General features: G+C 34.0%; 47 protein-coding genes (2 of these 47 only partly in view). 24 read left to right on the forward strand and 23 right to left on the reverse strand.

Annotated elements, in window-relative coordinates; translation table 11 throughout:
- Positions 1-1,034, forward strand: the 3' portion of a protein-coding gene (locus QL232_RS13515) for an ABC transporter permease (protein ID WP_168881713.1). Its footprint begins 199 nt before the window's first position; the window shows 1,034 of its 1,233 coding nt (coding positions 200-1,233); its start codon lies off the left edge, out of view; the stop codon is at positions 1,032-1,034.
- 792 nt (positions 1,035-1,826) lie between these two features.
- On the opposite strand, the gene ndk is transcribed toward QL232_RS13515, so the two are convergent.
- From ndk to QL232_RS13545, 6 genes are all read right to left on the reverse strand, one after another.
- Complete coding sequence (gene ndk / locus QL232_RS13520) at positions 1,827-2,300, reverse strand: nucleoside-diphosphate kinase (protein WP_168881712.1); 474 nt, start codon at positions 2,298-2,300, stop codon at positions 1,827-1,829.
- 274 nt (positions 2,301-2,574) lie between these two features.
- Entirely contained in the window at positions 2,575-4,356 is a 1,782-nt protein-coding gene (locus QL232_RS13525) for an ABC transporter transmembrane domain-containing protein (RefSeq protein WP_281614730.1), read from the reverse strand.
- A gap of 197 nt (positions 4,357-4,553) precedes the next feature.
- Positions 4,554-5,969: a SpoVR family protein gene (locus QL232_RS13530; RefSeq protein ID WP_281614500.1), complete on the reverse strand. Its 1,416-nt coding sequence runs from the start codon at positions 5,967-5,969 to the stop codon at positions 4,554-4,556.
- A gap of 40 nt (positions 5,970-6,009) precedes the next feature.
- On the reverse strand, positions 6,010-7,194 hold the full coding sequence (locus QL232_RS13535) for a DUF444 family protein (protein WP_168881710.1): 1,185 nt from the start codon (positions 7,192-7,194) through the stop codon (positions 6,010-6,012).
- Between the two features lie 72 nt (positions 7,195-7,266).
- On the reverse strand, positions 7,267-9,207 hold the full coding sequence (locus QL232_RS13540) for a serine protein kinase (protein WP_168881709.1): 1,941 nt from the start codon (positions 9,205-9,207) through the stop codon (positions 7,267-7,269).
- Between the two features lie 185 nt (positions 9,208-9,392).
- Entirely contained in the window at positions 9,393-11,282 is a 1,890-nt protein-coding gene (locus tag QL232_RS13545; RefSeq protein ID WP_281614501.1) for a WG repeat-containing protein, read from the reverse strand.
- A gap of 476 nt (positions 11,283-11,758) precedes the next feature.
- Between QL232_RS13545 and QL232_RS13550 the strand changes: the two genes are divergently transcribed.
- The 5 genes from QL232_RS13550 (at position 11,759) to QL232_RS13570 (ending at position 16,316) form a co-directional block, all read left to right on the forward strand.
- Positions 11,759-12,460, forward strand: coding sequence for a LuxR family transcriptional regulator (locus tag QL232_RS13550; protein ID WP_281614502.1), 702 nt, complete (start codon positions 11,759-11,761; stop codon positions 12,458-12,460).
- A gap of 9 nt (positions 12,461-12,469) precedes the next feature.
- Positions 12,470-13,276 carry a LuxR C-terminal-related transcriptional regulator gene (locus tag QL232_RS13555; RefSeq protein ID WP_281614503.1) on the forward strand — a complete coding sequence of 269 codons (807 nt, stop codon included), beginning with the start codon at positions 12,470-12,472 and terminating at the stop codon, positions 13,274-13,276.
- A 189-nt stretch (positions 13,277-13,465) separates the two neighbouring features.
- The gene (locus QL232_RS13560) at positions 13,466-14,335 is read left to right on the forward strand and encodes a hypothetical protein (RefSeq protein ID WP_168881705.1); all 870 of its coding nucleotides are present in this window, start codon (positions 13,466-13,468) and stop codon (positions 14,333-14,335) included.
- 227 nt (positions 14,336-14,562) lie between these two features.
- Positions 14,563-15,030, forward strand: coding sequence for a hypothetical protein (locus QL232_RS13565; RefSeq protein ID WP_281614504.1), 468 nt, complete (start codon positions 14,563-14,565; stop codon positions 15,028-15,030).
- A 173-nt stretch (positions 15,031-15,203) separates the two neighbouring features.
- Positions 15,204-16,316 carry a DEAD/DEAH box helicase gene (locus QL232_RS13570; RefSeq protein ID WP_168881703.1) on the forward strand — a complete coding sequence of 371 codons (1,113 nt, stop codon included), beginning with the start codon at positions 15,204-15,206 and terminating at the stop codon, positions 16,314-16,316.
- 74 nt (positions 16,317-16,390) lie between these two features.
- Here QL232_RS13570 and QL232_RS13575 read toward each other — a convergent pair whose 3' ends face one another.
- A complete protein-coding gene (locus QL232_RS13575) occupies positions 16,391-17,044 on the reverse strand; it encodes a hypothetical protein (protein WP_281614505.1) in 654 nt (217 codons plus the stop codon).
- A 61-nt stretch (positions 17,045-17,105) separates the two neighbouring features.
- Positions 17,106-17,510, reverse strand: a complete 405-nt coding sequence (locus tag QL232_RS13580; RefSeq protein ID WP_168881701.1) for a hypothetical protein — start codon at positions 17,508-17,510, stop codon at positions 17,106-17,108.
- 358 nt (positions 17,511-17,868) lie between these two features.
- On the opposite strand from QL232_RS13580, the gene QL232_RS13585 reads away from it, so the two are divergent.
- The 13 genes from QL232_RS13585 (at position 17,869) to QL232_RS13645 (ending at position 33,787) form a co-directional block, all read left to right on the forward strand.
- Complete coding sequence (locus QL232_RS13585) at positions 17,869-18,858, forward strand: AraC family transcriptional regulator (RefSeq protein WP_168881700.1); 990 nt, start codon at positions 17,869-17,871, stop codon at positions 18,856-18,858.
- Between the two features lie 146 nt (positions 18,859-19,004).
- A complete protein-coding gene (locus QL232_RS13590; protein WP_281614506.1) occupies positions 19,005-20,399 on the forward strand; it encodes a DUF1254 domain-containing protein in 1,395 nt (464 codons plus the stop codon).
- A gap of 46 nt (positions 20,400-20,445) precedes the next feature.
- A complete protein-coding gene (locus tag QL232_RS13595) occupies positions 20,446-20,634 on the forward strand; it encodes a hypothetical protein (RefSeq protein ID WP_281614507.1) in 189 nt (62 codons plus the stop codon).
- Between the two features lie 574 nt (positions 20,635-21,208).
- Complete coding sequence (locus QL232_RS13600; protein ID WP_281614508.1) at positions 21,209-21,391, forward strand: hypothetical protein; 183 nt, start codon at positions 21,209-21,211, stop codon at positions 21,389-21,391.
- Between the two features lie 80 nt (positions 21,392-21,471).
- On the forward strand, positions 21,472-22,644 hold the full coding sequence (locus QL232_RS13605; protein ID WP_281614509.1) for a BamA/TamA family outer membrane protein: 1,173 nt from the start codon (positions 21,472-21,474) through the stop codon (positions 22,642-22,644).
- Between the two features lie 140 nt (positions 22,645-22,784).
- The gene (locus tag QL232_RS13610; protein WP_281614510.1) at positions 22,785-22,982 is read left to right on the forward strand and encodes a hypothetical protein; all 198 of its coding nucleotides are present in this window, start codon (positions 22,785-22,787) and stop codon (positions 22,980-22,982) included.
- A gap of 126 nt (positions 22,983-23,108) precedes the next feature.
- Entirely contained in the window at positions 23,109-24,536 is a 1,428-nt protein-coding gene (locus QL232_RS13615) for a basic amino acid/polyamine antiporter (protein ID WP_281614511.1), read from the forward strand.
- A 248-nt stretch (positions 24,537-24,784) separates the two neighbouring features.
- Positions 24,785-25,327: a hypothetical protein gene (locus QL232_RS13620; protein WP_168881693.1), complete on the forward strand. Its 543-nt coding sequence runs from the start codon at positions 24,785-24,787 to the stop codon at positions 25,325-25,327.
- Positions 25,328-25,523: 196 nt separating this feature from the next.
- Positions 25,524-27,863 carry an Orn/Lys/Arg decarboxylase N-terminal domain-containing protein gene (locus tag QL232_RS13625; RefSeq protein WP_281614512.1) on the forward strand — a complete coding sequence of 780 codons (2,340 nt, stop codon included), beginning with the start codon at positions 25,524-25,526 and terminating at the stop codon, positions 27,861-27,863.
- A 218-nt stretch (positions 27,864-28,081) separates the two neighbouring features.
- Complete coding sequence (gene clcA, locus QL232_RS13630) at positions 28,082-29,401, forward strand: H(+)/Cl(-) exchange transporter ClcA (RefSeq protein WP_281614513.1); 1,320 nt, start codon at positions 28,082-28,084, stop codon at positions 29,399-29,401.
- A 217-nt stretch (positions 29,402-29,618) separates the two neighbouring features.
- Complete coding sequence (locus QL232_RS13635) at positions 29,619-31,892, forward strand: Orn/Lys/Arg decarboxylase N-terminal domain-containing protein (protein ID WP_281614514.1); 2,274 nt, start codon at positions 29,619-29,621, stop codon at positions 31,890-31,892.
- A 116-nt stretch (positions 31,893-32,008) separates the two neighbouring features.
- Positions 32,009-33,157, forward strand: coding sequence for a hypothetical protein (locus tag QL232_RS13640; protein WP_281614515.1), 1,149 nt, complete (start codon positions 32,009-32,011; stop codon positions 33,155-33,157).
- A 69-nt stretch (positions 33,158-33,226) separates the two neighbouring features.
- On the forward strand, positions 33,227-33,787 hold the full coding sequence (locus tag QL232_RS13645; RefSeq protein WP_168881688.1) for a DUF308 domain-containing protein: 561 nt from the start codon (positions 33,227-33,229) through the stop codon (positions 33,785-33,787).
- Positions 33,788-33,830: 43 nt separating this feature from the next.
- Here the strand turns inward: QL232_RS13645 and QL232_RS13650 are convergent, their stop codons facing one another.
- Positions 33,831-34,694 (reverse strand): glucosaminidase domain-containing protein, encoded by an 864-nt coding sequence (locus QL232_RS13650; RefSeq protein WP_281614516.1) that lies wholly within the window; start codon positions 34,692-34,694, stop codon positions 33,831-33,833.
- 284 nt (positions 34,695-34,978) lie between these two features.
- Here QL232_RS13650 and QL232_RS13655 point away from each other — a divergent pair, with 284 nt between their 5' ends.
- The 3 genes from QL232_RS13655 to QL232_RS13665 all read left to right on the forward strand — a co-directional run bounded on the left by QL232_RS13655 (position 34,979) and on the right by QL232_RS13665 (position 37,931).
- Complete coding sequence (locus QL232_RS13655; protein WP_281614517.1) at positions 34,979-35,890, forward strand: cation diffusion facilitator family transporter; 912 nt, start codon at positions 34,979-34,981, stop codon at positions 35,888-35,890.
- 129 nt (positions 35,891-36,019) lie between these two features.
- Positions 36,020-36,967, forward strand: coding sequence for an AraC family transcriptional regulator (locus QL232_RS13660; protein WP_281614518.1), 948 nt, complete (start codon positions 36,020-36,022; stop codon positions 36,965-36,967).
- Position 36,968: 1 nt separating this feature from the next.
- Positions 36,969-37,931, forward strand: a complete 963-nt coding sequence (locus QL232_RS13665; protein WP_281614519.1) for a helix-turn-helix domain-containing protein — start codon at positions 36,969-36,971, stop codon at positions 37,929-37,931.
- A gap of 39 nt (positions 37,932-37,970) precedes the next feature.
- Here QL232_RS13665 and QL232_RS13670 read toward each other — a convergent pair whose 3' ends face one another.
- The 8 genes from QL232_RS13670 to QL232_RS13705 form a co-directional block, all read right to left on the reverse strand.
- Complete coding sequence (locus QL232_RS13670; RefSeq protein WP_281614520.1) at positions 37,971-40,061, reverse strand: FUSC family protein; 2,091 nt, start codon at positions 40,059-40,061, stop codon at positions 37,971-37,973.
- Between the two features lie 178 nt (positions 40,062-40,239).
- Positions 40,240-41,619, reverse strand: coding sequence for a TolC family protein (locus tag QL232_RS13675; protein WP_281614521.1), 1,380 nt, complete (start codon positions 41,617-41,619; stop codon positions 40,240-40,242).
- A gap of 12 nt (positions 41,620-41,631) precedes the next feature.
- Complete coding sequence (locus tag QL232_RS13680) at positions 41,632-42,768, reverse strand: HlyD family secretion protein (RefSeq protein ID WP_281614522.1); 1,137 nt, start codon at positions 42,766-42,768, stop codon at positions 41,632-41,634.
- A gap of 37 nt (positions 42,769-42,805) precedes the next feature.
- The gene (locus QL232_RS13685) at positions 42,806-43,012 is read right to left on the reverse strand and encodes a DUF1656 domain-containing protein (RefSeq protein ID WP_168881680.1); all 207 of its coding nucleotides are present in this window, start codon (positions 43,010-43,012) and stop codon (positions 42,806-42,808) included.
- A 459-nt stretch (positions 43,013-43,471) separates the two neighbouring features.
- Positions 43,472-44,518 carry an autotransporter domain-containing protein gene (locus QL232_RS13690; RefSeq protein WP_281614523.1) on the reverse strand — a complete coding sequence of 349 codons (1,047 nt, stop codon included), beginning with the start codon at positions 44,516-44,518 and terminating at the stop codon, positions 43,472-43,474.
- A gap of 234 nt (positions 44,519-44,752) precedes the next feature.
- Positions 44,753-47,713, reverse strand: coding sequence for a protein translocase subunit SecDF (gene secDF, locus QL232_RS13695; protein WP_168881678.1), 2,961 nt, complete (start codon positions 47,711-47,713; stop codon positions 44,753-44,755).
- Between the two features lie 131 nt (positions 47,714-47,844).
- Entirely contained in the window at positions 47,845-48,228 is a 384-nt protein-coding gene (locus QL232_RS13700) for a hypothetical protein (protein ID WP_168881677.1), read from the reverse strand.
- Positions 48,229-48,352: 124 nt separating this feature from the next.
- Entirely contained in the window at positions 48,353-49,798 is a 1,446-nt protein-coding gene (locus QL232_RS13705; protein ID WP_281614524.1) for a caspase family protein, read from the reverse strand.
- A gap of 118 nt (positions 49,799-49,916) precedes the next feature.
- On the opposite strand from QL232_RS13705, the gene QL232_RS13710 reads away from it, so the two are divergent.
- Positions 49,917-50,648, forward strand: coding sequence for a GDSL-type esterase/lipase family protein (locus QL232_RS13710; protein ID WP_281614525.1), 732 nt, complete (start codon positions 49,917-49,919; stop codon positions 50,646-50,648).
- Here QL232_RS13710 and QL232_RS13715 read toward each other — a convergent pair.
- Genes QL232_RS13715 through QL232_RS13725 form a run of 3 tightly spaced genes read right to left on the reverse strand, consistent with a single transcriptional unit; the run spans position 50,645 to position 53,286 of the window.
- Complete coding sequence (locus tag QL232_RS13715) at positions 50,645-51,766, reverse strand: glycosyltransferase (RefSeq protein ID WP_281614526.1); 1,122 nt, start codon at positions 51,764-51,766, stop codon at positions 50,645-50,647. The two genes, QL232_RS13710 and QL232_RS13715, sit on opposite strands and share 4 nt — an antisense overlap.
- Positions 51,767-51,775: 9 nt before the next feature.
- Complete coding sequence (locus tag QL232_RS13720) at positions 51,776-52,588, reverse strand: LysM peptidoglycan-binding domain-containing protein (protein ID WP_281614527.1); 813 nt, start codon at positions 52,586-52,588, stop codon at positions 51,776-51,778.
- 17 nt (positions 52,589-52,605) lie between these two features.
- Positions 52,606-53,286, reverse strand: a complete 681-nt coding sequence (locus QL232_RS13725; RefSeq protein ID WP_281614528.1) for a DUF4905 domain-containing protein — start codon at positions 53,284-53,286, stop codon at positions 52,606-52,608.
- Positions 53,287-53,455: 169 nt separating this feature from the next.
- Between QL232_RS13725 and QL232_RS13730 the strand changes: the two genes are divergently transcribed.
- A complete protein-coding gene (locus tag QL232_RS13730) occupies positions 53,456-54,802 on the forward strand; it encodes an NfeD family protein (protein ID WP_281614529.1) in 1,347 nt (448 codons plus the stop codon).
- 168 nt (positions 54,803-54,970) lie between these two features.
- On the opposite strand, the gene QL232_RS13735 is transcribed toward QL232_RS13730, so the two are convergent.
- The 3 genes from QL232_RS13735 to aguB all read right to left on the reverse strand — a co-directional run.
- Complete coding sequence (locus QL232_RS13735) at positions 54,971-56,281, reverse strand: ammonium transporter (protein WP_168881670.1); 1,311 nt, start codon at positions 56,279-56,281, stop codon at positions 54,971-54,973.
- Between the two features lie 186 nt (positions 56,282-56,467).
- Positions 56,468-57,568, reverse strand: a complete 1,101-nt coding sequence (gene aguA, locus QL232_RS13740; protein WP_281614530.1) for an agmatine deiminase — start codon at positions 57,566-57,568, stop codon at positions 56,468-56,470.
- A 4-nt stretch (positions 57,569-57,572) separates the two neighbouring features.
- Positions 57,573-57,671: the end of an N-carbamoylputrescine amidase gene (aguB, locus tag QL232_RS13745; RefSeq protein WP_168881668.1), read on the reverse strand. It continues 807 nt past the right edge of the window; the window shows 99 of its 906 coding nt (coding positions 808-906); the start codon falls outside the window, past its right edge — the gene reads right to left on this strand; its stop codon occupies positions 57,573-57,575.

Consider the following 57,671-nt stretch of genomic DNA (forward strand, 5'->3'; position numbering starts at 1 on the left):
CTAGAAGAAGAGGTGCTTTTGGAAAAAAATTAGCAAAAAAGAATATCATTTCTTACGAACAAATGAAGAAATTAAAGGAATCATTACCTGTAGAAGGTAAGGTAAGCCTTGAAGCTTTGGTCGCTGGTTCCTTGGAAATCAAAAGATTATCTAAAAAAACAACACCCAATTACAGTGTAACGGGTATCGATGATATGTACCTAAAAAATAATGGGTATAAGATAAAAGATGGTAGAGAGTTCTCAAATATCGAATTATCTCAAGGTCAAAATGTAGCAATTATCTCAAAAGAGGTTTATACTAACTTATTTGAAAAAGATGAAGACCCTATCGATAAGGCTATCGGTTTCAAAGGCAAAAAGTTTAGAGTAATTGGAGTTGTTGAAGAGAAAGGAGGTATTGGTGGAGGTGATGCCGATAGACAGGTGTTTATTCCTCTTCTTAATGCTAATAAGTTCGCTACTCAACAAAGTTTATATTATAAAGCAACAATAAATACTACAGATCCTAGAGGTATTGATTATGCCATGTCTGAAGCAAGAGGCACAATGCGAATCATCAGAAGAGATCAACTTGGAAAACCAGATTCCTTTGAGATAAAAAGAAGTGATTCTTTAAACTCTGAATTTAATGAAATGACAATGCAACTTAGAATCGGAGGTTTTGCTATTGCGATTGTGACATTGTTAGGGGCATCTATCGGTTTGATGAATATTATGATGGTGTCTGTAACTGAACGTACAAGAGAGATAGGCATTCGTAAGTCTTTGGGAGCAACACCTTTTGCAATTAGACAGCAATTCCTTATGGAAGCAATTTTTATCTGTTTAATTGGAGGACTTTTTGGGACGTTTTTTGGAGCCTTAATCGGTAATGTATTAGCTAAGTTTATGGATACCGAAGGTTTTATATTTCCTTGGTTCTGGTTAATTGTATCAATAGTAGTTTGTGTTGTTGTAGGAGTTGTTTCAGGATTTTACCCAGCAAATAAAGCATCAAGATTAGATCCTATTGAATCACTTAGGTTTGAATAAAACACCCTCATAGAATGCAAAACATTTATGAGGGCCAGGTAAAGAATCTAAGGTATAACACTATTAATATTGTGATACAAAAAACAAGTCAATTCATTTTATAATGATTGATTTCTTTGTATTAAATTTCTACAGGCATAATGGTTCTGATTGATTTTCGGTATTGCCGTAAATCATTGGATAATTTAAGTGATAAATAGGCGTTGGAAGAAATAATTTTCTTTATAGATAGCTGTTTTTGGTATTCATTTCTTTGTTGCTTTTGTATTTTGATACCTCAATTTATGCGTGTTGACCTGTTTTTACAACATTTGTAATCATTAATAAACGGCGATTACAATATGTTAACAATATTAAGATGGTATTTGAAATAATTGATTTTCAGTTATTTAAAATGTTTTGTTTTTTCTTTGTTTAATACAAATAGCACCTCAATTTAATCTGACCTTTTTGGTAAAAACTTTGAACTTTAAAGCACAAACGGGTAGAGACTTAATGCGTTCAAATAGATATATCACAATTGAACAGAACTTAAAAATCTTAATATCATGAAGTCTCAAAAGAAAAGAACTATTTCAGACAATGAAGAAATAATAGATCACGATATAATGACGCAGGAAGATGTCAAGTTAATTTCATCTTACCTACTTCAAAATAACAATAAGTAAAACAAAATTTTCATATCAATTTATTAAAGCTTTCAGAGATTCTCCGAATGTTTTTTATAAAAAAAGTAGTCACCCCTTTTGTCGACGTGACTACTTTTTATTTTTATATGAATGCTATTTCAGCTTAGTTACCCCATCCAAAGAAACAGTGTCCTTCATTGTTGTAACGTTCTCCCATAGAAAAGAAGAATGTTGCTTCCTCAGCTGCATTGTCATCAGAATCAGAACCATGAACAACATTTCTATCAGTTGATCTTGCAAAACGTTTACGGATTGTACCGTCTTCTGCTTTTGTTGGATCTGTTGCACCAATCAATTTACGGTAGTCAGCAACAGCGTTGTCTTTTTCCAATACGGCTGCTACTACAGGCCCTGAAGTCATGTAATTTACTACATCTTGAAAGAACGGTTGGTCAGACAAGTGGCGGTAAAACATTTCAGCTTGTTTCGTACGTAACCTTACCATTTTCATTGCTTGGATACGGAATCCTGCATCATGAATCATCGTTAAGATTTCACCAATGTAATCTTGGTTTTCTTCTCCAGGCTTAATCATAGTAAAAGTGAAAGTTCCCTTTTTAGGTGCGTAGTTTTCCATAATTTGTTTGTGTCTATTATTGTTATCGATTATTTTTTATGTGTTATGAATAAATAAAAAGCTATAGGGTTATGTATAGATGTGTTATTCATAATTTGTAAACAAACTTATATAGAAGACTAAAAATTACCAAATAAAAAATAAGGTTAGTTGATCGATGTAAATTTCGACCTCTAACCTTATTTTTAAATATCTATTAGCAGGTTTTTCTTCTGCTTAATTATCAGTGATTTATGAGTTTACTAGAGTAGTTTAACTCTTAAATTGCATTAATTTAAAATTCTTGAAGTTGGATCAACTTATTATATGCTCCATCTTCTTTCTCCATTAACTCATCGTGTTTACCGATTTCAGAAATCACACCATTATCTAATACCGCAATTTTGTGTGCATTTCTAATCGTCGATAAACGGTGGGCAATGATCAAACTTGTTCTGCCTTCCATTAGCGTCTCTAAAGCATCCTGTACTAACTTTTCAGACTCAATATCCAATGCAGAAGTTGCTTCATCCAAGATCAATATAGCAGGATCTTTTAAGATCGCTCTAGCAATTGCAATTCTTTGTCTTTGTCCACCAGATAGTTTTACACCTCTTTCACCTACAAGTGTTTCAAATCCTTCTGGGAAAGAATTGATGAATTCTAAGGCATTAGCTTTTTTAGCTGCTTCAATGATCATTTCCTTAGTGGCTTCTGGATTACCATAGCGGATATTTTCTTCAATAGAACCACCAAATAGTAGTACCTCTTGTGGAACAACTCCTACATGTTTACGGAATCCGATAAGGTTATAATCCTTCGCCGATTTATCATCGATAAGAAGATCTCCACCTTCAATTTCATAAAAACGTTGTAATAGGTGTGCCATTGTAGATTTACCTCCACCAGATTTACCAACAAGAGCAACTTTTTCACCTTTGCTAATATGTAGGTTGACACCTTTCAATACCTCAATCTCCTTTCTAGTAGGGTATGAGAAACGTACATCCTTGAAAGTAATATTTCCTTCTAATCTTGGAATGTTTTCTTTGTCAATTTCATGTTCAGATTCTGCTGCTAAAATTTCTTCAACTCGATCTGTTGCACCTACAGCTTTTTGTAAGTTGCCATAAATATCTCCTAAGCCACCAATTGAACCTCCAATGAACATCGTATACAATACAAATGAGGTTAAGTCTCCAATCGTGATTTCTCCTTGAGATACCATGTAAGTACCATACCATAATACTCCAATGATACCTCCCATCAATACGAAAATGATGAATGAGATAAATGTACCTTTATATGTAGCTGCTTTTAAGGCGATATTCACAACTCCCGATAAATTGCTGTTGTATCGATTGACTTCAAAGTCTTCGTTCGCGAAAGTTTTTACAGTACCGATAGATTGAATAGTTTCTTCAACAATCACATTGGCCTTTGCTAATGCATCTTGTGTACCTTTTGAAAGCTTACGAATAAACTTACCAAAGATGATAGCAAAAATGATAAGTACTGGGAAAGTCAACATCATGAAGAACGTCAACTTTGGATTTTCCATGAATAAAATAACTACGCCAAAAACTAAAGTGGCAAGTTGCCTAAATAATTCAGCTAGAGTAGTTGAAAAAGTATCTTGAAGTACAGAAACATCAGAAGTAATTCTACTGAAAAGTTCGCCAGATCTATTCCTGTCATAAAAAGACATGGGTAGCGACATGAATTTTTGATATAAAGCACCTCGTAAATCTGCTATAGCATTCTCGTTTACTTTAGCGAAAAGATATACTCTCGCAAATGAGAATAAACTTTGAAGAAATAATACAGCGATGAGTGCAAAGCCTACTGAAGTTAAATCAGGTAGCCAAGGAATTGTGACAATACCTTGTGCTGTATCCATCAAAGTACCAATTAACTTTGGTAGTGCTAGTAAAATTGTACTTGAGAAGAAGAGACAGATTAAGCCGAGTGTGAAAATGCCTTTGTAGGGCATCATAAATCTAAAAACACCTCTTAATTTCTTTATACTTCCTTTATCTAAACGCGCTTTTTTCTCTTCAGAGTCCTTTCGCGACATATTTCTAAATACTCCCACAATGTTTAATGCTTGTTCGAATTGCAAATGAACGACATTTTTATCACTTATATTACCTTTTTTGTGGATATTCATTTAAAAAATATGAATGAAGTAAGAGTGGGAAGTTTTTTTGAAAATTTGAGGTAGTTGTTATGAATAAAAAATGCTACAAATTTTACTTTGTAGCATTGATGCATTTAGATGTGCGTATATTCTGTTTCGGCTTCATCCCGATCTATACCTTCGACTCGAAACTCTTTGTTGGCGTATATACATGTTACTTCATGTCCATCGACAGTAGTTTCTAGTTTTACCGGAAAATCGGACCATAAAGTAGCGATATGTTCCATGGTTTTACTTACATATCCGAGTTCAAGTTCTCTACCGTCAAACTCATGGACAAGCATTAGTGAATTTGAAATAGGAGCAATTCCTTTCACTTTTATCACTGGTATACTTCCTGTTCCTGTTTGAGCAATCAAAGTATCTCTAACATCTTTCCATCCTTTAAAGTCATCTGATGTATTAGAGACAGTGATTCTTCCTTGTTTTTTTTCGTATTCAAAAAGCCCCAACTCTTCCATTAATTCTTTGGTGAGGAATCTTCTTAAGAAAGAAGCATCTCTATCTACAGTTCTTACATCAAATATTTTAGGATTGATTTCATATTCGAAAGCATCCTTTTTTCCTGCAAGGTGTGCCATTAAAGTAAAACCAATGTGATATGGATTAAGACCACCGACATGAGGACGTATCACTTGATTGTGGGATCTGATAAAATCCACATGCATAGCAGGAGGAAGGTTAAGTTTATGAAGTATAGTATAATGCCAGAAACTGGCCCAACCTTCATTCATAATCTTTGTTTCCATTTGAGGTAGAAAGTATAACGTTTCTTCTCTTACGATGCGTAGGATTTCTTTTTCCCAACTTTGTAGAAAGCGACTATTTTCTATAAGGAATAACATCAAGTCTTCTGAGAGGGCAGGAATAAAGTCCTCATCTTTTTCAGGTTTTTTGAGTTCGTCCCAATTGTCTTTTTCTCTATTTACATGTTGAAAATGTTGAATTCTTTGCTCTTCTTCAGACAAGCGCACAATGCGTTGGTTTCTGTCAACATGAAAACTAATAGCATGAGCAGCATCTAAAATTCTTTCAACACCTTCATATCCAATACTAGGTGTTTCATGAAAAGAACGAATACGGTCAGCGTTAAGTTTAAACATTTCTAGAGCATATTCAGCTCTTGTTTTAGAGAAATTTATATTGTTTTTGAAGAAGTCATTATGTCCATATACATGGGCCATTACCAAAATTTGCATTGATAACGGGTTGTCTATCATTAAATAGGCAAGACAGGGATTTGAGTTAATAACCATTTCGTAAGCTAGGCCACTCATTCCCAATTTGTACATGGTATTTTGTTTTTCAAACGATTTTCCAAAACTCCAATGGGGATATCTTGAAGGCATCCCTACGTAAGATTGGTACCCAAGCATGTCATGGTAATCACATACTTCAAATTCTTGAGGGTAATAGTCTAAACCACATTCTTGGGCAATTTCTTCAATCTTATCGTTCCATTTTGCTAAATCTTTTAATACCCAATCCATTTTTAATAGTTTATTTATGAAGGATATTCATAGCACTTACTTAATCCATAAGTGTATTACTTTTATCTTTTCTGAGAAATTTCTGAAGTGCAGGCCAAACGGCTTCTTTTGTTCTCATTCTTAAACAAATGAAGTTGTCTTCCTCTATTTTTTTGTATTCATCAATCATGGAAGACCATGAGTAACCGACATCAGGTTTAATTTCTCCATAGCCAAACAAGTTGCAGACATTACTTAGCTTCACAGCACTTTCGATAGCCTTCTTATTATCAGAAGAAAAGTTATCACCATCTGAACAATGGAAAGCATAAATGTTCCATAGTAGTGGATTATATCGTTCTTCAATAATTTCTAAGGCTTTGTTATATGCTGAGGAAATAATAGTACCTCCGGATTCTCCTTTGTGGAAAAACTCATCTTCGGTAACTTCTTTGGCTTCAGTATGGTGAGCGATAAAAATGATTTCAGTGTTTTCATACCGTGTCTGTAAAAAAGTATACAGCATAAAGTAAAAACTTCTTGCTAAGTACTTTTTTGCTTGGTCCATAGATCCAGAAGTATCCATAAGACAAAGAACAACTGCATTAGAATGTTCTTCAGTGTCAACTTGCAGCCTACGGTATACTAGGTCATCATTATGGAAAGGGAAAGAAGAATCTTTACTTTCATATAATGCTTTGCTATCAATGCCTTTAGCTTTCATACGCTTTATCCTATTCATCATAGTTTTTCGTTTTGAAAGTCGGGCTCTAATTCCTTTTTTCTGATAGCCAAGCAGTTTACGCATCACCTCAGTATCTGTCTGGAAGTACTTTTTCTGATCCATATCAGGTAATTCCAAGTCTTCAAACATAAACTGAATGGCTTCTTCTAGTGTGATCTCGGTTTCATAGATATCTTCACCAGGGTCACTGCCTGCTTCACCTTTTCCTTTGCCTTTTTGTTGTTGGGCATTTTGGTCTTGTATTACTTGCCCTTTTTGTTCTTTACCAGTGCCTTGTGCTGCACCTTTTCCTTTGTTAGACCCGAAGACAAATCGGTACTCTTTGATCCCTTTAATGGGAACCTTAATCTTTTTGTCTTTGTCTTGACCAATGATCGATTCTTCTGCTATAACATCAGCAATACCTTTCTTGATTTTTTCTTTTACAAGTTCTTTATGGCGTTGCCTATCAGCAGCAGAACGATCTCTTTTCTGTTTGCTGAATTCTTTAAAAATAGCCATGATGTAATTTTTTTGATAGGTAAAAGAGAGACAAGGCGGGGGCACCTTGCCTCTACAACCTATATGATGCTGCTAATCTTTCCATAGGTTGTTTGAAGCGAATGATAACACCGCTTCAACGCTTTCTTCATTATATCCCATATTTATCATTTGGGATACCATAGCATCATATTTTGATTTCTGTGAGTCGTCTCTAGTTTTGGCTTTAAGAATAATTCTGGTGATGTCTTTAACAGACGCCATCAATTTTTTCTCAATAGCTTCTTTTAGAGGTTCATAACTTGTGTAATGTAATTCTCCATTTCTTCTGAGAATATGTGTTACATAACTCATTACATCCTGACGGAATCCATCTGCAGCTGTGCCTGATATACCGATTTGTTGTTCAATGGACTCTAGGAACTTAACATCTGGGTCAAGTTCTTCATTATTAGCCCCTGTAACTTTTCTCTTCAGTACATAGGCTTCAACATGGTCTAAATAGTTTTGGAATAATGATTCAGCCTGTTCATCATATGCATGGACAAATGCTTTTGTGATATCACCTTCAAGCATTTTAAGGTATTCCTTGTAAAGAATATCCTTAAGGATATGCATGTAGTGGTCCTTAATATCACCTGGCATAGGCTCTTCTTTCAATTTGTTTTGCAGAGCATCTAAAACGGCAATAGGATGGATTGTATTTGTTTCTGTGTCAGATAGGGCATTATCTAAAGACTTCATGATGAAACGGGTTGAAATACCGCTCATTCCTTCGTCTTCAACTTCTTCTTTAAGCTCCATCACGTTGATACGTTTGGATTGCCCATTTTCTGTGACTTCATCACCATTGTAAAGCTTCAGCTTCGTCAATAGATCGCATTTGTTGGTAGGCTTTAACCTAGTTAGAATGGCAAACATTGAAGCGATTTCTAACGAGTGTGGTGCGATGTGTGCATTGAAGTCCGATTTACCAATGATTTTTTGATAAATCTTGATTTCCTCCGACAGCTCTAGAACATACGGTACTTCGATTTTAACAATTCTATCTAAAATAGCTTCATTGGTATGGTCTGCTTTAAAACGATTCCATTCTGCTTCATTCGAGTGAGCAAGGATTACACCGTCAAAGTATATCATACCATGTTTACCTGGTGCTGGTATACGTTTTTCTTGTGTTGCGGTAAGCATTACATGTAGGTATTCAATTTCGTTTTTGAAAACCTCAATGAATTCAACTAAACCTCTATTTCCTACATTGAAAGCACCATTTAGAGTTAATACTCTAGGGTCGTCTTCACTGTAACGGTCTAGTTTAGAAATGTCTTCGGAGCCAATAAGTACAGAGGTGTCTTGGTTGTTAGGGTCTACAGGTGGTACCATTCCTACTCCCATTCTTTTACGAATAGAGAAAGAACGCTTTACAACTTTAAATTTGGTGAAGTCGCCTTTAAAGTCATGGTCTAAGATATGTTGAGTAACTGGGTCTAGTTCTCCTTCAATTTCAACGCCAAGGCGACTTTCCATTTCGGGACGTAAATCTTGTGGAATCGCACATAAAGGATTCGTATTCATTGGAGACCCTTCTAAGAAATAAAATGGCTTGGATTGTTCTAAACCACTTTTCAGCTTTTCAATCAGCGAAGATTTACCCGCCCCCACAGGTCCTACTAAAAATAATACCTGTCTACTTTCTTCACCTTTAAGGGATGCTGAGTGAAAATAACGGACGAGCTTTTGCAATACTTTTTCAATACCGAAAAACTCGTCCTTAAAGAAATTATAACTTTTTAGTTTGGAGTGTGGTCCAAAAATCCTTCTCAGTCGGACATCTTTCTCGGTATCAAGAACATTAAAGCCTTGGTTTGTAATCGCTTTAAACATTCTCTTGTGAGCAAGATCCGCTAAGTCGGTATCTTTTTGCACTTCTTCCAAGTAGTCTAGGAAAGACATGGTTTCCTCCTCTACCGATTTATTCTTTCGGTAGGCGGCAAAGAGCTTTTTAAACTCGTTTTGATCATTTGCAGCATTCATAGTTGTGTTCTTGGTTTTGTAATAATTATGGGTGTACACAATTGAATCGTTTTGCGTACTTTTTATTATGTTATGTGGATTATAGTTTCGGATGCATTTTAACCGTTAGGTAAGGTTGTGAAATGCTTTAGTTCTTATAATCTACAAACAAAACTCAAGAAATACAACTATTAATGAATTAAATATCAGTTGTTTACGGTTAATTCGTTGCCATTTTTATCAAGGAAATGCTGTATCCCATTCTTATCTACCACAGGAATTATACCGTCTGAGATAGGGTGCACCTCTTGGAATTTTCCTATTGGAACGACCACTTCACCCTTAGGAGATAACATTCCTTCATTAAACATAAAATCAGTTACTTTTATATAAGGTTCTTTTTCAGAAGCAAAAGAAACGGTAGCATAATTGGCAGGAACTAATTCTTTAAAATCTTTATCTAGGAACCCAATTCCAATTTCTCCATGACCATGATCGTTGACATACATGTATTCAAAATTATCTGGAGCAAACTCACTAAATTCGTAAGCTAGGTTTGTTTCCCAACCTAAATGTTTAGGGTTAAAATGTAAAGAACCTTTGGCAGGTCTTACTTTAACATCATAACCATTTATGACTTTACCCGTTAACTTATTTTCTTTAATCGAGTAAACATCCAATACTTTTGTTGATTGACTACCTTTTCCATTTTTCTCAAAGAATAATATGCCTTTATCCGCTGCCGTTGTATTGACTGTAGGAGTATATGTCATTTCTGAAATGACTTTATGAGTTTTTACATTATAGAAAGCATAGTTACCAATTTCATCTCCTAACATTATTAAGCCGTAATCTTTAAGATAAGGAGTGAAGATATAATCATACTTAGCTTCAATGATGTATTTTTTGTTATCTAGATCAAAAATACCTTGTTTATTCTTATCGGAGATGACTAAAGCCCAATGTTGATCTTTGTTTAAATCATCGTTGGAGTATGAGATCATCGTTGTGAAATTAGAAACCACCTCTTTACCTAAATCAGCATCTTTTTTATTGATAACTACTAATGATTTTGTTGATGTTCCGGAAGCAGGGTTATAGTTTACTCCTTGCAGATAATCTTTATTAAAACTGAACAGGCTATCGTAGCCCTCAGAAACAGTTTTGTCTAAGTTTGTGATATAAAATTTATCGCCTTTTTGTAGGATTCCAAGACCATCGTAATCTACGGCCTTTAATTTATATTCTTCAATGTTCTTGATTTCAAAAGTATCACCAACTACTAAGAAAAGCTGATCTTCTGCAACATACATCGCATTCGAAGGTATATTGTACCCGTTAGCGTTATACAGTTCAATATCAATCTCTTCAATTTTTTGTGGAGACGAAGTGTCAAGTAATACCTTACCTTCTTTGTTTAGAATGTTATAACCTCCATCGGTTCTTACCACTGAGAAATCTGTCCAATCATCAAAAACAACGGCTTTCATTGCAACACCGCCTCTCGTTTTATTGACTATAATTTGAGGTTCAGAAACTATTTGGAAATTTTCGGCATTCAAGAATCCTATTTTATTCGCTTGAGTAATTCTTAGTAGGCTATTTTCGTCATATGCAATTTCGGTATACTTTACAGGCAAAATCCAATTTTTGTCGTTCGTATTATATAGACCACATTGGTTTTTGTTAAATACCAAATAATCACCTCTTTCATCAAAGACAAAAACACTGTCGTATTTGGTGTTTAAAACTTTGTCTCCATTCGTGTGAATGATCCCTGATTTACCTTTTGATGTTGTTACAATAAATTCATCATTAGCTAATGTGGAAGTAATTTCATTGTATTTGTTACTGATTACCCAGTTTCCTTCTTGGTTGATAACACCATACTTATTGTTGCTACTTACTATGGCTAACCCGTTATCAAATAGTTTGGCGTCATCAAATTGGGGTTCGATGATAATGTTTCTAGAAAAGTCACAGTATCCCCAAAGTCCATTTTGTTCGATTGGGATAAGTGCTTTATTCTGGGCATTAGTACCCAAAGAAAGAAGTAAAGAAAATAAAAAAAATAAAATTGAGTTATTGTTTTTCATCTTGTAGAATAGCTGAAAATGATTGATTAAAAGATTTCGACGGTCTTGTTATACAAGTTAAAAGTTTTTAAGAGAAAACATGAGTAAAGCGATTGTTTTTACTTAAAAATAACTTTGGGTGTAGATGTCGATTTAACATTTAGTAGTATAACGAAACTTAAAATTCTTTATTTCCTTTTGTTAGCTTTTATTAGGAAGATGTCTCACAATGGTAAAATATGGATAAGTACCCTTAGATAGGATGATCGATATTTGGTCAAGTTATTGATAATCTGATATATGTGTGTTGTTTTTTGTTTGATTACTAATGAAGTTCTATATCATTATTTGATGGTAAAATGGGATTAATGCAATTTCAAGCTGATTTTATGAATGCTTAATTGGTAATGAAAATGGATCTCATTACTTTTGTTTTACTATCCGTAGAGATTGCACAATTTAAAGATGAGTGCCTTTACCTATTATATATTACTAGCATGACAAGTATTAACGACCTAGAGGAAGGGTTAAGAGGGAAGTATTTAAGTTTAGGTGACAACTTCTCTTATATATTTAACTGTTTTGACCGAAAATTTGAGAACGTTTCTGAGAATTTTACTTCAGTAACTGGCTACGCGAAAGATGAAATATTGAATGCTGATGGATTTACTATTGGAACAAAAGAATTTCAATCCACTTCATTGCCTAGAATAAAACAGATTTTAGAAACATTTTACGACATCTATAAGGATAACTTAAATGGTTTTAGATCCTTTTTTTCGTACCCCTTTGTTTATAAAGACGGTAGAGTAGAAGAGGTGTTTGCCGAAGTTACACAAGTTGATTTTGAAGATAAACAGATCGTTAGAATTACAGTATTTAATACCTTATTTGATGAGACTTTAGATTCTGCCTTGAAAAAAGGTGTCACTTTTGTAAATTTAGAGAAGAATATTGCATTTAGTAATATCTCATCAGTTGAAGACTTAGAAACCTGTCACGCTATTTTATCATTAAGCAAACGAGAAATAGAGATCTTATCTTTAGTCAGCGAAGGATTATCTAATCAGGAATTGGCTGAAAAGATCAATGTGAGTATTCATACCGTCACGACACACAAAAAGAATATCGTTAAAAAGACAAAGACAAAAAATATTATGGTTACCATTCGTTACTGTTTGCGACTCAATATTTTTTAGACTACTGAAATGAAAAAAGCTTCTCTTACATTTAAGGAACAATTAATACATATATACCGTCAGAAAGGGACGAGTAAGAAAGTACAGTCTAATGTTATCAAAGACTTAGACAATTATGATAAACTTCTAGAAGAAAGTAAGAGTTACCATTACCCTGGACCTACTTATTCATGCATTTTAGATGTTGAGCAGCAAACATTTAAAGTTCTAGCTGTTCAAGGAACTTATTTTACTGATGATGTACCTTCGGGACCAGTAGAATATCTAATAGATTTAGTGAATGAATTTATCTTGGATGATGATAGGCAGATGTATTTATATACCATTGATAAGTTGTTTAGTTATCATCTGTACTTGTACTCGACAAGAGGTAACAAGCCTTATAAATCAAGTTTTACTTTTAGAGGAATCAGTGAGGCAGGGAAAAAAGAAGTATTGATGCAGCAAAACATTCCTATTCGTATTAAGAATGGTGAAGTGACGATGTATTTTATTAGTGTTACTAATATTTCTCATATCACAACAGATCAGAATTATACTATCAATTTCTATAACTCTGATGAAAAAGAATCTGTAAATCTTAATGTTGAAGCGTATTGTGCTCCAGAAAAGCCATCTCATCTCATTGAATTATCAGATCGTGAAAAGGATATCCTGATTTTAAGTTCTGACGGTATGAGCGCTAAAGAAATATCAGGAAAGTTAGAAATTGCAGTGGAGACGGTTAATCGCCATAAAAAGAACATGATTAAAAAGAACAAGATGAAAAATATTATTCATTTGGCTTCAGAAGCAATCAAGAAGGGAGTGTTATAATGTAAACGAAATAAAAAAAATCACTAAAAAGGTCAATAATAAACAATGTTATTGACCTTTTTTGGCTCTTAATAATATTGAATATATCAATGATAGTATTTTATAACACTAAGTATTATGATACAGAACTAATTCTTCTTTTATATTTGTGCATTGATCGGGTTAACAAATAGAATAAATTGACGAGAAATGTATAGGATATTAATCAGTTTATTTTTGGTATTAGGTATCTCTCAAGCTGTAATAGGGCAGAGTGATGATTCCAAGAAAAAAAAATCAAAAGGAAAAAAAACAATTACTGCTGATCCAGACGCTAAACTACAAACACCACAAGATGTAGCTTTCGATGAAAAATCAGGACTTTTTTATATTTCATCACCTGGCAATAATGGAGTAATTAAAAGAGGCCGACGTGGAGGTGCTGTATTTGCAGTGAAAGGTTTAAACCATCCAAGAGGCGTAATGATTGAATCAGGCATTTTATATGTAGCAGATTCAAATGCTGTAAAAGGATTTAACTTAAAGACAGAAGAAAAAGTTTTTGAACAAACTGTCGAAGGGGCTACTGCTCTTAGATCAATTTCTTCTGATGGAACAGATATCTTTGTTTCTGATAAAGAGGCGAACACTGTTTTTAAGATAAATATCAAGAAGAAAGATGTTTCGGTACTTACAAAAGACGTTATAGCGCCTGCGGGGTTATTGTATAATAAAAAGTTGAAAGAAGTATTGATCTTGAGCTCTCAGGAATCTGGAGGAGGAATCTATTCTTGTTCATTAAAAGACAATACGGTTGAATTGGCTTTGTCTATTCCGGAGTATCCTTACTTGGAAGATATTACATTTAACGGATCAATGAGCTACTATTTAACAGCTTGGGGAGCCGATAAAAAAGAAAATGTGATTATTAAAGTAACAGATTCTTTAAAAAGAGAACCAAGAATTATTCAGTCAACAGCTGATGGTCCATGTGGTCTAAAATACATCAAAAGAACTAACGAATTAGCCATAGCAAATGCATATGGAGATAACCTAAATATTATTAAATTAGGTTATTAGAAATCAAATAGATATCATAAAAAGCACTTTAAGTACCTTTGTTTACTTAAAGTGCTTTTTTTACGCAAATACTCTTCGATTTTTTATAATATTTCTGTAAAAATTCATAAATTAAAGCTCCGTTAAAAATTAATGAATTCAGGGATCGTACCAATTTAATTTCTCAAGCAAAAACTTTTAATGGATAGATTAACTTACTTGTACTCCACGATTTATAAACTTCTTAAATGAAACAAACTTTATTATTATTATCAATTCTATGTTTTTTTGGGTGTAGCACAAAAGATGAGATTGACACGACAGTACGCTATGAATCTATCAGAGGACACAATGAAGTAAAAATGACCGACTCGATTGGTGAGAAAGTGATTGACTTCGTCCATGCCGCTGATATCGGTAAAGCTAGTATTACTTTACCACAAGGGAACACTTGGTCTGAGAAAATAGTGGTTCGCTTGCCCTTTGACAGAGTAGAAGGTTTCAAAGCCTATACTGACACAGACAAAGAGCATATTTTCGAACGCTTTTACAGTTCAGACAGTAGTAGACCACAATATGTCTCAACGTACAAAGGTACAGAGATTAAAAAGATGAATAAGGCAACAGGCTACAACGAAATTGAGTTGCCCACATCAATGTTTGCTGACAACCCTCGTATAGTTTATCTAGAATGGGTTGATGTATATCGTTATTAAAAACGTAATACTATTATTAGAAAAGGACTGCTTCCCCACAGTCCTTTTTTTTATGCTCAATCAATGTTTTGATAGTCTTATTCTTAAAGAATCCTTACAAAATCTCTTCAACTCATAAAATCCCGATAAATCCACTTACCTTTGTGATCGAAAAATGAATCATTAAGATTATTATGACATTCAAGGATTTAGGAATTCATAGTGCAATTGTGAAAGCACTAAAGGAAAACGGCATTGAAGAACCGACCGCTATTCAGCAAAAATCAATACCGTTTTTAATGCAAGAGGGAACTGATTTTATTGGACAGGCACAAACGGGAACTGGTAAAACTGCTGCTTTTGGTTTACCATTACTTCATGCTGTAAACCCTAAAAATCCACAACCTCAGGCTTTAATTTTATCACCTACCAGAGAGTTAGGACAACAGATACAAAAACAACTGTTCAGATTTACAAAGTACTATCATAAAGTATTTTGTGAAGCTGTATACGGTGGTGCTCCTATTGATATTCAAATCAATAAGCTAAAACGTCCTACACATATTATTGTGGCGACGCCAGGCCGTCTAATTGATTTGGTCAATAGAAACGCTGTAGATTTATCACAAGTGAAAACTGTAGTGATGGATGAGGCAGATGAAATGTTAAGTATGGGTTTCAAGGAGGATTTAAATAAAATTCTTCGCCTGACAACAAATAAAAAGGCTACTTGGTTATTCTCCGCTACTTTCCCTGCAGGGATTAAAGAGATTATTAAGAAGTACATGAAAAAAGATGCATTCAGAATTGAGGTGAACCCAATGAATGTGATCAATAAAAAAATCAAGTTCGAGTATATCATTACTGACCTGAAGCATAAGATGGAAACATTAAACTGGTTCGTACGTCAGCAAGGTGATGAAAGAGGTGTGATCTTTACTAGAACGAAAGCAGATGCTCAACAAGTAGCGAAACAGTTACATGGTAAGCAGATTAAAGCAGAGTCTATTCATGGTGACTTGTCACAAAATGAGAGAGACAAAGTAATGCGTGCTTTCAAATCTAAGAAGTTACAAATTTTGGTTGCTACAGATTTAGCGGCTAGAGGTATTGATATTGCAGACTTAGCTTATGTTGTGCACTATCAGTTACCCGATAAGTCTGAATACTTTACTCATAGAAGTGGTCGTACTGCTAGAGCGGGTAAGAAAGGACTTTCTCTTTGTATTCTTACGAAAAAAGATCTTAATCGCTTAACAGAGATTGAAGATGAGTTTGGTATCACAATGGAACAGATTTTTGATTAATCAAAATTCCTAACCAATAAAAAAAGTCCTTGATATTTCGTATCATGGACTTTTTTGTTGATATAGCGTTGTGATTAGAAACCGAATCCCATACCACCTGTACCAAATGTATTATACCCTTCAGTACTTAGCTTATATGGTTTCTCGTACACTTTAGTTGCTTCAACTTCTAGCGTACCATTATTTTTCTTATCAACGATTTTGGCTCCTAGGATCATCTCGTCATCGGCTAAATCAATACCGATACGGTCTGTCATTACTTTTGTAAGGTTATGTAGACCTTTGGCAACAAATTTAGGAGCACCGATATAAAGCTCTACCTCTAAATGATCTTTTGTGCCTTTGTAGATTTTACATTTTGTGTCAAGGATTTCTTTCTTTCCTTTTTTCACTTCTTCTACTTTAGCACCATCAATTCCTAAAACATCTAGTTTAGAAACATCTGCTTCAGATTCGACAGCGATTTTTTGTCCAAACTGACGCATTAAGATCAGATATTTATTTTTTTCAAAGTCAACAATGAAATATTGTGCTCCGGCATCTTCTTCTAAAACAGCTCTTGCTCCAATGGCTTCACTCTGACCTACCATAATTTTAATGGAAGGATATTCTTTTACGACACCATTTTCTTTTTGTTCGAAAATAATTTGTCTCTCAAATGGATAATTCTGAGCTAAAGTAGCGATGGAAGCAAGCAGTATCACCGCTAGAGTTTGTATTAATTTCATATGTTTAATGTTTATACCCTTTTTACAAAGATAATAAACATTTTAAGTGAAAGGTGCTGATTTACTTCCCTTTTGGATTTTCTAACAAATGGAAAACACCATGTTTAAGGTGATCCTGATCTACTAAAGTGTTATTGTCTTTGATATTCAAATGCACTTTACTTCTCTTAGGTTTGATATTTTTCAATTCAATTCCCATGTTCGTTTCACCATGCCCTTTGGTAAGATTTACTTCAACAGTTTTTTCATTTTTTGTGTAGGTACCTTCATATTCATAAAATGATCCATCACTAAGGTCTATAATGTATTTTACCTTTCCATTGTCACTAAAAGCAAATGCAGCAACACCGGCAGATGTATTATGGATATAAATTTTAGCTTCTTTATCTAGGCTAACAGGTTCATTAATAGCAAAACTGGAAAATGTTATAAATACTGTTAGTAGTACCGAAAGTATTTTTTTCATGTCGTATTGAGTTTGATGATATAATGAGTTAAACGTTATCTATCAGAAGGGAACAATCGATGTAAACAGTCATTAGTTAATAGTTAATTTCATTAACGTTTACATCATAATCTGAAGCTAAAAATTTTAAAAAATGCTTTTGAAAGTCGAATTATGAAACACTTTTACCGTTCTGTGAAAGTTGATGTCTCAAAAAGACACGTTTGGATAGTTGACGACGATAGTTAAGTGTTCATGTAAATTACCCATATGTTTAACGAGGAAGCCCTGTAATATAACAGTGGTTTATTTTTTTAGCTTAAGTACATAACACTGGTACTATAATTTTTTAAATACTTTCTACTATAAAATACCTAATATGTCAAAATTGGAATTAACTCATGTAATGGAATCTTGGACCAAACTCTTTAATGGTAAATTGGAAGGACATAAAATGACTTTCAATAATGAGATTGGTAAGGGAGAAATTGAGGGGTTCAAATTGAATGATTCGATTGAATTAATCCGATTCGATTATAAATTAAATAAGACTTTAGATGTAGATGGTTATCAATTGGATGACTATGCTGAATATATACCTATTCTTTTTGGAGACCCTTTTACAACCTCAGTAGAAGTGACTTGTAATGTAAAGCAATCAAAAAAGAAGTATAAACTGAATACTACCGGAGCGTTTAGTATTAATTCTTCTGAAGCTTTAAGCTTTACAATTGAAGAAGGAAGAACAGTACAATACCTTTCTGTTCGTTTGGAGAAAGACTACTATCAAAAGTTTATTGACCAGAGTAAGGCATTAGCTGAATCACTGGATTTAGAAAAGCAGTTTTTTGTATTTGAAGAATTTGACCCAAGTATGAGAGACTTTTTCCAAAAGGCTTTTGAAGTAGAAAAAGGAAGTCTTTTTGAAAATGAATACTTAGAGATTTACGCCAAACATTTAGTTACAGTATTCTTCTCGAATATTAATGATAGGGAGAAGATTGACGAATCTAATAAATATACATTTAGTGTAGAACCCGTATTTAAAGCAAGAGATATATTAAAAAACAGAATTAATGAGCAGATCATCATTGATGAGTTATCGAAAGAATGTGGCTTAAGTGAAAGTCGATTGAGGTTCTTATTTAAACAGATCTTCGGTACTACAATCCATCAATTCCACTTGGATGAGAGGTTAGACCATTCAAGAGTGATGTTAAGAGATGGAAGTAAAACAATGTCGATGATTGCTATGGATTTAGGCTTTTCTAGTGCCAGTCATTTTTCATCTGCTTTCAAAAAGAAATTTAACCTTAGCCCAAAACAATATAGAAAAGACTTTATCAACTCTGTACTTCAATCCGCTTAAACTTACAATACCAAGAGGTAGCTAATGCCTCTTGGTTTACTGGTATAATCGAATTATGAAAGATAATGATTGAAATATAAAATTCTGACTTTTTTATCCCTCGTTTTATTAGATATCTATGCTTAATACTATGAAAATTGTTTAGAATGAAGATCTCTAAATCCTCACATATACTTTTATTGGTACTTCTCCTTTTAGGAGTTCTTGTTTTGGCTTCATGGAAGTTTAAAAAAGATGTTGTAGAAATGCAGCAAAAAGAAGAACTGTTTAAAGAAGTATATGCTTTTGGATTTCCAATAGTATTAATGGATTATACAAAGCGTTATTTCTTAAATCAATTTGAGGATAATGCAATCAATACTTTTCATCATTATCATAGGTTTCCAGATTGGGAATTTAGAAATGTAGTCAGACCCAATGTAGACACTTTCTATTCTATGTGTTGGTTAGACTTATCAGATGAGCCAGTCGTTGTTCATATTCCTGCTTCAGACCATTACTTTTTGATGCCTACAATGGATGCATTTTCTAATGTATTTGCTTCACCTGGAACTAGGACGACAGGAAACAAAGACCAGTTTATAGTATACACTGGTCCCAATTGGGAAGGAGAATTACCTAAGGGGATGATTCATATATCTTCACCAACAAATTCTGCTTGGATTCATGGACGTATTATGGTGAAGCAATCTCAAAAAGATAAGGACGAAGTAATCAAATTCCAGAAAGGAATTACCGCGAGACCGTTAAGCCAATGGGATAATCAAGACTATACACCCAAAAAGGAAATGGTACTATATAAAGCCAATACTTACCCTATTAAGGCTGTTGAAGAATTGAACATAGAGCAATTCATGAATAGGTTATCGATGCTTTTATATCAGAATAAGCCATTAGATTCGGATTCCACTATGCTATCCAAACTTAAAGAAATTGGATTTCAGGCGGGACAGAACTATGATATCACAAAGTTATCAGTAAAAGAAACGATTGTTTTTGAGTCTGTACCTAAGCAAATGCAATCAGAATGGTACTCTGAAAATAATACCTGTCAGAAATTCCCTTGGTTGTATAGTAACTCGGTAATCAAAAAATACAAAGACAAATATTCGAGTAGAGCCTATGTAGCTTTTACAAGGTTGGGAATGAACCAAAGGGAAGATGCAATTTATGCCGCTACAAGAATAGATAGTCGAGGTAAAGTACTTACCTCAAAAAGGAAATATGTATTGCATTTTACAAAAGAGCAATTACCTCAAGTGAATGCATTTTGGTCATTGACTTGCTACAACGAGAAAAACTTCCTAGTGAAAAACTTGATCAACAGATATAAAGTAGGAAGCCAGGATGGATTAAAATTCAATGAAGATGGATCATTAGACATCTACATTCAAAGTACTAAACCAGAAGTTGGTGCAGAAAGTAATTGGTTACCAACTCCAGAAAAAGGAAGGTTCTCTTTAATACTAAGAGAGTATTGGCCAAAAGACAAAGTACTTGAAAATGGTAATAACTTACCGAAAGTAACCCGCAGAAATTAATACAACTCAATAATAACCTATTTTTTAATACTTAATTTTTTATATTATGAATATTGTTACTAGAAAACCTAAGAAGAATTCTACGAAAGTAAAAAACACCTACTCAAAAGCGGAGAATATCAATTTCCATTTGGACCATCGTTTTAGTTCAGCTGCATTTCAGGAAACTAATGATGTATTTAGTGAATTCTATACTAATGCAAATTCTTATGAGTTGAATAGAATGTTCCGTTAGGCGAGAAATATTATTATAGAAAGAAGAGTGATACTAATCGATTAGTATCACTTTTTTTATATACTTTATTCTGTCAACAAAAACACCCTAACGGCAGGGCTGATAGGGTGTAAACTCAATAAAATTTTACCTAATGTTTATTTTAATAATTCAATCCAAGGCGTGTTTTGTTGAATATTAATTTCTTGATTTATGACATGACAAAATTAGTAAACTCAGTATTTTTGCATTAGTAGAAAACAGATGTATATTGGTAAATTATTTCCTTTTTTATTACCCAAAATATATCTTCTATCAGATTAATTTTAATACTTTTTATATTGGTTTGTTGTATTCTATTAAGTGGATTTACAGGTGTCTTATTTATTACTTTATTTGTATTTAACTTGCTGTATTTGAGTGTTTAATGTTGCTGTTTTGTGTGGTTGTTTTTATGTGATTAAACTAAAGTGTAGTTGAAGGATTTGAATAATTCTTTTTTTACCAATTATCTATCGTTTTTTACCATCTATTGGGAGAGTATTTCTAGACCTTTGTGTCATCATCAATTTATTCATCAAAAAGAAATACTACTATGAATTTACAAGATCAATTTATACCATCAGAAAATTATTATGGAAGTGAAAATTTAGAAACTTCTGAGGATTTCGAAAATATAGAATCGTCATTTTCAGAGGAAGAATTGGATGTTCTACATCGTCCTCTAGACGAACAGATTTTTGACGATTTAATTACTGACTTAGGTGATCAATATTAAGATTTTAGTTCAGAAAAATGAAGGACAAATTCCATTTCATTTAATAGATAATAGATCTATTGTATAGGATCTAAGTAGCTATGAAAAAATTACATCATCATATTATCAGTAAATACTTTCTCTCTTTGTTGCTTGTACTATTTGCTACTCAAATATCTAGCGGCCAAAGTAAAATGAAGGCCTATTTGGAGAAACATAAAGAGAAGAAAAAGGAGGCAATTGCTGTAGGAAAACCATGGTTATCACCTTTGTTTGGTCCTGGGTATACTGCAGATATAGGATTTTTGGTTGCTGGAGGTTTCTTATTGAGTTTTAAGACCGATAAATCAGATTCGTTAATTCAGAGATCTTCAATTCCTGCAAATATATTTTATAGTTCTTCGGGAGCTTTAGGGCTTCATTCCAATATCACGACTTTCTGGTTTCAAGATAAAATGAGAATCAACTCTGATGTCAATATCAATAAGAGACCCTTGGATTATTATGGTAAAGGTTATCAGGAGATCGATTCCAATTATAAGTCAGATTCAACTACACAGTATACCGAATCTAAAGTAGATGTAGCTGTTGATGTGATGTTCAAGTTGACAAAGAACTTTTATATCGGTCCATCTTTTGATTTCTTTTATGCTAACAATACAGATGTGAATCCAGTAATGTTAGACGACCCATATTATAACCAGTTCTCCTCTCAATACTTCATGAATGGTCTAGGTATAAATATCACTTATGATAGTAGAGACATAACTGTAAATGCATGGCAAGGGATCTATTTCAATCTAAAGTATATTAATTATGCAAAAGCATTAGGCAGCGATTATCAAGCTCATGTAACATCTTTGGATTTACGTTATTACCGTACTTTTATCCGTAAAGGGAATGTAATCGCAGGAAGGGTATATTCTAGGAATGCACAAGGTGATGTGCCGATAAATATGCTTTCTGATATTGCAGGTTCTAAGCGATTAAGAGGGTATATCGTTGGCCAATATCGAGACAATACCTCTGCTTTTTTTGAGGTGGAATGGCGTCATACTTTTATGAAAAGAAATGGCGAACTAACAAAAAGTGGAATTGTGATGTGGGTAGGAGCTGGAAGTATTGCACCTAATATGAAATCACTGACACAATGGATGCAAAACTACGGAATAGGGTATCGATATGAATTACAACCTAGAATGAATGTGGGGATTGATATGGGATTTGGTCAATCCTCTCATGGACTTTATTTCAGCTTCACTGAGTCTTTTTGATTGTTAAAAAGTAACGTCGATTCTTTTTAATGTATTAATTCAGTTTTTTACCAATTAGCGTTGAATTTTTACCAATGAAATGATATGTCATTCAGGACCTTTGTGATATAATTAATCATCACAACAGAATACTATATACTATGAATTTACAAGATCAATTTATTCATAAAGAACTGCAGTTTGAAGTAAGTTTAATCGATAATAATGAGTTGTTTGAAGATATAGACTTTATCGATTCTCAATATTCTAAAGAAGAGGAAGCTGCAGTATACCAAGATATAGACGATCAGATATTTGAAGAGTTCATGAACACATTTGAAGATGACTTCATGATCTAACTTTTGATCATTTCTTTATAGAGAAGAGTTAATTCTCAACATTTTAAGATAGCATAGAACTCGTTTTGTATAGAGACATTCTATGAAATAATTAATCATCAATAATACATATTCATCAACAAAATTATGGAAAACAAATCTACAAAAGTAGGGTTAGCCGGTCTTGTAGCCATTGTATTTGGTTCAATGATTGGAGGAGGTATTTTTAATATACCACAAAATATGGCAGCAAGTGCCTCATTAGGAGCAGTAATATTATCATGGATTATATCAGGTATTGGAGTAGGCCTTTTAGTGTATACTTTCAAAACGTTATCCGAAGAACGATCAGATATTACTTCAGGTATTTATGGTTATGCAAAAGCTGGTTTTGGCCGTTATGTAGGTTTTAATTCAGCTTGGGGATATTGGATTTCTGCAGCATTAGGTAACGTAGCTTTTGCAGTAATGTTAAACGATGCATTAGGTGTTTTCTTTCCAGTTTTATTAAAACATGGTTGGCAAACTATCGCATTAGGATCTGGTATGATCTGGTTCATGAACTTTATATCTTTCTTAGGAACTGGTAAAACATCTTTCTTGAACACGATCTCAACAGTAGCAAAATTTGCAGGATTAGTGATTGTGATTGGTATTCTGATCGTTTCTTTCAAATATGACCTTTTAACAAAAGATTTCTGGGGTAATGCATATCACCTAGATGGTTTAGGATCTCAGATTAAGTCTACTATGCTTGTAACGTTATGGTGCTTTATCGGTATTGAGGGAGCGGTAGTTATTGGATCAAAAGCGAAGAAGTCTTCAGATGTAGGTAAGGCAACAGTTATTGGTTTTTTAGCAGCATTATCTATGTATGTAATTATTTCTGTTCTTGCATTTGGTATCATGCAACAGCCGGAACTGGCTAAATTAGCAGATCCTTCATCGGGAGCTTTATTAGAGGCTGCAGTTGGACATTGGGGACTTACATTTGTAAATGTTGCTGTGATTATCTCAGTAACTGGTGCATGGTTAGCGTGGACTATCTTGGTCGCAGAAGTTCCTCATGATGCTGCAAAAGATGGTGTGCTTCCTAAGTTATTCGTAAAAGAAAATGGTAATGGAGCACCTACAACTGCACTATATATTTCTTCAATCATTATGCAAATTGGTATGTTCTCTGTCATTTTTGCACAAGATGTTTATCTGGCTGCAATTGATATTGCCGGGGTAATGATTTTACCTTCATACCTTCTTAGTGCGATGTATCTATTTAAGGGAGCTAAGTCAAAAGAAATTCTTGCTAATAGTAAAAAACGTACTTTAGCTATTGCTGTGGGAGCAATTACCACATTATACTGCTTATGGTTAGTATACGCTGCAGGTATGAGCTACTTACTAATGGCAACTATCTTCTATGCTATCGGTATTCCTTTCTATAGATTAGCACATAAAGAAGAAGTAAAAGCTGGAAAGAAAATATACACTAAAGGTGAAAGAGTAATTGAAATTGCAATTATGTTATTAGCAATTGTAGCTATCTACATGATTTCTACAGGTGCAGTTTCTTTCTAATCACATAAGTATAAAGAATATATATGATAACCACTTCTATTAATTAAGGAGTGGTTATTTTTTTTGTATACGATTTATAATCACTGAAAATCAATTGGTTGTTTTTTTATATAAACCGATTAAAAATTTACAGAGCTATCAAAATGAACGTCGTTATATATACTAATTACGGTGTTGAAATAAACAATAATTATTCTTTACACACCATCCTATTTTCACATTACACAAAATATTAAAATCAAAAAAACATGAAACTTAAATCATCTTTAGCATTTGGCCTATTCTTATTTGCCAACGTTACTTTTGCTCAGAAAGCAGTATTAAAAGTTGAACAAATTGGTGAAGAAGAAATTCCAGTAAACTTGGTGGAAGAAATCGAAGAAGACTATTCAGATTTTTATATTGATCAAATTACTGTTATGCCATCAACATTATTACAAGAAGATTTTAAAGTAGTTTATAAGAACAAGCCGGTTACTGGACTTTTCTCAAATACTTATGAGATCGTTTTAAAAACAGTAGACGGAACAGAGAAAATTTACATGAATAAGGATGGAGATGTTCTTATGGTAAAAAAAGATTTAGAAAATGTAGATCTACCTCAGTCAATCACTGATAAAATTAATAAAGACTACCCTGATTGGACTGTTTTAAAGACAATCGAAAAGGTAAGAACTAAATTAAATAAAGGTACTGAATTGTATATGGTTTACATCACAAAAGGAGAAGATAAGAATGTGATCTACTTCACTAAAACTGGTCAGTACATGGATAACAAACACACAAAATAAATACAAGACACACTCATCAATATATCTAATTTATGATAGATGAGTGTGTTTCTAAATTACTTCATATCAGTATCATAAAAGAAAGTAATTTACTAATCCTTCTCTCTTTTTTACCAATCAAACAAGATTATAATACGGACATTTGTAGTGTAATCAATCAAGATAAACCTATTCTTTATCATCAATCAAATCAATCATGAAATACAAAAATTTATACCAAGCATTAGTATTCCATAGCGAAGCAGGAAAGGATACTTATATTGGAAAAGTCATCTCTCAGATCGTAGCAAATATTGAATCTTACGGTTATAAAGTTATCCAAACTAACGATGCATTTGAAACAAGAATGGCCATTGAAAATGATGCTTCTATCGCATTATTATTATTAGACCATTCGGATGCAAATACTAAGAACTTAATAGAAAAAGTAAAGGAAAGAGGATTAGAAGCTCCAATATTCCTTTTGAATGAAACAGAAAAAATTACTGAACTTCCTAACGAAATCTTTGAAGAAATTACTGGAGCTTTATACCTACAAGAAGATACACCAGACTTTATGGCGAAACACGTTAAAAAGCATATGGAAGATTATCTTGAAAGTATCAAAACGCCTTTCTTCGGTGGTATGGTAGACTACGTTGAGAAAGGAAATGAAATGTGGTTAGCACCAGGTCATAATGGAGGTGTTTTTTACGAAAAGTCGCCAGTAGGTAAAGCATTTTTCGATCATATGGGAGAAAACTTCTTTCGCTCAGACTTTAATTTCGTTCCAGATTTAGGTGGTATTTTTGATCACTCGGGTGCTTACGGTGAAGCGGAAAAGCAAGCTGCTGAAATCTTTGGTGCAGATCGTACTTACTTCGTATTGAATGGTACTTCTACATCCAATAAAATGGTCAATAATGGTATTCTTACAAAAGGTGATTTAGTGTTATTCGATCGTAATAATCATAAGTCACATCACCATTCAGCCTTGATGTTATCTGGAGCTATTCCGGTATATATGCAAGATGACCGTAATCCATTTGGTATGGTTGGGCCATTAGCATCATCTACTTTAACGGAAGAACATATCCGCGAACAAATCAAAAATAATCCATTAGTAAAAGATAAAGAAGCTTACAAAAAAGAACGTCCGTTCCGTATGGCTATCATTGAGAATTGTACTTATGATGGGACCATCTACAACGTTCAAGAAATCATAGATAGAATTGGTCACCTTTGTGATTATATCTTCTTTGATGAAGCTTGGGGGGCATTTATGAAATTCCATCCATTATATGCGGGTCACTTTGGATTAGGGTTGAAACAATTAAAAGACAATGACCCAGGGATTGTAGTAACACAATCTACACACAAACAATTGGCGGGCCTTTCTCAAGCATCACAAATTCATATGAAAGATGATCACTTGGGAGAACAGAAACGAAGAGCTTCTCACCAACGCTTTAATGAGGTATATATGATGCACATGTCTACTTCTCCATATTATCCGATGTTTGCTTCATTAGATGTTGGAGCGCAAATGATGAAAGGGAAAAATGGTGAATGGTTATGGAATTCAGCCATAGAAATGTCGATTGAGATGGCGAAGAAAGTTAGAGCATTAGCAGCAGAATTCGCTACAAATGATGCTACTGATAAGCAATGGTTTGTAGACCCATTCGTTCCAGATGTAGTGAACATCAAAGATTCTAAATTCTTAGAAGATGGACAATACAAGTGGGAAGATATCGACACAAAAGTACTTTCTAAAGAACAACAGGCTTGGTCATTTGAAAAAGGTGCAAAATGGCATGGATACCATGACATAGAGGATAACTATGTGATGAAAGATCCTACAAAATTATTGTTCTTAACACCAGGTTTAGATCGCCAATCAGGTGAATTTGCTGAAATGGGTATTCCTGCTCCAATTCTTAAGGAATACATGAGAGAGAAAGGTATTGTTGCTGAAAAAGCAGATTTCTACTCTATTTTATTCTTATTGACACCAGCTATTGAACGTACAAAAATTTCTACGTTAGTAGCAGAAATGGTGAAGTTCAAAGAGCTTTATGACAATGGAGCTTTGATGGAAGAAGCTCTTCCTGAAATGGCCGCTCAACATCCTGAATTTTACAAAGGAAGAACATTGAAAGAGGTTTGTCAGGAAATGCATGATGTATTAAAGAAATGGCAAGCAGATCAATTGCAAAAGGACATGTTCCAAGAGCAATATTTCCCAACGCCAGTGATGACTCCTTATGATGCTTTCCAAAAGTTCGTACAGAATGAGGTGGAATATGTTCCAATGGAAGAAATATCGGGTAGAGTTGCAGCAACAATGGCACTTGTTTATCCTCCAGGTATTGGTGTTATTCTTCCTGGTGAACGATATGATGAGAAATGTGAGCCTACAATCAAATACTTCGAAATGTTCCAAGAAACAAATAAAAAATTCCCTGGTTTCGATAATGAAATCCAAGGAGCTTATGAAGAAGTACAAGAAGATGGTTCTGTAAAATACTATACTTATGTAGTGAAAGAAGATTAAGCAACCTTAATCGATATAGTTTATCGGCTGCCTCTTTGTTGAGGTAGTCGATTTTTTTATCTATTTATTTGGTGAAATACTCGGATAGAAACCAATTATTGATGATCACAAGTAGAGTTAGTATTGCAAAAAACTTGTGATATTAAGATATTAAATACTTCACTTTAGAAGTAACCAATTACAAAGAACAACACATTAAAGATGCTCAATTATTCATCATGGAATTAAAATCACATTCAGAGACCGTTAAGGAAACGAGACTTTTATTGGTTCTTTCTTTATGCGTAGGAATACTTGTCGGTATCGTTGGAGGAGTATACAATTACTTAACCAATCATCTCGATGTCTTTAGAGAATTTGTAGCAACACATTCATCCATTACAGGTGTTGTAATTGCTATGGCTTTAGGAACTTTTATCTCTTATGTTTTAGTGAAAAAATATGCTCCAGAAGCAGGAGGAAGCGGTGTTCAGGAAGTAGAAGGCACAATGATAGGCAAGCGGAAAATTAAATGGAAACAAGTAGTTCCTGTAAAATTTTTCGGAGGTATTGCGGCTCAACTAGGAGGAATGGTAGTAGGTAGAGAAGGGCCTACAATACACCTCGGAGGAGCAATAGGTGAGATGTTGACGGGCTTTTGGAAAGGATCAAAATACAGTGAAGTAGACATCAGAAACCATTTATTAGCTTGTGGAGCAGGAGCTGGACTAGCCGTTGCTTTTAACGCACCTATTGCGGGAGTACTTTTGGTTATTGAAGAGATGCGTCCTTCATTCAAGTTTAACTTTAGGTCATACACAGGAATCATGATGGCTTCTTTTGTTAGTACTTGGATCGCTCAGTTTATTGTAGGAGATACTTTAGATATACCTGTGGGAGCTGATCAGATTTCAGTAATTCCTCAAGTACATTATTTATCGTTTGTATTATTTGGAGTGTTTATGAGTCTCACAGGTGCAGCATTTTTGTATGCAATTAAAGTGGGGTATAGCGTATTCGACTTTCTAAAAGCAAAAGTACCATATATCACTTTTATAGTGGTAGCCATTTCTTTTGCATTGCTTTTCCAAATCAACCCTAATTATAACAGTTCAGGTATGGATTTATTGGCGAATCATCTTAATGATGCACAATCTCTTCCTGAGTTAGCGAGCTTGATTATAGGTCGTTTGGTTGGAGGTACGATCTCTTTCTGTAGTGGTGTTGTTGGAGGCGTTTTTTCTCCAATGTTGTTTATCGGTGCTTCACTAGGAAAAGTATATGCCCTAATTGCTCCTGGTTTGCATACCTACTCTGCAGAATTGGCAATTATTGGCATGGCAGGGTTCTTTACAGCTGTTGTTGGAGCACCATTAACGGGAGTGATACTTATGTCGGAATTAACAGGGCAATATCAATTATTACTTCCTATGGGGATAGTATGTATGGTCGCAGCCATGATGATGCGCTCTTTTGGAGTTAAACCACTCTATGAATCTTTATTAAAAAGGGACATTAGAATCTTTGGAGATGAGAGTCTTAAAAAAGCTAAAAACTAATTGATCACTTTTTTATAAAAATGAGGCATAAACTACAATTTGTGATAAAATAATCATCGTTTGAATAGAATGAGTGCTGCTTATAGTAAAAAATACTCCAAGTGAGAAATTATGTTTTTTTACCAATTGTAAGTAATTATATACCAATAAATTAAGTAATAATAAGACACCTTTGTGTCATAGAAAATACATCACTTATTCATCAAAATTATCAATCATGAATTTAACAGAATGGCCTTTATTAGTCGTAGCTGATCATCACAAAGATGAGTTTGAAAAAGAAAGATTAGGAGAATTAATACAACAATTAAAAAAGGATAATATTACAGTTATTCCTTCCATAAATATTGAGCACATTGTTGATTTATGTGCAAGTCAAAGAGATATTTCTGGAGTTTTGATCGACATTAATATGAATGCATCAAGAGCTTCAATTTTAGAAGCGGTTGTTGCATTGAGAAAAAGATTCCCTAGATTAAATATCTTTATTCTTGCAGAAAAAAGTTCAGCAGAAGAGTTACCTACTGAAATTTTAGAATCAACGAATGGATTTTATTGGTTAGATGATGATACTGTTACTTTTATGGCTGGTCGTTTATCTCATTTAATCAAAGAATATGCAGAAAGTAACTATGGCCCATTCTTTAAAGGATTGGTAAACTATGTAAATGAGTACAAGTATGCTTGGCACACTCCAGGACATATGGGAGGGGAAGGCTTTAAAAAGTCTCCAGCCGGTACTGCACTTTATAACTTCTTTGGTGAAAATACTTTACGTTCAGATTTATCTATCTCTGTTCCTGATTTAGGGTCATTACTGGATCATTCTGGTCCAATTGGAGACTCTGAAAAGTTTGCCTCAGATACATTTAACTCCGACCAAACTTATTATATCTTGAATGGTACTTCTACGGTAAACCAAGTAATCTGGAGAAGTCAAGTATCAAGAGATGATTTAGCTTTAGTCGATCGTAATTGTCATAAGTCATTGAATTATGCCATGGTTATTACGAATGCCAAACCAATGTATATGATGCCAAGAAGAAATGCTTTAGGTATTATTGGGCCAGTGAAAATGACTGAGATGACTGAGATGACATCACTTCATAAAAAATCAGCTTCTCCAATTATTTCAGAAGAAGAATTGGGGAAAGATATTGTGATGTCAGCATTGACCAACTCAACATATGATGGTTTGGCTTATAACGTTCGTAAAGTTAAGAAAGAGTTAGGCAACCATGTTAACTATATACACTTTGATGAGGCTTGGTATGCTTACGCTCGTTTCCACCCTATCTATGATGGTTTTTATGGCATGACGCCAGACGAAAATAAAGAACATCCTCCAGTATTTACTTCACATTCTACACACAAGTTATTGAATGCATTTTCTCAAGGTTCAATGCTTCATATTAAGAATGGTGATAAAGAGACAATTGTTCCAGACGAATTCAATGAGGCGTATATGATGCATGCATCAACATCTCCAAATTACCCAATGATTGCTTCTTTAGATGTTTCTACTAAAATGATGCATGATAATGGCGTACAGATGAGCCATGATAACATTTTAGATGCTATAGAGCTTCGTCAGAAAATGGTTAGAATACAGAAAGAATTTCTTCAAAAAGGGGAGTGGTTCTTTGGTATGTGGCAACCAACGGAATACAAAGGAGAAGCTTTTGATAGCGTATCTAAAAATACGTTAGCAGAAAATCAAGATGCATGGGTATTGCAACCCAATGCTAAATGGCATGGTTTCGAAGATTTAGAGGAAGACTTCATTCTTTTGGATCCGATTAAACTGACATTTACAACTCCAGGAGTGGAAGCTGATGGTACTTATACAGAAAATGGTATTCCTGCAGGTATTGTGGCAGATTATCTAATGAATAAAGGTATTGTTACTGAGAAAACAGATACTTATTCTTTCTTAATGTTACACTCTTTCGGTACTTCAAAAGGTAAACAAGGAGAGTTGTTATCAGCGTTATTGAATTTCAAAAAAGATTATGATAATAATACTTCGTTAGAGGTGGTATTCCCTAATCTTTTAGAAGAGTCTGATAAATATCAAGGTATGGGTCTTAAGGATTTATGCGACGCGATGCATCACTTTTACAAGGAGAATAACTTCTTAGCAGAGATGCAGAAAGCTTTCGAAAACCTTCCTGAACAGACCATGAAACCTGCAGATGCTTATGAGCAAGTGGTTCGTAAAAATGTTGAATATACTTACTTGGAAGACATGATGAACAAGATTCCTGCAGTAATGATCGTACCTTATCCTCCGGGAATTCCAGTAATGATGGGTGGTGAAATCTTAAACGATGCATCTAAGGCAGTATACAATTACTTGTCTATTTTAGAAAAATACGAAAACACATTCCCTGGTTACGAAAAAGATATTCACGGTGTTGAAAGAGACATTGTTGATGGAAAAATAAAATACAAAACACTCTGTATTAAAGAAACCAATTTAGGAGAATAAGCACATAAAGTACAGTACACCTTTTGGGTGTGCTGTCCCTTACAATTCAACAACATCAATCACAATCTATTTGATATTCACTTACACAGTTCATCTTTATTAATCGATATCTAATCATGAAAAAAAATATTACATTTCTATTGGTGGCTTTCTTTGCTACCCTGGGCTCACTATGGGCTCAGGATTCTAAAACAGACAAGGATTCTGTAACAGTAAAAGACACTAAATACGGAGAATTCTTTAAAAATAATCTTTCTGTAACTATAGATGCTCGTATGGATTATAGAGCATATGGTGAAACCGGACAAACAGATGGATTTAGAGCAATGGATCAGAAATTTCAATTCTCTGATTTCCGTTTTGGAATCAATGGTATGCTAACTAAAAATATTGGTTTTAGTTTCTTGTATTCACCAACATCAACAGACATCGGAGAAAGTGGTATTTCTGATGATATTCAATATGCCAACCTTTGGTACCAATCAGATAATGGGCATTGGTTCTTCCAAGCAGGTAAAGGCTTTATGAATGTTGGTACAATGGAGCAGTATTATGATCCCAACGATGTCTATATGTGGTCAATTATGGGATATAACTTAGGAGTATATAAAACAGGTGTTACTGCTCAGTATACGACAACTTCGGGACAGTCTTTTGGAGCTCAAATCTTAAACTCTCAAGAAACGGATTCACTAGGTGATCAGCATAACTTTGAATACAACGTTTATTGGTATGGTTACCTTATAAAAGACAAGATCACAACTACAGCATCGTTTACAGTTATCGATGATAAAGATGATTTAAATACAAGTACGCCATTCTCAGCCAATGTGGGTCTACAGTGGACATTCGGAGACTTTATCATTGACACTGACTACGCGATGTCGAAGAACATGCCAAATTTCCAAGATGATGCTTTATATCAGTCAATGCCAATTAAAGTGATGTACAATGGTAAACACTGGAAACCCTATGTAAAATATATTTATAACAACGTTCGTTTCGATCAACCTACCATGACGGTTGCTGATGGAGAGGCAGTATACGATGCTAATATCAATCAAATAGAAATTGCTTTACAATATTACCCATGGGAGGGCAAAAACATCAGATTCCATGTAGTAGGTATGTATATGGACGATGCTAATAGCTATTATGGTGATGGTATTGTTAATTCTAAACCTAACACATCACATTATCAAGGAGACTTTCAGGTAATGGCTGGTGTACGTATTGGTTTCGATGTTCTAAAAGGCTGGAAATAAATTTAATACAACAATAATTGAAGAGGTGTTTGTTAAAGTGCCTCTTCTTTTTCTATAAAGATCTTTATAATGAAAACTTCTTCTCTAAAATATTGGTTTGCTCCATTGGTATCAGGCCTATTATTGATCGTACTTAGCTTGTTTACATTAGCGTTTCCTTTGAGTAGTTTTATTTCCCTTTCTATCCTTTTTAGTGCAAGCTTATTTGTAGCAGGGATTGTACAATCTATCTTTGCTATTGAATTTAAACACAGTGGAATTAAATGGTTTTGGGAGTTCCTTTCAGGGTTAGTAGTGATGTTTATCGGTGCCTACTTAATCATGAATCAGGCGGAAAGTATGTTGGTATTAGCGACCTATACAGGTTTGTTTTTTCTATTCAAAGGAGTAGACTATTTAACAAGGGCATTAACAAGAAAAGAACATTTAGGAAATGCTCGAAATGTAATACTTCTGTTCGGTGTAGTAGAAATAATGATAGGTGTTTATTTAACAATGAATCTACTAGTTTCTGAAATATTTACAGTGTATTTATTGGCTTTTGCTTTAATGAATACAGGTGTATTGGAGCTCTACCTAGCGTATAGAGTAAAATGGATGATGAAAGCTCACCACGGAAAACTTTCTTAATAAAAAGACCTTCTGACATTGAATTGGCAGAAGGTCTTTTTATTTACTTATTGATCTTAACGATCACTTCAGAAGTATTTTTCAATTTACAATGGTCAAATTCATTTAGGTGATAGATACTAATGACTTTTGTAATGGTTTGAATATACCGATCACCAGTTTCTGAATAATGTTTTAGTGCATTGACTAAATCAATACCATCCACAGGAATATTATTATTATTAGCCTGAATTCTTGTGTCTCTTAGTTTTTTGTACGCAGGGTGAGTATTGATATTCAATTCATAATCACTAACGGCAGCATAAATACTTTCATAAGATTGAAGAGCAATATTAGCTGCAGCTGCTGGCATAGAGTTCGGAGAACCTTTTTTGGTATGTTTACCGAAAAGTGCGTTACCTTCAATTGCAAAGCGACTAGTACCCCAACCACTTTCCACAATGGCTTGTGCAATCACTAAAGAAGGAGGTAACGGTAATAGCTTTACTTTTAATTCCTCAATGTTCTTTGCTCTATACTTTTTGAGTAAAGCTTGAATATCTTTTGATTGTTCTGTCTTACCACTTAGTAATAGCTGATTGAGTTGTCTTCGCTCAGAAAGAATATCATTATTAACTTCCAAAGTAGAAGAAAGAATCATCATTATAAAATTATCAATCTTAGTCTGACCGTTTACATCTTTTATAGATGGTTGGATATTATGAACAAAAATGGGTAACGTTTCTTGATATCCTCTTACTTTGTCAATCGACAAGGCATATGATTTAAATACACTATCCAGCTGGGTGTAACTATCGATATAAACGTAAGTGGTTTCTTTCTCTGAATCGTCAATTTTTCCTGGTTCATTGGCCGCATTGACCATAAATGATAAAACTGAGAAGGCCCACAAAAAAAGGTGTCTCATAAGATTACTGTAAAGCTTTAGTCATATAATTTATTTAGTTGCTAGGTGTTTAAGACGAAAAAATCACTTCTAAGACATATAAAAAATGTTTGAAAGCTTTAAATAAATATGTTTTTGAAGTAAAAGTATAGTGATAGGTTTTTAGTAGTAATCAATCACAAAATGTAAGTAAAGCCACTTTGTCCTTTCGTTTAATAAAAGAGAAAGTTCATGTCTTTATGAACCGATATTTTACACCATGATGCATATACAAGCCCCAAGCTGTCTTTAATCGAATAACAATTATGGAAAAGAAACTAATGCGTTTGTCACTAGTGATGAATGCTGTTTTGGCGTTCTCAGGACTATATTTTGGATATAAAGCTCACTCCTCAGCAATTTTGACTGATGGTATGTATTCTTCCTTATTGGCAGTGATGTCTTTCTTGTCTATGGGAGTATTACGCCTAATCCGGAAGCCTCAATCTAAGACTCATCCTTTTGGTTATTCTGGTTATGAGCCATTGGTTAATCTCTTTAGAGGACTTATGATTTTAATGGTTGTTGTATTCGGTACTTTTGAAAGTATAGATTCTCTTATGCATGGAGGAAATATTATTGATTTTTCTAGTTCACTCATCTACTTTGTATTGTGTTTGTCTGGTTGTATAATCACTTACTTTATTTTCTATTTTCAAAATAGGAAACAGTCGTCTCCGATACTAAAAGTGGAAAAATCGAACTGGCTGATTGATACTTTACTGACTGCCGGAATGGGAATTTCTTTTATGGTAGCTTTCTTTTTGAAAAACTTCTATCCAGAATTTATCGCTTATGTAGATCCCTTGGTGACAATATTATTATTATTGTCAATAGTGAAAATGCCTTTTGATACCATTAGAGGTGCATTGAAAGAATTATTACAAATGGCTCCGAGTGAAGATATTACCCATACCATCAATAGAGTGTTAAAACAATATTATACTCCTTCTGAAATTTCAGATTATAATCACATGATTACTAAAACAGGAAGGGAAATATATGTTCTAGCAGTGGTCTTACTTAATGAATCACAAGAAAAAGTAGATGGACAATTAAGGTTTGATACGATTGAAAAACATGATGTTTTTCGGGAAACATTATTTAATGATCTGAAATCAATTTACCCAACTATTCGCCTTGATGTCAGTTTCACTTTCGATGCTAAATGGTTATAAAGTGTTCTTCTATTTATATTATTAGAATGACAAATTTTCATATTCTACTAAAGCGATTCTTACCATAATAATAGATAGTATCCTTTATCTAAAATTGACTATTTTTATTAGTAACCTAATTAAATGGTCATGAAGCAAATTATATTAGAAAGTGCTAGAGGAGAGAACTATCTACAATATATCGCAGATAAATTTAATGGAACTACGCTAGGAGATCATGCGGTTTCTTTTGATAATGATACTCTAAAAGGTAGAACAGGTCTAATTCAAGGAGAAAATTATAGGGCTGTTCTTACTGCATATATCACAAAACAGGATTTGGAGATTTCTTTCTCTCCTGATGAAACCTATCAATACATCGCTATTTTTTTTCCACAATGGGTTAATTATCATGGTGGGGAAAAACAACAAATACATTTTAATGCTCCCAATGGATTAGTTATTTTACGAAATACAGAAAACTTTACAAGTCTCGTTAGAAAAGGAGTAGAGAAAAAAATTGTATATATCTATTTTAATGAATCCTTTTTACCAAATCTAATTAGTGATAGATTGGAAGGTATTAAGGATTTTGTATATCACTTAGGTAATTATCACTTGGCGACTTGGAAAAAGAGTTTCTTTTTTGATTTAAGGGAACAGTTGCATGAAGACTTCATCGAAGAATATGTACAAGTTAAACTGAAAGAACTCTTCATTCTCTTTCATAATCTTATCTATAGTTATAATGAAACCAATAAGGAAGAGTTGTTTTCAGATTATGAAATAGAGACCATCTATTCAATAAAGGATGTGATAGACAAGAACTTAAAGGAAAAGCCAATTGTAAAACAGCTCAGCAGAGATTTTGGAATAAATACAGGTAAACTATCAAAAGTATTTAAATCCCTTTTTGGAGAGACAATCTATCAGTATTACAAAAAACAAAGAATTCAGGAAGTAAAAGAACAAGTAACATATACGAATAAAACACTCACTGAAATTGCATTCGATTATGGATTTACGGATGTACAACATTTTTCTAAAAACTTTAAGCAAGCTTTTGGAATAAAACCTACAGATATTAGAAAGTCTTGAAATGATGGAAAGAATAATAGAATTTGAAAACAGAAGAGGAGAGAACTATCTAGAATATTTATCAAATAAGTTGGGTGGTCAGATAGTAAATGAAAACGAACTAATTATTGATCATGACAAAGCCATAGGAAAGGTACTTGTTGTAGAAAAATCAAATTTTAGGTTAGTCATTACACAATACCAACCTTATGAAGACACTTATGTAAAGTTTAGCACTGATGAGAAGTACGAATACAATGCAGTGTTTTTCTCTCAGAATATCATTTATCAAAAAAGTGAAAAAGAGTCTCTGCAGTTTAGTACGCCTAGAGGATTTATTCTAATGAAAAAATCAGAAAAGTTTACGGTACTAAATAAGGCCAATGAGTTTAAAAAGATAATTGTTATCTATTTCAATAAAGATTCTTTCCCAGAACAGCATCAACATAAACTTGAGAGCATTGATAATTTTGCCTATCATGTAGGGGACAGACATATTGGTATTTGGAAGAAAAATTTTGAAGTAAAAATTGTAGATGTAATACATGAAGATTTACAACGTCAATACCTAAAACTAAAGCTGGAAGAGCTATTTCTTTTATTCCAGAATATTCTTTTTACCCTAGAAAATAATGATAAGAAAACGTTATATTCTGATTATGAGATAGAGTCTATTTATGCTATTAAAAAAGTAATTGATGCTAACTTATCATTAAAGCCTAACCTTAAAAAGTTGACCATTGATTATGGAATCAGTGCGGTTAAATTGAACAAGATTTATAAATTTTTATTTGGACAGACTGTTTATAACTACTATAAAGAACAGCGTATTCACAAAGCGAAAGATGAGGTGGTCCAGTCTCAAAAGAACTTAACAGAGATAGCTTACGATTATGGGTTTACAGACATTAATCATTTTTCAAAGAGCTTTATTGAAGCCTTTGGCATTACCCCATCAGAGCTGAAAAAGTCATTAAAAAAATAGCAGCAAGTCAAAACCTATCATTGACCTGCTGCTTTAATATTAAGAGAACCTTTCTTCTTTCAATGTAGATATTTTCAGAGAGTTATTGATGTGTATATATCCATACAATGCTTCATAGAAAATACTATAACTACTCAGTACATTAAGTGAATTGAGTTCTTCTTCATTAACACTAGTAGTAATCCGTTTGTAAGACATCATTAATGTCGAAAAGATATCTTCTGTATCTCCTTTATTCCCTTTTGATAGAAGTTTCAACTGTTCAGAGATTTCTTCAACAAGTAAAGCCACTTCGTCTTCTAAGTCTTTCTGACAATATTTATTATTCTCATTTTTTTCGATCACATACTGTAGTCGTTTCGATACACTAAACAACATCATGATCAGTTGGTCTAGTTCATCTTTTTTGACTTGGTTAAAGTATTGGTAATCGATTGAATCTTTGATGATATCTAAACTTTTAGGAATCGTTTTTATATCAGTAAGGAGTAGATTTTTATTAAAAAGCGAAGTGTTATTTACAGAGTTTTCTAATAAGATATTGGCACTTTTAAAGAACCTATTAATTTTCTGAACAAACAGTTTTTCTGCTCTGGTAGAACTTAAGAAATAACCAATAACAATCACCCAAAATACATACAGTATATCGAATAAGTTAGAGTTGATAAAGTTATAAAAGTTATACTGCTGACCATTTGAAAAACCAATCATCATCAGACCTAGTGAAGCAGCTATATAGGCAAAACCTCTAAGGTACATATGCTGTAAAAACATATAGATAAATAAGATAAATGCTAAACCGGCAAAACTATTAAATTCTGGAAGAATTAGAGTGTATACGATCGTAAGGCCAATGCAAAGCCAAACGTAAGGCCATAACAGGTCTTTTCCTTTCATTTGAGGAGTGTTGGCAATGGCCATAGCGTTTACTCCAGCAGAAGAATACCATTGTATATGGCCTGGAGGATTAAATAGTAGCCAAATAAGAAAACTACTTCCGGTAACAATGACCACATACATTGTTCTTTTCATATAGTCTCTATTGATGGAAATAGATTGAAAGTATTCACTAATATATTCCTTGATACTAATTTTATCTTCTTTCTCTTTTTCAATAAAAATAAATGTGATCGAATCTTGGAGGTTTGATATTATACGATGAAGGTTATTGTATTCATTAACTAGTCCTTGTTGGTATACTTTCCCCAAATGACTGAGTGATTTATTAAAATTAGGAGTAGCAAATTGACCTAATGGTTTTACCTCAACAGTTTCTCCATCAATTATATCTTCCAAGTTTCTAATACTATCTTTTACTTGTTTGAAAATAGGGTCGAAATTAACTACTTCAGTCTTTTGGTTGATATGGTATATATCCTTCTTGATGACTGAAATACTTGTTATAGTTTCTGTAATTTGTTTTACCTCTTTTAAAATTTGATTCCACTTTTTCTTGTTGGAAGAATGTATTTTATCATCAAATAAGCCCCCAGCAATTTCATCTTCAAGTGCTATAATCGTCGATTCTAAAGACTTAATCTTAGCATAAAACTCTTCACTAATACTAGAATGACTTAAAGGAGTATTGAGGTAGTCAAAAATTGAACTTACTTCTACAAGGACTTTTTTTAGACTGTTCGAGGCACTGCTTTGCTTAAAGTTCGGAGCTACCAGTAAGGATACTACAGTATATACAACAATACCAGTAATGTTTTCCATAATTCTATACAAAGCATGTTGGTACATTGTACTTTCCGAATCAGTTACCGTAGTAGAGATAATGAGCATGGTAAAGCCAACGACATTCCAAAAGTAGCTGTGTTTTTTATCAGCGATCATCATGTAGGTAGACAGGCCAATCCATATACATACAATGGCCATAAATAAAAATCGGTTTTGTGGTGCCAAACTAATCACAATCAATCCACCGATACTTCCAGGAATTGTTCCTAGAAATCTTAATAATGCTTTCTTTATGGAATCCTCTATCTTAAACATTGGCATAGCCACCATGGCTACAGCAAAGCCAGCCCAGGCAGGGTCATACCAGTTTTGTGATAAAGATATTCCATAAGCAATCACCAAAGCTAGAGCCGCTTTTAATGATTCTCTTATATTTTCTTTTGACATGTTGATAGGTTAATAGATGAATAATTGATCTTCTACAAAGATATTTGTTACTCAAGTTACTGGATGGTAGGTTCGTTTCGAATATTGGTAAATAAATATTCTATGATGAAATTTTTGCTATTCAAAAAGCCGACCTGTTAAGATCGACTTTAACTCAAATAAAAACTGATAAACAGGTCTATTCTACCCAATTACCACCTAGTGATTGGTAAAGTGATATAATCTGACCAAGTAAATTTCCTTTTGTCTGTACCATTTCATTTTGTGCACTCAATAAGGATTGCTGAGAGTTTAATACTGGCTGATAATCAATCATACCTTGTCGGTATTGATCCATCGAAATAGTAAATGCATTGTTAGAAGCATCTACCGTTTTTTCTACCCAACCATAAGCCTCTTTATATTCTTTGATGTTTGTTAAACTATTTTCAACTTCTTTCATTGCTGTAAGAATAGTATTCTGATAATTCAACTGAGCTTCTTGAAATTGTACCTTCGCTATCTGCTTTGATCGTTGTTTGTACATACCTTGGAAAATATCCCAACTTAAGGTAGGCCCCACATAATATGACATGGATTCATTATTAAACCAAGTATCAGCAGAAACGGAACTAAAACCAATATTACCTGTAATAGCTAAGCTTGGTAACATTTCAGCTTTTGCAAGTTCTTCTTGAGCTACCATTCCCATCATGGCTTTTTCTGCAGATCGTATATCGGGTCTTTGCCTAACAACATCAACAGGTAATAACGTTTGTAATCTTTCAGGAATATTTGGTAACTCAGCAGACTGTAAAAGAGCCATTTTTAAGTTTTGAGGGTATTCACCAATATAAACTTGAATCAGGTTGACTTCATTAATTACTTGTGCCCTTAATGTATTGATAGAGGCTTTAGTGTTATAGATAATCGATTCAGATTGATAGACATCTAAGGCTGATGTCATACCGTTTTGATATCGATCTCTTGCCAAATCCAATGCTTGCTGCTGTGATGTAATATTAGACTCAGCAACAATAATCTGGTTTTGATACATCCTTAACCTGATATAAGCCGATGACACTTCACTTAGTAAACTGACCACAACGGCATTTTTATCTTCTTGGGCTTGTTCATAAGAGTATTTGGCAACTTTTACCCCTTTTCTTACTCTACCGAATACATCAATTTCCCAGTTCATGCTTATGCCTGCGTTGTATAGTTCGGCATAAGACTTATCGTTTTCCTGAAGTTGAGTATTTTGTGTATTAGCTGAAATATTAAAAGCAAAAGAAGGGTAATAACCTGACTGAGATTGTTTATATAACAACCTGCCTTGTTCAATTTTCTGAATGGCTATTTTAATATTTAAGTTATTCTGAACAGTTTTTTCAACCAATGCATTTAATACCGGATCATTAAAGATTTTCCACCAATTTGCTACCTGTTGAACTTCTTCAATAGATGTTGTATCTCTACCCCAATTTTCAGGAATTGAGTCCAACGTATGGGCGGATTGGGCATAATTGGTCAGGGGTAATAATAAGGCTATTACCCAAAAGTATTTAAAATTTTTCATGATAGTAGACGATTATCTTAAGGGTGAAGGAGAAGCTACTAAGTCTGATGTGTTTCCAGCTTGATACTTTTGTTCTGTATTAACTAATACTGATGCTGTTGATCCTACTCTTAATTTTACATGCTTTGGAACATTGACTAATTTAACACGAACAGGAATTCTTTGTGCAAGTCGAATCCAATCGAAAGTAGGGCTGATACTAGGTAAAAGATCATTACCTGTGCTACCATCTGATTGAGAAATACCCCAACCTATACTTTCAACATAGCCTTCAATAGGAGATTCGCCATTAGACATCAGAGTAACGACAGCTCTATCGTTATCATCTATATCTTTTATGTCTGTTTCCTTAAAGAAACCATATACCCAATAAGAGTTGACATCTACCAAAGCTAAAGCCGGTTGATTTGCTACAGTGTTACTTCCGAGGCGTAAGTTTAAGTTGGTAACATATCCATCCACAGGGGCAACGACTTTCGTGAATTCTAAGTTTAACTCAGCTTGATGTAAATTGGCTAACGCAGCTTGAAATTGAGCGTTTTTATTCCCATGCTTGCCTAAGTTTGCGATAGATTCAGATAAGGCAGCTTTCGATTTAGCCAAATTGGCTTTTGACTGTTCTAATGATACTTTGGCAGCTTTATACTGCTCAAGAATCACATCGTAATTACTTTTTGCAGCATCGAAGTCATGTTTAGAAGTAGATCCATTTTTTATACCTTTCGTCTGTCGATCAAACTCAGCTTTCATGGATGGAATCTGTGCTTCAACTTCTAGAATATTACTTTTTGCTACATCTACACTTGCTTTGGCAACATCAACATCTGCTTTAGCGACTCTTATTTGTTCTTCTAAAGAGTGGACATTATCTCCAGTACTTTGCAATTGTGCAGAAGCTTCATCTAATGCAGCTTGAAAAGTTCTAGGATCTATCTCAAATAATAGATCTCCAGCTTTTACAAACTGATTGTCTTTTACATGTAACGTTACAATAGGTCCTGAAACCCTTGGCGTTATCTGAATGATATTCGCCATCACCTGACCGTTTCTAGTCCATGGATGTACGATATAATCATAATATTTTGTGGCTACTGCTGCAATTGCTATAGCTACAACGGCAGCAGTAAGAAGAATTTGATGCTTTTTCATTTTCGATATTCGTTGATTGATGAAATAGTATTAATATTTAAGAGAGTCCTAATAAACTATCTAGTAATACAGTAAATGTTACGACCAAACACATATAGACTAGAGGTGCATAATAGAAGTATTTACTGATTCTATATTTATTCATAAAGTAGGTGAGTATCTGTGTACACACTAACCCTAGAATAAAAGAGACTAATAGTCTAGGAACATATAAGTCTCCAAACGGAATTTCATATGGCAGCATAATAATATTGTGATAATTTGAAGTTTTAATCTCTGTTACAAAGGTCCGGTTTTCATGTTTTTTTCTTTGGTAGAAAAAGATTTATGATTGGTAAATTCGTCTATATTATGTCCCGGAAACCCATTATTTAAACTACTTGATATTTTCACTAACGATATAAGATATACCTGATCAAAGTAGATTCTAATTATTGTATAGCTATAGTATACTTAATGTATAGTAAGTGATCCTAAGTTAAAATAACTGATCTCTATCAAATTGTGCTTTAACATTAATATGATCAAGTGATAAAACAAGTAACAATCGCAATTGGATACGAATTGTTACTTGTTCTATATTTCATTTATCTCCTTTTGGACTTTATGTGTTGTAACTTTTTGAATTTCTTAATCAAAGAACTTGATCGATAATTTAGTATTCCGATTAAGGTGAAATAAATAGCGTAGTCATTCATCTATTTTAGAATATATTTTTTAAATGATTACTTAATCTTTTTTCTCTTCTTTTGTACAAGCCAAATCTGTAGTTATAAGAAAATACTGCATTTACGTAACCATAACCCACAGCTGTTTCTGCTCTAAACATATGTCTGTTTTTATAGAAATATGATACACCAACGATAGCTGCAAAATTGCTCATTTTGTATTTATTGAATGAATAATAAAGCTTTTCAGGCATCTGGTGTTCTCCGACTTTATTCTGAACTGCATCAATAGCTTCAGATACGATTTTCTTCTCCGGACGACTTAAACCATCATACCATTCGTCGTATTTATTTCTAAGGTTTTGTTTGGCATCTTGAACAACATCATTATTAAGGAAATCTTTAATTTTTGAAGTTTTGATGGATCCCAATGAATAAGGAGACATATGTTGATATTGTACACCCACAGATGGAGCGATATGTCCATTTTTCCCTACTTTAAAGTTTCGGCCAAAACGAACTGAAATAATCTGAGACTTAGTCATGGTTTCTAATGCTTGGTTATCTGACCATGTAAAGTTAAAGTTGGCAGCCATAAACCAATCATTCCAACCATAAGCAGTAGTAAAACCAAAGCCATAAGATTGTGTTTCAGGTGTTGTATTTACGGGAAAATTCAACGGGTCAGTAATTTGTACAGATCCTTCTGAAGTAGAATAAGCATAATTACCATAGACATTTAAAAAAGGTAATAACCATAAATCAAGCCTTACATTATAGGCCATAGTTTCTGAATGGGCAGGGGAGAACCCAACGAAATCCATATTGTGTAAATTATTAGGGTCTGTACCCATTTTAAAGTCTTCTAATCTAATATTTGATTGTTGGTATACATAATTAAACATTAAACCTGTAGGCATCGGTACAGAGTGTCCCATCTTCTTAATTTTTGATCCCATTGCAGGAAATAAATAGTCTAATGAATCGATATCTGCTTCTGTTCTAGCCGGATAATTATTTTGTGCAAATGATTGATTGAAAATGCCTAAAAAGACAATAATTGTGATGAATAGATTTTTCATTTTTTATTGAGATAATTATTTGTGTGTATTGTTTTGATGATTGATGACACAAAAGTCTAGGTTTTTATCTCAACTTTTTGGTATAAAAAATCCAAAGATTAGTAAATTAGTAATTATGTTACTAATTAGTTTCTTTATTGGTTTTGTTTTAGATAAAGTAGTAATTAATTAAAAAAGAAAGGCCATTCCGCTAAGCAGAATGGCCTTTTATATTTTCAGCTAAACTAGTCTAAACTATGCAGTAGCTGTTTCTTTCTTTTCGATTTTGCTTTTAGAAGTATCAAATACTACTGGAGCAGCAATGAAGATCGAAGAATAAGTACCTACCATGATACCGATCAATAATGAGAATGAGAATCCTCTTAATGCTTCACCACCGAAGATTAATAATACAGCGATTACTAATAAAGTAGTTAATGAAGTAATGATAGTACGGTTTAATGTACCATTAATCGCTTTGTTCATCACGCTAACCATGCTAGAACCTTCTGCAGCACCATCAGTTTCTTCACGAACACGGTCAAATACTACCACGGTATCGTTAATTGAATAACCAATTACAGTAAGGATGGCAGCAATAAATACTTGGTCTAATTCGAAACCAGCACCTAATAAGTTAGCAATACCGAACGCACCAAATACTACTAATGTATCGTGGAATAAGGCGATGATTGCACCTGCACCGAAGTTCCACTTACGGAAACGTAACCAGATGTATAAGAAGATACCAGTTAATGAGAATAATACTGCTTCTTCTGCACCATCTGTGATATCGTCTGCAATAGCAGCACCTACCTTAGAAGTCGAAGGAATTGTGAATGTAGATGCAGTAGCATTTTGCTGCTTAGAGTATTTAAGGTTAGTGAAACCTTCGATACCTTTTACAATTGCAGCTTGTACTTTAGCGTCTGCTTCAGTTGTTTCATCAGAAATTAAGTAAGCAGTAGTAACCTTTAAAGTATTTACGTTACCGTAAGTTTTAACTTCAACAGATTTACCTTCTACTTCTTTTACTAATGCTCCTTGTAATTTAGAAGGAACTACTTCTTGATCGAAGTTTACGATATATGTACGACCACCAGTGAAGTCTACACCTAAGTTAAGACCGTTTACTGTTAGTGCACCTAAACCTGCAACAATAACAATTGCAGAGAAGATATAAGCCATTTTACGCTTACCCATGAAGTCAAAGTTTAATTGACCTGCAAGGTTTTTAGATAAAGCAGTTTCGAAGTTCAAGCCAGCATTTTCGCCTTTCTTCTTTGTGATTGATGAAACAATCAATCGAGAAATAAATACAGCTGAGAAGAATGAACAAACAATACCAATCATTAATGTTACTGCGAAACCTTTGATAGGACCCATACCAAATACATATAAGAATGCACCTGTTAATAATGTCGTTAAGTTAGCATCAAAGATTGTCCAGAATGCTCTGTCGTAACCATTATTGATTGCCTCTAATAGAGACTTACCGCTTCTTTGCTCTTCACGAATACGTTCGAAGATTAGTACATTGGCGTCAATCGACATACCAATTGTAAGAACGATACCTGCAATACCTGGTAAAGTTAAAGCTGCACCAAGCTCAGCTAAGATACCGAAGATAAAGAAGATGTTAGCAGCCAAAGCAACGTCAGCAATAGCACCACCTTTCGCATAGTATACTACCATAAATGCGATTACTAAACCAAGACCAATTAAGATTGAAGTCATACCTTGGCTTTGAGCAACTTTACCTAATGAAGGACCAACTACTACTTCCTCGATGATACGAGTAGGAGCAGGAAGTTTACCTGCCTTTAATACGTTAGCTAAGTCTTTTGCCTCAGCAATTTCGAAGTTACCAGTAATTTCAGAACGACCACCGTCAATTTCAGAGTTTACTACAGGAGCAGTATATACTTCATTGTCTAATGCGATTGCAATTTGACGACCTAAGTTTTGGCCAGTCATTTTCTTCCACTTCTTAGCACCTTCTACGTTCATTGACATAGAAACTGCAGGTTGAGCTCTTTGATCGAAAGATTGGATAGCGTCTGTGATTACATCACCAGAGATTTTTGCTTCACGATCTTTCTTTACAATATATAATTCATAAACCTCAACACCGTCTTGAACAGTTCTTGGCTTGTGACCCCATAAGAATTTCATGTCTGAAGGAACAACTGACATTACTTCAGTATCACGTAACATTTTGTTTACTGCAGCTGTATCAGTATCAGCGAACATTAAACCGTAAGGAGAGAAACCTTTAACGATTGGAGAAATTGTAGTCTCGTCCACTTGAGCAGAATCAGCAGAAGCAACATCTGTAGAATCACCTTCGAATAATGAATCGTTAGATTTTTTCTCTTGAGCTTTTTCAACTGTAGGAGCATCACCTGCTAATTTCTTACGAGCTTCTTCTTTCTTAACCCACTCTTGGTTTAATTGGAAGATGTAAGGCTGAGCCTCTTGCATAGTCCATACTTCTAAGAACTCTAATTTTGCAACGCCTTGTACTAAGTTACGTACACGTTGTGGGTTGTCAACACCTGGTAATTCGATAGAAATACGGTTAGTACCTTGTAAACGTTGGATGTTTGGTTGTGTAACACCAAACTTGTCAATACGAGTACGGATAATTTCAAAAGCTCTTTCTACTGCACCGTCAACTTCAGACTCTACTAAGTCTTGAACAGCTTGGTTTGGTGAGTTGAATGAAATACGATCTTTATTCGCAGATGAAGCGAAGTATGTAGCGAAAGGAACATTTGGAGAAACTTCTTCTAAAGCATCAAAGAAGTTTGCGGTGAATGATTCTCTGTTTTCTGCAGTTGTTGTTTTAGCAATTTTGATTGCTTCTTCAAACTTAGCGTCAACATTAGGACCTGCCATTGCAAGAATTACTTCTACTGGAGATACTTCTAATGTTACTGACATACCACCTTGAAGGTCAAGACCAAGAGCTAATTCTTTGTTCTTTACTTCTTCGTAAGTGTATTGCTTAAGACCTAAGTCGTAAACTGGCAGCTTCCAAACAGAATCGATGTAAGCTTGCTTTTTGAAATAATCTACATGACCTTCAGCATCCATTGCATACTCGTTTGCCTTATCTTGAACAGATCGAGATACAAAAGAAAAAGATAGGTCGAATAAACTGAATAGGGTAACTACTACCGCTATAAACAGGATAAAACCTCTGTTTCTCATGATTAAGTAAAAATTATACTATATAAATAGTTAAAATGATATGATTAAAATATATGAACACACAGACCTACTATTGATGAATACAATAGGGTTCTGGCAATTGTGTTTACAAATTGGAATGAATTATCTCCTTACGGGGCGTTAGGAGCAGAGTAATAGGTAAAGATACATTCTTCCTGAATCGAAATAGAAGATGTATAATAGTTTGTTGTAGTCTGATCGTTACAAACAGGTGGAACGATAAATCTAAAGTTTTCTTTCTTAGGGGCTGTTTTAATAAAAACATTACACCAATGCATTTTCTCAGAAGAATGTGGCAAAGCATCATGTTGATCCTTTAGGATATCAACCATAGATCTTTGCTGATCTTGTTCTTCTTGGTCAGAGGCGTTTTCAATCACTTGAGTCGCATCCATATTCATAGCATATGTTGTCTCAACGCCAATAACGAAGAGCATCAACACCGCCATAAAAAACGGGAATAACTTAAATGATATGTTTGTCTCTTTTTGCATATAAAGATTTAGATTATCGCAAAAATAGAAATCATTTGGTATAAAACACAATTTAGGGTACTCTTTTTTACACTTAATATTTAAGTCTATCTTAGAATGATACAATTAATCAACAAAATAAACTTTATTTTACATACCTAGATGGAGTACCATTGATTTGTGGGTTTTGTGCTCTATTATTTAATCTTCTAGCCATATATGTCACATTATCATTGAGATAAGTTGACATTTCTTCTACTGTAACTCTTCCATCTTGATCCTTATCTGCAGCTCCTTGTAGTCCTTTAAGATAGAAGTAAGTAAATAGACCATGACTTTTATCCTCGTACCAAGAAGCAACTTGTTCAGAAGCTGATGCTGAGAAAATAAAAGCATTTTCATCTTGTAGAATCTTATTTTCAGTTTTTATAAATACAGGAGAAATACTTTTCAATAACATGCCCCCATCAGATGATCCACTAAAACAAGCGTCAATAACCACAGTTAAATTTCTGTAGGGTACAGCTGCAAGATTTTCATATAGGGTATTAACAGCATAGCCATTAAATTGAATCAATGATGGATCGGTGTCTACAGGAACAAAATAACCTTCTTGAGATTCAGGGTTGGGTGCACCATGCCCACTGTAATAGATAAATACATCAGACTCTTCTGGTTTTACATAATTGTATAACTTTCCTTTAGGATTACCTTTTATACCAAAAATAGCATTGAAGTCAGCTTGTGTTGCATCTTCTATATAAATAATGTTTCCTTCTCTGTATCCATAAAGTTGGGTAAGGTATTGTTTCATGATTTCAGCATCATGTATTGCGTATTTTACAGCAGGAACATCTGAGTTTCTATAATTCTTATTTCCAATAATTACAGCAACAGCATTTTCATTAGTTCCTCCTTTTGGTATGTTAATGTCAACATCAGAAGGAGTAATTGTAGCTCCAATAACTGGAGAAGTATTTTCTACAGGAGTTTCAACTTTTGGCTGTTCTTCCTTTTTTTCTTTTTTGGGAGGAGTTCTGATTGGTAATGTTAAAGATGACGTTGGTGCTATGTAAGTTTTTGAACGCTGTGCTCGTAATGCTTCCAACATTAAAGGTTGAATTACTTTTCTAAAAGCAGATTTGATCTGTTCTTTTTTATCAGAAGTAAATTGAGGTGTGGATTTTGATTTTATTGTAGCTAGTTTTTTCTTGACTTTTGCATCAATTACATCAGTAGTTACTTCTACATAACTGCCATTATAATCATTTTTGTAATCTACCTGTACTACTGTGAAGTAGATTAATTCATTCTGTTCTAGAAGTTTAGTCCTCACATGATCATTGCCTTGATAACAACCTCCTGAGATCGATAAATCATGAATGATCTTGGATGAGTTGATCACATGGTATTTATTTTCTTTATATACTTCTTCTATGGCATTTACAGCGACTTTATTATCATAAATCTGAAAAGATGAACAAATGGAAGCCCCTTTTTCAACATTAGGCATTACCAGAATGTTCTTCTCTTGTCCAGTTATTGATAATGATATACAGGCAATTAGTAGTGTAAGTAAGTATTTTTTCATGATGTTTTTGAGATGATCAAAAGCAAAGCTAAACGCTATTCTACTTAATAGACATATTTTTAAGTAAATATGACAAACATTTGGCAACTGAAAACAGTTATTAATAAAAATTACCACTATGAAAGCAAGTATTGTTTTACTGATGATTGTATTGTTTTGTGCTTGTAATGACAATGAAAATATTGTCCCTGTAACTAATGCATCATCAAATTCGCCCAATACTTCTAGTTATATAGTGCCGCAAAAATCTTTATCAATGTTGGCTTTGGGAGATTCTTACACAATAGGTGCAAGTGTTCTAAAAGAAGACCGGTGGAATGAGCAACTCAAAGTAGAATTAGAAGAGAGAAATTATAAGTTAAACGATATACAATACGTTGCAAGAACCGGTTGGACCACAAGAAACTTGTTGAATGCAATCGCTGATGAAAACCTTTTGCCAAAGTATGATATCGTTACGCTTTTAATTGGAGTGAATAATCAATATCAACGCATAGATATCGAGGTATTTGAAAAAGAGTATGAAGAATTACTCAATTTAGCCATTCAATATGCTGGTAATGATCCAAGCAAAGTCATTGTTCTTAGTATTCCAGATTATGGTTATACGTATAGTGTTCCTTCTCAAAGTATTTCTCAAGAAATAAATCAATACAACAACTTAAAACAAAGTATTACGAATCGTAATCAAGTGGTTTTTCATAATATCACATCCTACACAAGACAAGTACAAAACAATCCTAGTTTAGTAGCTTCTGATGGATTACATCCTTCAGGAAATCTATACAAATTATGGGTAGATGATATTATCAATAAAGTATATGAGCAATTTTTAGTGCCTGCCAATTAATTGATAGAACGGATAAATTCGGTAAGGTATTTAGCAAAGCTGCTCCAAGACATATCTTTTTTTAATGCTCTAATATGTTCATGATAAACATTTAGATCATTATTAAAAAAATGAAGCAAGGTTTGATGTAATAAATCTACATCTGCCTTACTAACTATCTCTCCTGTTTGACCTGATACTACTAATTCTTTTAACCCCCCAACGTCAGTAGCAATCAGTGGTACTTCGTAGTGTAAGGCCACTGCTGTTACTCCACTTTGTGTAGCAGATCTGTATGGTAATACACATACATCTGCGGCAGAGAAATATTGCCCTACTTCTTGATCAGCAATATATTGATTGAATATGAAAATATTCTCTTTATTTTGGTTCTCATCTATTAGTGCTTGGTACTCATCAAAGGAGCCATAAACTTCTCCTGCTATGATCAATTGATAACTATCATCAAGTAAATCAAATGCTTTTATCAATAAGTCCAGCCCTTTATATTCTCTGATAAAACCGAAGAAAAGAAGAGTCTTTTTATTTGTTACAATGCCTAATTTTTTTCTTGCAGCAACTTTATCTTCAATCTCTCCAAAATGATCGTATAATGGATGTGGTCTTTCTAAAGATGGTAATGTAGTGGTATATTTTCTGAGGTCTTTTTCAACAGCACTACTCATGGTAACAAAGCCATGATGCTGGTTTAAAAAATATTTTGTGAAAGGTTTATCAAAAAATCTTCCTTCATGAGGGATGACATTATGCAAAATGCTAATTACCTTACATTGTTGCCCCACTAACTTCGCCACAGTTCCACAAGAAGGGCCAAAAAACGACATCCAGAATTGTGTAATCAATACATCCGGAGCAAACTTCTTGATGGCATTAGCGGTACTTATATAGGAGAGGGGGTTGATAGAGTCCAAAAGCTCTTCTGATTCAATAACATCGGTAGTATCACTTTCAGTAACATATTGCGATTTACCAGGGAACAAAAAGTCAGGATACTGACGAGAAAAAGTAAATGCTTTTACTTGATGACCTTCGGCTTCTAATGCATTATATAAAGCACCTCCATATTGAGCAATTCCTCCTCTTAATGGATAAAAAGTGGATAAAATAGCTATCCTCATGATTTTGTACTATTGATTGTACTCAACTCTCACTTTAAAATCGGGGTTTACCACACCAATTTTCTTAGCAACTTGTTCAGATACTCTAATGATAATTCCTTCTTCAATGGCATTTTCAGGTAGAGGAGCAACGACTCTCACTACTGCAACTCTATCATTGTTAGGATTAATTACTTTGATATATGCACCAACAGTTTCTTTACGGTGCAATGCCATCAGTTTACTTGTATTACTAGGTAGGTCGACAATTTGTCCATTACCTCTTTCAACTTTCTGCATCGGAATATCATATGTTTTAGCTTCTTCCTTTGTCAGGTCAGCGTAAGATTTAGACTGAACTTCGATTGCGGCTTTATCAAACTGATTTACGTTACCATTTAAGCTGACAACTATTTGTTGTCCTTCAGTTAACAAGTCATCCGGCATGATTCCGTTCCATACAGACAGGCTGTCTACCAATACTTGATAACTAAAAGCCACTGACCTTAATGTCTCTCCATCTTTTGCTCGGTAGTAAACAGGTGCACTTCCTTCGGGTAAATATACTGCCTTAGTATTTGCATTATCTTCAGCTACTTGATGAAAAGAATTTGCGGTATTCTGTACATCTTTAGCAGGTATTGTCAACGTTTGTCCAATCTTAATTACATTATCTTGGATGTTATTGGCGGTAGTAATTTCTTTTACTGATACATTGTATTTTCTTGATATTGAATACAGCGTTTCTTCTGCCTGTACAGTGTGAGTAGTAATGTCTTGAGCAAAAAGTAATGAAGTTTGACAACTCAGTAAAAAAAAGAGAATATAAAAATAATTTCTCATGTTATTGCTTTGGTTTGCTATATGGTTTTGTCAAGGGGTAGACCACATAAAATTTCTTTTTCCTTAATATAAAGAAGCATTTTATCGATCACAAAGAAGCTGTCCATAATTTGTTCGTTGACAACAGAATCCATTGCATCTTTGAAAATAATGTTTCCTTCAACATCACAAATTAATATTTTTCTTTGAAGTTTTTCTTCATTTTTAACCAAATACGCAAAAATGATCTCCGAAGTAGTTTCCATGTAGTGAATGTCACTATCGGCTACTTGAATATCCTTAGATTCTAAGAATTTTTTGAGGGTAGCGTGGTGTTCCGAATCAATCGGGTAAATTACGGGGGATGATACATCTTTAGCACTGCTAATATCCTTCGGGTCTTCAACATTATCTTCAATAATTAGTGCCTGAAGAATATCCAGTTTCTGTAATTTTTGAACCGTAGGCATACGATTGTCGGGGGCAAAATGTGTAAAATATAGCATACCGTCTTTTACTCCTGCCATTGTTACCCACCAAGACTCATCCATTTGTAATCCTTCCCAAAGTACATCACCTGAATATAGGTTTAAGGCAGCAAAAGAAACCTCTTTTTTTTCAGGATCTCTCATTTCTACTAATAGAGTTGAAATACTCTCGTCATACATCACTCTCCAAACCTGCCCATGAGCTTCGAAATTATACTTTGTTGTTTGCATCTATGCTTTACGATTCAATTAAAAAGTGGATCAAAGATCACCAATTCATAGATTATATCAAATCATAAATGAGATTCGATTAGATAATTCGTTAATTTGTGAATGAGATAAAACAGAACCGATTTTTTATTCGTTAAAGTATATTAATACCTATCAGAACAAAACAACAATGAAAACATTTATCAAATCTTCCTTGAGTTGGCTATTACTTATGTGTGTTTTCTATCCAGTAATGGCGGAAAACGTTCCTGTAGTTTTTGAATTTCCAATTAGAGAAGATATCGATCCAAGATCATCAAGAAAGGTATCACTAGCTTTAGAAGAAGCAACAAAAAATAAAGCAGATTATGTAATCATCAATATGAATACCTATGGGGGAGCAGTAAACGATGCTGATAAAATAAGACAACTTATTTTAGATTATCCTCAACCGGTATATGTTTTTATCAACAAAAATGCAGCAAGTGCAGGAGCATTAATATCTATCGCTTGTGATTCTATTTATATGGAGTCTGGATCAAATATAGGAGCAGCTACAGTTGTGATGGGAGGCTCAGGTGAAGCGGCCCCTGATAAATACCAATCATATATGAGATCTATGATGCGATCGACAGCAGAAACAAATGGTCGAAATCCTCAGATCGCAGAAGCCATGGTAGATCAGGATTTGGTTGTTGAAGGAATTTCTGAAGAAGGCGAAGTAATTACCTTTACAGTTGCTGAGGCATTGGAACATGGTTTTTGTGAAGCAGAAGTAACGGGAATACCAGAAATCATGGAAAGAAATGGTATTAGTAATTATGAATTAGTTGAATATAGCCCATCATCTGTTGAAAACATTATTTCTATCTTTTTGAACCCAGCAGTAAGTAGTATTTTAATCTTAATTATTCTAGGTGGAATTTATTTTGAATTACAGTCTCCAGGTATTGGGTTTCCAATAGCTGCAGCAATTACAGCGGGTATTCTGTATTTGGTGCCTTACTATTTAAGTGGTATGGCAGCTAATTGGGAGTTGATCGTAATAGGTATTGGTTTTCTATTAATTCTACTCGAAGTTTTTGTCGTACCTGGATTCGGAATCACGGGTATTTCTGGGATAACATTTATGATTTTCGGCTTAACATTAGTGATGTTGGATAATGATTTTCTTGATTTCACTTTTGTTGCTCCAGAAAGAATTATGACTTCACTGATTAGTGTCCTTGCATCCGTTTTTATTGGAGGGATAGGAGTTTTTGCTTTTGCCCATAAAATTGTTGATTCCCCTACTTTTGCGAAGGTGGGTTTATCAGAAAAAATGGATAGTGATCAAGGATATTCTGCTGACTTTTTGGGTACATCTTATATTGGTCAAACTGGTACAGCACATACTGTTCTACGACCATCTGGCAAAGTTAAAATTGAAGATAATTATTACGATGCTACCACAGAAGGAGGTTTTATATCTAAAGGAACAGCCGTTGAAGTGATTGAACAAAATGGATCTTCTTTAAAAGTGAGAGAGTTGGTTTAAACAATTAAATAAAGGCTTAATTTTATTTTCTATTCTTAATACAAAGAGGCAAGATTTAATTTAAAATCTTGCCTCTTTTTTTATAATAAAATACATGGGTTTTGAGAGAATAAACTCAAGAAGACAGGATCTCCTTGAGTCCCAAAATTTCTCAATCAAAACAACATATTATATAAATTCTCCAACTTCAACGATATCTAGACCTTCTTCCTCTACTTTTTCAGAAACTCTAAACCCTACAGTTGATTTGCATATTTTGACGATCAAGAATGTCATTAATGCTGACCATGATACAGCCGCTACTAAGGCAGTTACTTGTACTCCTAATTGACTGATTACGTCAGTTACTCCATGGCCTCCAAACATTTCTGTACCTAAAAAAGCAACCATAATAGTACCCAGGATACCACCAACACCATGTACAGCAAATACATCTAAAGCGTCATCTATTTTCCATTTCTTTTTTACAACATCTACCATGTTGAAGCAGACTAAGCTTGCAGTTATTCCGATGATAACAGCTCCCATTGGACCAATATTACCAGATGCAGGAGTAACTGTTGCTAACCCAGCAATCATACCTGTAACAATAGAAATTAATGTAGGTTTACCGTTCTTAGCCCATTCAAGTACTACCCAAGTGATACATGCAGCAGCTGCAGCTAAATGGGTTACTAGTAGGGTCATGCCAGCGGCTCCATTTGCATGTAATTGACTACCTGCGTTGAATCCAAACCAACCTACCCATAACATCGATGCACCAATCATTACCATTGGAATGTTGTATGGAGCTTTTTTCGAATGTTTATTTTTAATTCTAGGGCCAATTAAAACGGCTAATAATAAAGCAGCAATACCAGCAGTAGCATGAACGACAATACCTCCTGCAAGGTCAATTACACCCATTTGTTGTAACCAACCACCGCCCCATACCCAGTGAGTAACTGGAGCATAAACTAGAATTAACCAAAGTGCAGAAAACAATGCAACTGCTTTTAATTTCATTCTTTCTGCAAATGCACCAATAAATAAACCAGGTGTGATTACAGCAAATGTCATTTGAAAAACAGCAAATAATGGTTCAGGAATACTCCCATGAAGACTGTTTGCTGTTACTCCATTTAAGAATAATTTGTGGAAATCTCCCACAAAGCTTCCATCACCTGAGAAGGCAAGACTATAGAGTCCACCGAACCATAATAATGATCCAATACCTGTAATGACACAGATATTCATCAGAATGGATAAAACATTTTTTTTGTGTACCAACCCAGCATAGAATAATGCCAAGCCAGGTAACATCATAAATAAAACAAGAGCTGTAGATACTAATATCCATGCAGTATCTCCACTATTTAAAGCAGGAGTATTGGCTACTTGTTGTACTTCAGTAATATTTATTATTTCTGTCGTTTGTGCTTGCACAGAAGTAAATGCCATTAGAAGTACGGACACGATGAGGTAAATATATTTTTTCATATATGATATGTTTTCAACGAGAAATTAACAATTGGACAAATGAATGTTGATTGAATAATTGAGAGGTGCTTGATTGATAAAAAGAGAGATATTGGTTGGTTATTAACTTCTCAATGGATATAAATTGTTGAAAGATTTGATGGTAGCCATGAGCAGTTTATTATACCACTCATGACCTATATTTGATTAAACTTTAGGTTGTTGTTGTGTAATACAGTGAATATTACCACCTCCTAAAAGAATTTCTCTTGTTTCTACTTGTACAACTTTGTGATCAGGCATTAAGTCTTGTAAGATTTTTGCAGCCACATCGTCGTTTTCATCTCCATATTTTGGTAAGATGACACCACCATTACAGATCAGACAATTGATATAAGAACCAGCTAAACGGTCACCAACTTGTCGATTTTTAGCAGTTTCAGAAACATCAATTCCTTCAACATCTTTTTCTGTTGTTATCATTGGTGAAGGAACTGGTAATTTATGAACTGTGATTTTACGACCTTTTGCATCAGTTACACTAGTAAGGTAATTGTATGCTTCTAGTGAACGCTCATATTGAGGATCATTTTTATCATCTGTCCATGCAAGAACAACTTCTGTAGGACGAATAAAGAACGCCATATTGTCGATGTGTCCAGAAGTCTCATCATTATAGATTCCTCTTGGTACCCAAAGAACTTTCTCGACATTTAAATAATTTTTTAAATAGTCTTCCATTTCTTCTCTTGATAAACCAGGGTTTCTACCAGGGTTCATGAATACTTCTTCAACGATCATTACTGTACCTTCTCCATCAGTATGGATTGAACCACCTTCTGTTACAAAGTTTTCAGTTCTGTAACGATCAGCATTTTCTATGGCAAGTACTTTGTGAGCCACTTGATCATCATGATTAAAAGGGGAGTACAAACCATTGTAAGTACCACCATATGCATTGAACTTCCAGTCTACGCCTCTCAGTCCACCTTCATCATTTACTAAAAAAGTAGGACCAGAGTCACGCATCCATGCATCATCTTGTGTTAGCTCAATAACACGGATATTAGGGTGTGAAAGCATTGCACTAGCGTTCTCAAACTGGTTGTTAGAAGCACATACTGTTACAGGTTCAAACTCAGCGATCGCTGTTGCCACTTTAACAAATGCCTCTTGACCTGGCTTCGCACCCATACGCCATGTATCAGTACGTTCTGGCCAGTGCATCCAAGTTCTTTCATGCTCAGTCCATTCTGCTGGCATATAATAGCCATCTTTTTTCGGAGTAGAATTTAATAATGTTGACATGATCTTAGAATTTATTAGGGTGAACACCATCACTAGATGTAATTACTTCATAATATTCAGGTCTTCTATCTCTGAATAGACCCCATGAAGTACGAGTTTTTTC

It is taken from the genome of Flammeovirga sp. SubArs3 (genome assembly GCF_947387565.1).
GTDB classification, from domain to species: domain Bacteria; phylum Bacteroidota; class Bacteroidia; order Cytophagales; family Flammeovirgaceae; genus Flammeovirga; species Flammeovirga agarivorans.

Excerpts from the sequence above, each read along its gene's own strand:
- QL232_RS13590 (WP_281614506.1), top strand. The coding sequence starts at position 19,005 with ATGAAGATCTCTAAATCCTCACATATACTTTTATTGGTACTTCTCCTT.
- QL232_RS13710 (WP_281614525.1), top strand. The coding sequence starts at position 49,917 with ATGAAAGCAAGTATTGTTTTACTGATGATTGTATTGTTTTGTGCTTGT.
- QL232_RS13720 (WP_281614527.1), bottom strand. The coding sequence starts at position 52,588 with ATGAGAAATTATTTTTATATTCTCTTTTTTTTACTGAGTTGTCAAACT.
- QL232_RS13580 (WP_168881701.1), bottom strand. The coding sequence starts at position 17,510 with ATGAAAAAAATACTTTCGGTACTACTAACAGTATTTATAACATTTTCC.
- QL232_RS13560 (WP_168881705.1), top strand. The coding sequence starts at position 13,466 with ATGTATAGGATATTAATCAGTTTATTTTTGGTATTAGGTATCTCTCAA.
- QL232_RS13650 (WP_281614516.1), bottom strand. The coding sequence starts at position 34,694 with ATGAGACACCTTTTTTTGTGGGCCTTCTCAGTTTTATCATTTATGGTC.
- QL232_RS13610 (WP_281614510.1), top strand. The coding sequence starts at position 22,785 with ATGAATTTACAAGATCAATTTATTCATAAAGAACTGCAGTTTGAAGTA.
- QL232_RS13655 (WP_281614517.1), top strand. The coding sequence starts at position 34,979 with ATGGAAAAGAAACTAATGCGTTTGTCACTAGTGATGAATGCTGTTTTG.
- QL232_RS13730 (WP_281614529.1), top strand. The coding sequence starts at position 53,456 with ATGAAAACATTTATCAAATCTTCCTTGAGTTGGCTATTACTTATGTGT.
- aguA (WP_281614530.1), bottom strand. The coding sequence starts at position 57,568 with ATGTCAACATTATTAAATTCTACTCCGAAAAAAGATGGCTATTATATG.
- QL232_RS13700 (WP_168881677.1), bottom strand. The coding sequence starts at position 48,228 with ATGCAAAAAGAGACAAACATATCATTTAAGTTATTCCCGTTTTTTATG.
- QL232_RS13600 (WP_281614508.1), top strand. The coding sequence starts at position 21,209 with ATGAATTTACAAGATCAATTTATACCATCAGAAAATTATTATGGAAGT.
- QL232_RS13570 (WP_168881703.1), top strand. The coding sequence starts at position 15,204 with ATGACATTCAAGGATTTAGGAATTCATAGTGCAATTGTGAAAGCACTA.
- QL232_RS13690 (WP_281614523.1), bottom strand. The coding sequence starts at position 44,518 with ATGAAAAATCTATTCATCACAATTATTGTCTTTTTAGGCATTTTCAAT.
- secDF (WP_168881678.1), bottom strand. The coding sequence starts at position 47,713 with ATGAGAAACAGAGGTTTTATCCTGTTTATAGCGGTAGTAGTTACCCTA.
- QL232_RS13725 (WP_281614528.1), bottom strand. The coding sequence starts at position 53,286 with ATGCAAACAACAAAGTATAATTTCGAAGCTCATGGGCAGGTTTGGAGA.
- QL232_RS13555 (WP_281614503.1), top strand. The coding sequence starts at position 12,470 with ATGAAAAAAGCTTCTCTTACATTTAAGGAACAATTAATACATATATAC.
- QL232_RS13615 (WP_281614511.1), top strand. The coding sequence starts at position 23,109 with ATGGAAAACAAATCTACAAAAGTAGGGTTAGCCGGTCTTGTAGCCATT.
- QL232_RS13665 (WP_281614519.1), top strand. The coding sequence starts at position 36,969 with ATGATGGAAAGAATAATAGAATTTGAAAACAGAAGAGGAGAGAACTAT.
- QL232_RS13675 (WP_281614521.1), bottom strand. The coding sequence starts at position 41,619 with ATGAAAAATTTTAAATACTTTTGGGTAATAGCCTTATTATTACCCCTG.
- QL232_RS13620 (WP_168881693.1), top strand. The coding sequence starts at position 24,785 with ATGAAACTTAAATCATCTTTAGCATTTGGCCTATTCTTATTTGCCAAC.
- QL232_RS13605 (WP_281614509.1), top strand. The coding sequence starts at position 21,472 with ATGAAAAAATTACATCATCATATTATCAGTAAATACTTTCTCTCTTTG.
- QL232_RS13565 (WP_281614504.1), top strand. The coding sequence starts at position 14,563 with ATGAAACAAACTTTATTATTATTATCAATTCTATGTTTTTTTGGGTGT.
- QL232_RS13660 (WP_281614518.1), top strand. The coding sequence starts at position 36,020 with ATGAAGCAAATTATATTAGAAAGTGCTAGAGGAGAGAACTATCTACAA.
- QL232_RS13735 (WP_168881670.1), bottom strand. The coding sequence starts at position 56,281 with ATGAAAAAATATATTTACCTCATCGTGTCCGTACTTCTAATGGCATTT.
- clcA (WP_281614513.1), top strand. The coding sequence starts at position 28,082 with ATGGAATTAAAATCACATTCAGAGACCGTTAAGGAAACGAGACTTTTA.
- QL232_RS13525 (WP_281614730.1), bottom strand. The coding sequence starts at position 4,356 with ATGTCGCGAAAGGACTCTGAAGAGAAAAAAGCGCGTTTAGATAAAGGA.
- QL232_RS13680 (WP_281614522.1), bottom strand. The coding sequence starts at position 42,768 with ATGAAAAAGCATCAAATTCTTCTTACTGCTGCCGTTGTAGCTATAGCA.
- QL232_RS13715 (WP_281614526.1), bottom strand. The coding sequence starts at position 51,766 with ATGAGGATAGCTATTTTATCCACTTTTTATCCATTAAGAGGAGGAATT.
- QL232_RS13575 (WP_281614505.1), bottom strand. The coding sequence starts at position 17,044 with ATGAAATTAATACAAACTCTAGCGGTGATACTGCTTGCTTCCATCGCT.
- QL232_RS13645 (WP_168881688.1), top strand. The coding sequence starts at position 33,227 with ATGAAAACTTCTTCTCTAAAATATTGGTTTGCTCCATTGGTATCAGGC.
- QL232_RS13625 (WP_281614512.1), top strand. The coding sequence starts at position 25,524 with ATGAAATACAAAAATTTATACCAAGCATTAGTATTCCATAGCGAAGCA.
- QL232_RS13635 (WP_281614514.1), top strand. The coding sequence starts at position 29,619 with ATGAATTTAACAGAATGGCCTTTATTAGTCGTAGCTGATCATCACAAA.
- QL232_RS13595 (WP_281614507.1), top strand. The coding sequence starts at position 20,446 with ATGAATATTGTTACTAGAAAACCTAAGAAGAATTCTACGAAAGTAAAA.
- QL232_RS13670 (WP_281614520.1), bottom strand. The coding sequence starts at position 40,061 with ATGTCAAAAGAAAATATAAGAGAATCATTAAAAGCGGCTCTAGCTTTG.
- QL232_RS13640 (WP_281614515.1), top strand. The coding sequence starts at position 32,009 with ATGAAAAAAAATATTACATTTCTATTGGTGGCTTTCTTTGCTACCCTG.
- QL232_RS13545 (WP_281614501.1), bottom strand. The coding sequence starts at position 11,282 with ATGAAAAACAATAACTCAATTTTATTTTTTTTATTTTCTTTACTTCTT.
- QL232_RS13585 (WP_168881700.1), top strand. The coding sequence starts at position 17,869 with ATGTCAAAATTGGAATTAACTCATGTAATGGAATCTTGGACCAAACTC.
- QL232_RS13540 (WP_168881709.1), bottom strand. The coding sequence starts at position 9,207 with ATGAATGCTGCAAATGATCAAAACGAGTTTAAAAAGCTCTTTGCCGCC.
- QL232_RS13705 (WP_281614524.1), bottom strand. The coding sequence starts at position 49,798 with ATGAAAAAATACTTACTTACACTACTAATTGCCTGTATATCATTATCA.
- QL232_RS13685 (WP_168881680.1), bottom strand. The coding sequence starts at position 43,012 with ATGCTGCCATATGAAATTCCGTTTGGAGACTTATATGTTCCTAGACTA.
- QL232_RS13550 (WP_281614502.1), top strand. The coding sequence starts at position 11,759 with ATGACAAGTATTAACGACCTAGAGGAAGGGTTAAGAGGGAAGTATTTA.
- QL232_RS13530 (WP_281614500.1), bottom strand. The coding sequence starts at position 5,969 with ATGGATTGGGTATTAAAAGATTTAGCAAAATGGAACGATAAGATTGAA.
- ndk (WP_168881712.1), bottom strand. The coding sequence starts at position 2,300 with ATGGAAAACTACGCACCTAAAAAGGGAACTTTCACTTTTACTATGATT.
- QL232_RS13535 (WP_168881710.1), bottom strand. The coding sequence starts at position 7,194 with ATGGCTATTTTTAAAGAATTCAGCAAACAGAAAAGAGATCGTTCTGCT.